This is a genomic window from Ruegeria sp. SATB045 (genome assembly GCF_059613525.1).
The window spans coordinates 453,457-508,560 of record NZ_JBXWSR010000020.1 but is presented as its reverse complement, the minus strand read 5'-3'; the positions used below and the strand labels follow the sequence as shown (position 1 = coordinate 508,560).

At 57.8% G+C, this 55,104-nt stretch carries 59 protein-coding genes and 1 pseudogene (1 of these 60 only partly in view); 27 read left to right on the top strand and 33 right to left on the bottom strand.

Going from position 1 to position 55,104, the window contains the following annotated elements; translation table 11 throughout:
• Positions 1–1,434, top strand: the 3' portion of a protein-coding gene (locus AC2FNR_RS10100) for an efflux RND transporter permease subunit (RefSeq protein WP_496848963.1). The gene continues 2,328 nt to the left of window position 1, outside the view; only the last 1,434 of its 3,762 coding nucleotides appear in the window; its start codon lies beyond the left edge, outside the window; its stop codon occupies positions 1,432–1,434.
• Positions 1,435–1,467: 33 nt separating this feature from the next.
• Here the strand turns inward: AC2FNR_RS10100 and AC2FNR_RS10095 are convergent, their stop codons facing one another.
• The 3 genes from AC2FNR_RS10095 to AC2FNR_RS10085 all read right to left on the bottom strand — a co-directional run bounded on the left by AC2FNR_RS10095 (position 1,468) and on the right by AC2FNR_RS10085 (position 5,203).
• Entirely contained in the window at positions 1,468–1,866 is a 399-nt protein-coding gene (locus tag AC2FNR_RS10095) for a DUF2147 domain-containing protein (protein ID WP_170354569.1), read from the bottom strand.
• 40 nt (positions 1,867–1,906) lie between these two features.
• A complete protein-coding gene (locus AC2FNR_RS10090) occupies positions 1,907–3,712 on the bottom strand; it encodes an ABCB family ABC transporter ATP-binding protein/permease (RefSeq protein ID WP_480866644.1) in 1,806 nt (601 codons plus the stop codon).
• Between the two features lie 78 nt (positions 3,713–3,790).
• Complete coding sequence (locus AC2FNR_RS10085) at positions 3,791–5,203, bottom strand: Ig-like domain-containing protein (RefSeq protein WP_496848962.1); 1,413 nt, start codon at positions 5,201–5,203, stop codon at positions 3,791–3,793.
• A 126-nt stretch (positions 5,204–5,329) separates the two neighbouring features.
• Here AC2FNR_RS10085 and AC2FNR_RS10080 point away from each other — a divergent pair, with 126 nt between their 5' ends.
• Positions 5,330–5,893, top strand: coding sequence for an LOG family protein (locus tag AC2FNR_RS10080; RefSeq protein WP_496848961.1), 564 nt, complete (start codon positions 5,330–5,332; stop codon positions 5,891–5,893).
• Between the two features lie 35 nt (positions 5,894–5,928).
• Here AC2FNR_RS10080 and AC2FNR_RS10075 read toward each other — a convergent pair whose 3' ends face one another.
• Positions 5,929–6,381, bottom strand: coding sequence for a host attachment family protein (locus AC2FNR_RS10075; RefSeq protein WP_496848960.1), 453 nt, complete (start codon positions 6,379–6,381; stop codon positions 5,929–5,931).
• Positions 6,382–6,948: 567 nt separating this feature from the next.
• Here AC2FNR_RS10075 and AC2FNR_RS10070 point away from each other — a divergent pair.
• Positions 6,949–7,698, top strand: a complete 750-nt coding sequence (locus AC2FNR_RS10070) for a calcium-binding protein (protein WP_496848959.1) — start codon at positions 6,949–6,951, stop codon at positions 7,696–7,698.
• 199 nt (positions 7,699–7,897) lie between these two features.
• On the opposite strand, the gene AC2FNR_RS10065 is transcribed toward AC2FNR_RS10070, so the two are convergent.
• Positions 7,898–8,497, bottom strand: a complete 600-nt coding sequence (locus AC2FNR_RS10065; protein WP_496848958.1) for a superoxide dismutase — start codon at positions 8,495–8,497, stop codon at positions 7,898–7,900.
• Between the two features lie 100 nt (positions 8,498–8,597).
• On the opposite strand from AC2FNR_RS10065, the gene AC2FNR_RS10060 reads away from it, so the two are divergent.
• Positions 8,598–9,359 carry an FkbM family methyltransferase gene (locus AC2FNR_RS10060; RefSeq protein WP_496848957.1) on the top strand — a complete coding sequence of 254 codons (762 nt, stop codon included), beginning with the start codon at positions 8,598–8,600 and terminating at the stop codon, positions 9,357–9,359.
• A 545-nt stretch (positions 9,360–9,904) separates the two neighbouring features.
• Here AC2FNR_RS10060 and AC2FNR_RS10055 read toward each other — a convergent pair.
• The 5 genes from AC2FNR_RS10055 to AC2FNR_RS10035 all read right to left on the bottom strand — a co-directional run bounded on the left by AC2FNR_RS10055 (position 9,905) and on the right by AC2FNR_RS10035 (position 15,826).
• Positions 9,905–10,324 carry a hypothetical protein gene (locus tag AC2FNR_RS10055; protein WP_496848956.1) on the bottom strand — a complete coding sequence of 140 codons (420 nt, stop codon included), beginning with the start codon at positions 10,322–10,324 and terminating at the stop codon, positions 9,905–9,907.
• A gap of 219 nt (positions 10,325–10,543) precedes the next feature.
• On the bottom strand, positions 10,544–11,110 hold the full coding sequence (locus AC2FNR_RS10050; RefSeq protein ID WP_480865853.1) for a sarcosine oxidase subunit gamma: 567 nt from the start codon (positions 11,108–11,110) through the stop codon (positions 10,544–10,546).
• Complete coding sequence (locus tag AC2FNR_RS10045; protein ID WP_496848955.1) at positions 11,103–14,132, bottom strand: sarcosine oxidase subunit alpha family protein; 3,030 nt, start codon at positions 14,130–14,132, stop codon at positions 11,103–11,105. Before AC2FNR_RS10045 ends, AC2FNR_RS10050 begins: the two co-directional genes overlap by 8 nt.
• A 43-nt stretch (positions 14,133–14,175) precedes the next feature.
• Positions 14,176–14,505 (bottom strand): sarcosine oxidase subunit delta, encoded by a 330-nt coding sequence (locus AC2FNR_RS10040; protein ID WP_496848954.1) that lies wholly within the window; start codon positions 14,503–14,505, stop codon positions 14,176–14,178.
• Positions 14,506–14,581: 76 nt separating this feature from the next.
• Positions 14,582–15,826 carry a sarcosine oxidase subunit beta family protein gene (locus AC2FNR_RS10035; protein ID WP_496848953.1) on the bottom strand — a complete coding sequence of 415 codons (1,245 nt, stop codon included), beginning with the start codon at positions 15,824–15,826 and terminating at the stop codon, positions 14,582–14,584.
• A gap of 196 nt (positions 15,827–16,022) precedes the next feature.
• Here AC2FNR_RS10035 and ccmI point away from each other — a divergent pair, with 196 nt between their 5' ends.
• From ccmI to AC2FNR_RS10020, 3 genes are read left to right on the top strand one after another with little or no spacing between them, the layout of a single operon-like run.
• Positions 16,023–17,243, top strand: a complete 1,221-nt coding sequence (gene ccmI, locus AC2FNR_RS10030; RefSeq protein ID WP_496848952.1) for a c-type cytochrome biogenesis protein CcmI — start codon at positions 16,023–16,025, stop codon at positions 17,241–17,243.
• Entirely contained in the window at positions 17,240–17,704 is a 465-nt protein-coding gene (gene ruvX / locus AC2FNR_RS10025; RefSeq protein WP_170354583.1) for a Holliday junction resolvase RuvX, read from the top strand. The genes ccmI and ruvX overlap by 4 nt, the downstream gene beginning before the upstream one ends.
• A 16-nt stretch (positions 17,705–17,720) precedes the next feature.
• A complete protein-coding gene (locus AC2FNR_RS10020; protein WP_170354584.1) occupies positions 17,721–17,954 on the top strand; it encodes a DUF1289 domain-containing protein in 234 nt (77 codons plus the stop codon).
• Positions 17,955–18,197: 243 nt separating this feature from the next.
• Here AC2FNR_RS10020 and AC2FNR_RS10015 read toward each other — a convergent pair whose 3' ends face one another.
• The 5 genes from AC2FNR_RS10015 to AC2FNR_RS09995 all read right to left on the bottom strand — a co-directional run bounded on the left by AC2FNR_RS10015 (position 18,198) and on the right by AC2FNR_RS09995 (position 22,336).
• Positions 18,198–18,926, bottom strand: coding sequence for a SpoIIAA family protein (locus AC2FNR_RS10015; RefSeq protein ID WP_170752487.1), 729 nt, complete (start codon positions 18,924–18,926; stop codon positions 18,198–18,200).
• Positions 18,927–18,961: 35 nt separating this feature from the next.
• On the bottom strand, positions 18,962–19,744 hold the full coding sequence (locus AC2FNR_RS10010; RefSeq protein WP_496848951.1) for a hypothetical protein: 783 nt from the start codon (positions 19,742–19,744) through the stop codon (positions 18,962–18,964).
• On the bottom strand, positions 19,741–20,565 hold the full coding sequence (locus AC2FNR_RS10005; RefSeq protein ID WP_496848950.1) for a sulfite exporter TauE/SafE family protein: 825 nt from the start codon (positions 20,563–20,565) through the stop codon (positions 19,741–19,743). Before AC2FNR_RS10005 ends, AC2FNR_RS10010 begins: the two co-directional genes overlap by 4 nt.
• Positions 20,566–20,596: 31 nt before the next feature.
• Positions 20,597–21,628: a tRNA dihydrouridine(20/20a) synthase DusA gene (gene dusA, locus AC2FNR_RS10000; protein WP_496848949.1), complete on the bottom strand. Its 1,032-nt coding sequence runs from the start codon at positions 21,626–21,628 to the stop codon at positions 20,597–20,599.
• 105 nt (positions 21,629–21,733) lie between these two features.
• Positions 21,734–22,336 (bottom strand): TetR/AcrR family transcriptional regulator, encoded by a 603-nt coding sequence (locus AC2FNR_RS09995; RefSeq protein ID WP_170752481.1) that lies wholly within the window; start codon positions 22,334–22,336, stop codon positions 21,734–21,736.
• A gap of 142 nt (positions 22,337–22,478) precedes the next feature.
• Here AC2FNR_RS09995 and AC2FNR_RS09990 point away from each other — a divergent pair, with 142 nt between their 5' ends.
• The 6 genes from AC2FNR_RS09990 to AC2FNR_RS09965 all read left to right on the top strand — a co-directional run bounded on the left by AC2FNR_RS09990 (position 22,479) and on the right by AC2FNR_RS09965 (position 29,973).
• The gene (locus AC2FNR_RS09990; protein WP_170752479.1) at positions 22,479–22,943 is read left to right on the top strand and encodes a (2Fe-2S)-binding protein; all 465 of its coding nucleotides are present in this window, start codon (positions 22,479–22,481) and stop codon (positions 22,941–22,943) included.
• Positions 22,944–22,946: 3 nt separating this feature from the next.
• Complete coding sequence (locus AC2FNR_RS09985) at positions 22,947–25,133, top strand: xanthine dehydrogenase family protein molybdopterin-binding subunit (RefSeq protein ID WP_496848948.1); 2,187 nt, start codon at positions 22,947–22,949, stop codon at positions 25,131–25,133.
• Between the two features lie 111 nt (positions 25,134–25,244).
• On the top strand, positions 25,245–26,564 hold the full coding sequence (locus tag AC2FNR_RS09980; RefSeq protein WP_496849126.1) for a glutamine synthetase family protein: 1,320 nt from the start codon (positions 25,245–25,247) through the stop codon (positions 26,562–26,564).
• A gap of 59 nt (positions 26,565–26,623) precedes the next feature.
• Complete coding sequence (locus AC2FNR_RS09975; protein WP_170752475.1) at positions 26,624–27,304, top strand: type 1 glutamine amidotransferase; 681 nt, start codon at positions 26,624–26,626, stop codon at positions 27,302–27,304.
• Positions 27,304–28,662: a glutamine synthetase family protein gene (locus AC2FNR_RS09970; protein ID WP_353390359.1), complete on the top strand. Its 1,359-nt coding sequence runs from the start codon at positions 27,304–27,306 to the stop codon at positions 28,660–28,662. The genes AC2FNR_RS09975 and AC2FNR_RS09970 overlap by 1 nt, the downstream gene beginning before the upstream one ends.
• A 6-nt stretch (positions 28,663–28,668) precedes the next feature.
• The gene (locus AC2FNR_RS09965) at positions 28,669–29,973 is read left to right on the top strand and encodes an NAD(P)/FAD-dependent oxidoreductase (RefSeq protein WP_496848947.1); all 1,305 of its coding nucleotides are present in this window, start codon (positions 28,669–28,671) and stop codon (positions 29,971–29,973) included.
• Between the two features lie 34 nt (positions 29,974–30,007).
• On the opposite strand, the pseudogene AC2FNR_RS09960 reads toward AC2FNR_RS09965, so the two are convergent.
• Positions 30,008–30,829: pseudogene (locus tag AC2FNR_RS09960) on the bottom strand (formylglycine-generating enzyme family protein).
• Between the two features lie 341 nt (positions 30,830–31,170).
• On the opposite strand from AC2FNR_RS09960, the gene AC2FNR_RS09955 reads away from it, so the two are divergent.
• Positions 31,171–32,385, top strand: coding sequence for a DegT/DnrJ/EryC1/StrS family aminotransferase (locus AC2FNR_RS09955; protein WP_496848946.1), 1,215 nt, complete (start codon positions 31,171–31,173; stop codon positions 32,383–32,385).
• Positions 32,386–32,388: 3 nt separating this feature from the next.
• Here AC2FNR_RS09955 and AC2FNR_RS09950 read toward each other — a convergent pair whose 3' ends face one another.
• The 4 genes from AC2FNR_RS09950 to AC2FNR_RS09935 form a co-directional block, all read right to left on the bottom strand.
• Positions 32,389–33,147 (bottom strand): trypsin-like serine peptidase, encoded by a 759-nt coding sequence (locus tag AC2FNR_RS09950; protein ID WP_496848945.1) that lies wholly within the window; start codon positions 33,145–33,147, stop codon positions 32,389–32,391.
• Positions 33,148–33,158: 11 nt separating this feature from the next.
• A complete protein-coding gene (gene phaR, locus AC2FNR_RS09945) occupies positions 33,159–33,713 on the bottom strand; it encodes a polyhydroxyalkanoate synthesis repressor PhaR (RefSeq protein ID WP_496848944.1) in 555 nt (184 codons plus the stop codon).
• Between the two features lie 133 nt (positions 33,714–33,846).
• Positions 33,847–34,293, bottom strand: a complete 447-nt coding sequence (locus tag AC2FNR_RS09940) for a phasin family protein (protein WP_170354599.1) — start codon at positions 34,291–34,293, stop codon at positions 33,847–33,849.
• Positions 34,294–34,425: 132 nt separating this feature from the next.
• Positions 34,426–36,228, bottom strand: a complete 1,803-nt coding sequence (locus tag AC2FNR_RS09935) for a PHA/PHB synthase family protein (RefSeq protein ID WP_496848943.1) — start codon at positions 36,226–36,228, stop codon at positions 34,426–34,428.
• Between the two features lie 114 nt (positions 36,229–36,342).
• Between AC2FNR_RS09935 and phaZ the strand changes: the two genes are divergently transcribed.
• On the top strand, positions 36,343–37,614 hold the full coding sequence (phaZ, locus tag AC2FNR_RS09930; RefSeq protein ID WP_170752462.1) for a polyhydroxyalkanoate depolymerase: 1,272 nt from the start codon (positions 36,343–36,345) through the stop codon (positions 37,612–37,614).
• A 5-nt stretch (positions 37,615–37,619) separates the two neighbouring features.
• A complete protein-coding gene (locus AC2FNR_RS09925) occupies positions 37,620–38,204 on the top strand; it encodes a DUF6151 family protein (protein WP_496848942.1) in 585 nt (194 codons plus the stop codon).
• Here AC2FNR_RS09925 and AC2FNR_RS09920 read toward each other — a convergent pair.
• From AC2FNR_RS09920 to AC2FNR_RS09905, 4 genes are all read right to left on the bottom strand, one after another.
• Entirely contained in the window at positions 38,195–38,911 is a 717-nt protein-coding gene (locus AC2FNR_RS09920) for an alpha/beta fold hydrolase (RefSeq protein WP_496848941.1), read from the bottom strand. The genes AC2FNR_RS09925 and AC2FNR_RS09920 overlap by 10 nt on opposite strands.
• A gap of 81 nt (positions 38,912–38,992) precedes the next feature.
• Positions 38,993–39,607 (bottom strand): hypothetical protein, encoded by a 615-nt coding sequence (locus AC2FNR_RS09915; protein WP_496849125.1) that lies wholly within the window; start codon positions 39,605–39,607, stop codon positions 38,993–38,995.
• A gap of 20 nt (positions 39,608–39,627) precedes the next feature.
• A complete protein-coding gene (locus tag AC2FNR_RS09910) occupies positions 39,628–40,611 on the bottom strand; it encodes an alpha/beta hydrolase (RefSeq protein WP_496848940.1) in 984 nt (327 codons plus the stop codon).
• Positions 40,608–41,357, bottom strand: coding sequence for an alpha/beta hydrolase (locus AC2FNR_RS09905; RefSeq protein ID WP_496848939.1), 750 nt, complete (start codon positions 41,355–41,357; stop codon positions 40,608–40,610). Before AC2FNR_RS09905 ends, AC2FNR_RS09910 begins: the two co-directional genes overlap by 4 nt.
• Before the next feature lie 217 nt (positions 41,358–41,574).
• On the opposite strand from AC2FNR_RS09905, the gene thrS reads away from it, so the two are divergent.
• The 5 genes from thrS (at position 41,575) to AC2FNR_RS09880 (ending at position 46,260) form a co-directional block, all read left to right on the top strand.
• Positions 41,575–43,533 (top strand): threonine--tRNA ligase, encoded by a 1,959-nt coding sequence (gene thrS / locus AC2FNR_RS09900; RefSeq protein ID WP_496848938.1) that lies wholly within the window; start codon positions 41,575–41,577, stop codon positions 43,531–43,533.
• A gap of 221 nt (positions 43,534–43,754) precedes the next feature.
• The gene (locus AC2FNR_RS09895) at positions 43,755–44,057 is read left to right on the top strand and encodes a BufA1 family periplasmic bufferin-type metallophore (protein WP_170354607.1); all 303 of its coding nucleotides are present in this window, start codon (positions 43,755–43,757) and stop codon (positions 44,055–44,057) included.
• Positions 44,058–44,129: 72 nt separating this feature from the next.
• A complete protein-coding gene (gene bufB / locus AC2FNR_RS09890; RefSeq protein WP_496848937.1) occupies positions 44,130–44,987 on the top strand; it encodes an MNIO family bufferin maturase in 858 nt (285 codons plus the stop codon).
• Positions 44,984–45,745, top strand: a complete 762-nt coding sequence (locus AC2FNR_RS09885; protein WP_496848936.1) for an HvfC/BufC family peptide modification chaperone — start codon at positions 44,984–44,986, stop codon at positions 45,743–45,745. The genes bufB and AC2FNR_RS09885 overlap by 4 nt, the downstream gene beginning before the upstream one ends.
• Positions 45,742–46,260 carry a DoxX family membrane protein gene (locus AC2FNR_RS09880; protein ID WP_170354610.1) on the top strand — a complete coding sequence of 173 codons (519 nt, stop codon included), beginning with the start codon at positions 45,742–45,744 and terminating at the stop codon, positions 46,258–46,260. The genes AC2FNR_RS09885 and AC2FNR_RS09880 overlap by 4 nt, the downstream gene beginning before the upstream one ends.
• A 1-nt stretch (position 46,261) precedes the next feature.
• Here the strand turns inward: AC2FNR_RS09880 and AC2FNR_RS09875 are convergent, their stop codons facing one another.
• Genes AC2FNR_RS09875 through AC2FNR_RS09865 form a run of 3 tightly spaced genes read right to left on the bottom strand, consistent with a single transcriptional unit; the run spans position 46,262 to position 47,154 of the window.
• Positions 46,262–46,630 (bottom strand): hypothetical protein, encoded by a 369-nt coding sequence (locus tag AC2FNR_RS09875; RefSeq protein WP_170752445.1) that lies wholly within the window; start codon positions 46,628–46,630, stop codon positions 46,262–46,264.
• Positions 46,631–46,671: 41 nt separating this feature from the next.
• On the bottom strand, positions 46,672–46,989 hold the full coding sequence (locus tag AC2FNR_RS09870) for an ArsC/Spx/MgsR family protein (RefSeq protein WP_496848935.1): 318 nt from the start codon (positions 46,987–46,989) through the stop codon (positions 46,672–46,674).
• A gap of 30 nt (positions 46,990–47,019) precedes the next feature.
• A complete protein-coding gene (locus tag AC2FNR_RS09865) occupies positions 47,020–47,154 on the bottom strand; it encodes a hypothetical protein (RefSeq protein WP_269149578.1) in 135 nt (44 codons plus the stop codon).
• Positions 47,155–47,204: 50 nt separating this feature from the next.
• On the opposite strand from AC2FNR_RS09865, the gene AC2FNR_RS09860 reads away from it, so the two are divergent.
• The gene (locus tag AC2FNR_RS09860) at positions 47,205–47,411 is read left to right on the top strand and encodes a cold-shock protein (RefSeq protein WP_008758035.1); all 207 of its coding nucleotides are present in this window, start codon (positions 47,205–47,207) and stop codon (positions 47,409–47,411) included.
• A 76-nt stretch (positions 47,412–47,487) separates the two neighbouring features.
• Here the strand turns inward: AC2FNR_RS09860 and AC2FNR_RS09855 are convergent, their stop codons facing one another.
• A complete protein-coding gene (locus AC2FNR_RS09855; protein WP_480844989.1) occupies positions 47,488–47,688 on the bottom strand; it encodes a hypothetical protein in 201 nt (66 codons plus the stop codon).
• 159 nt (positions 47,689–47,847) lie between these two features.
• Entirely contained in the window at positions 47,848–48,759 is a 912-nt protein-coding gene (thyX, locus tag AC2FNR_RS09850) for an FAD-dependent thymidylate synthase (RefSeq protein WP_496848934.1), read from the bottom strand.
• A 177-nt stretch (positions 48,760–48,936) separates the two neighbouring features.
• Here thyX and AC2FNR_RS09845 point away from each other — a divergent pair, with 177 nt between their 5' ends.
• From AC2FNR_RS09845 to AC2FNR_RS09835, 3 genes are read left to right on the top strand one after another with little or no spacing between them, the layout of a single operon-like run.
• The gene (locus tag AC2FNR_RS09845; RefSeq protein WP_496848933.1) at positions 48,937–49,365 is read left to right on the top strand and encodes a VOC family protein; all 429 of its coding nucleotides are present in this window, start codon (positions 48,937–48,939) and stop codon (positions 49,363–49,365) included.
• Positions 49,362–50,066 (top strand): DUF1194 domain-containing protein, encoded by a 705-nt coding sequence (locus tag AC2FNR_RS09840; RefSeq protein WP_496848932.1) that lies wholly within the window; start codon positions 49,362–49,364, stop codon positions 50,064–50,066. Before AC2FNR_RS09845 ends, AC2FNR_RS09840 begins: the two co-directional genes overlap by 4 nt.
• Entirely contained in the window at positions 50,063–50,785 is a 723-nt protein-coding gene (locus AC2FNR_RS09835; RefSeq protein WP_496848931.1) for a DUF1194 domain-containing protein, read from the top strand. Before AC2FNR_RS09840 ends, AC2FNR_RS09835 begins: the two co-directional genes overlap by 4 nt.
• Here AC2FNR_RS09835 and AC2FNR_RS09830 read toward each other — a convergent pair whose 3' ends face one another.
• The 3 genes from AC2FNR_RS09830 to AC2FNR_RS09820 all read right to left on the bottom strand — a co-directional run bounded on the left by AC2FNR_RS09830 (position 50,786) and on the right by AC2FNR_RS09820 (position 52,008).
• Complete coding sequence (locus tag AC2FNR_RS09830) at positions 50,786–51,283, bottom strand: MarR family winged helix-turn-helix transcriptional regulator (RefSeq protein ID WP_170354630.1); 498 nt, start codon at positions 51,281–51,283, stop codon at positions 50,786–50,788.
• Positions 51,284–51,361: 78 nt separating this feature from the next.
• Positions 51,362–51,619, bottom strand: coding sequence for a succinate dehydrogenase assembly factor 2 (locus AC2FNR_RS09825; RefSeq protein WP_480865891.1), 258 nt, complete (start codon positions 51,617–51,619; stop codon positions 51,362–51,364).
• Positions 51,616–52,008, bottom strand: a complete 393-nt coding sequence (locus AC2FNR_RS09820) for a helix-turn-helix domain-containing protein (RefSeq protein WP_170354632.1) — start codon at positions 52,006–52,008, stop codon at positions 51,616–51,618. The genes AC2FNR_RS09825 and AC2FNR_RS09820 overlap by 4 nt, the downstream gene beginning before the upstream one ends.
• Positions 52,009–52,099: 91 nt before the next feature.
• Between AC2FNR_RS09820 and AC2FNR_RS09815 the strand changes: the two genes are divergently transcribed.
• Together AC2FNR_RS09815 and AC2FNR_RS09810 are read left to right on the top strand one after the other, a co-directional pair.
• Positions 52,100–53,302 (top strand): pyridoxal phosphate-dependent aminotransferase, encoded by a 1,203-nt coding sequence (locus AC2FNR_RS09815; RefSeq protein ID WP_496848930.1) that lies wholly within the window; start codon positions 52,100–52,102, stop codon positions 53,300–53,302.
• 13 nt (positions 53,303–53,315) lie between these two features.
• Positions 53,316–53,717 (top strand): hypothetical protein, encoded by a 402-nt coding sequence (locus AC2FNR_RS09810; protein WP_170752425.1) that lies wholly within the window; start codon positions 53,316–53,318, stop codon positions 53,715–53,717.
• Here AC2FNR_RS09810 and AC2FNR_RS09805 read toward each other — a convergent pair.
• Positions 53,714–55,075: an MATE family efflux transporter gene (locus AC2FNR_RS09805; RefSeq protein ID WP_170752423.1), complete on the bottom strand. Its 1,362-nt coding sequence runs from the start codon at positions 55,073–55,075 to the stop codon at positions 53,714–53,716. The two genes, AC2FNR_RS09810 and AC2FNR_RS09805, sit on opposite strands and share 4 nt — an antisense overlap.
• Positions 55,076–55,104 lie beyond the last annotated feature (29 nt).

The following is a 55,104-nucleotide window of genomic DNA, read 5'->3' as shown; positions in this document are numbered from 1 at the left end:
ACGACCGCCGCGCGGGCGATGTTCGACGAAACTCCCGGCCTAATCAAGATCGAGGACACCCTGCCACTGCCGGGTATCGACTGGCAGATTGACGTCGACGTCGCAAAAGCGGGCCGGTTTGGCGCAGATGTAGCGACCGTAGGGGCGATGGTGCAACTGGTCACGCGCGGCCTTTTGCTGGGGGAAATGCGCCCCGAAACGGTCGATGAAGAGATCGAGATCCGTGTCCGCCTGCCCGATGAAGATCGCGTTTTGTCGACGCTGGATACTCTGAAAGTCCGGACAGCCGACGGACTGGTCCCGCTTTCCAACTTTGTCACCCGCCAGCCGGTTGCAAAACTGGCCGAGATCAACCGTGTCGACCAGCAGCGATACTTCGATGTGAAGGCGGATGTGGAACCGGGCCTCAGCAAAGTTACAACTCAGGCCGCTGGCGGTACCTCCACAAGGTTGGCCGTGCTGCGACAGGTCGCTGCAGACACGACTGCAACCGATCTAAGCCTGACTGGCACCAACGGCGTTGAGTACGATGTTGTGTTGCTGACCGGGTCTGAAAACGTGGGCGCCCTTCAGGCGTTGATCGACGAAGGGTCCGCGTCGATCTCGCCGGTGAACCCCAACGAACGCATTGCAGTGCTGACAGAATGGCTGGTCACGAACCCCTTTGGTCCGGCGATCTCTTGGGAATGGACCGGCGACCAAGAGGAACAGGCCGAATCCGGTGCTTTCCTTGCCAATGCATTCTTGGGTGCGCTGGGGTTGATGTTTGTGATCCTGTTGGCGCAATTCAATAGCTTCTACAACTCGGTTCTGGTGCTGTTGGCGGTGGTGCTGTCGACCACCGGTGTGTTGCTGGGCATGATGGTGATGCAGCAACCCTTCTCGATCATCATGACGGGTACAGGGATCGTAGCTTTGGCCGGGATCGTGGTGAACAATAACATTGTTCTGATCGACACCTATCAGGAATACAGCCGCTACATGCCTCGGATCGAGGCGATCATCCGCACCGCCGAGGCCCGTATTCGTCCGGTTCTGCTAACCACCCTGACCACTATGGCAGGTCTGACCCCGATGATGTTCGGCCTGTCGCTGGACTTTATCAACGGTGGTTATTCCATCGACAGCCCGACTGCGCTGTGGTGGAAGCAACTTGCAACAGCCGTGGTCTTTGGTTTGGGAATTGCCACCATCCTGACCCTGATCGTCACGCCATCATTCCTAGCCCTGCGCGTCTGGGTTTCGACCTATGCTGTGTTGCTAGCGAAACTTGTGGTCCGTGCGTCCAGCGGTCAGTCCAGCCAAGTCGCCCAGGACATGGAGACCGACAAGGCTGCACTTGAAGCACAATCGGCCGAAGTGATCTGGGACGACAAACCCGAAGACCCGCGCAAGGACACTCCACCGGGGTCACCTCTTAGGGCCGCTGAGTAATACATCGGGGTCGGCAGTGCCGGCCCCGCTTCCTTACAGGCGCGTCCAGGATTGATGAGCGCAGATATGATGCTCGCAGCCCTTCACCCGCAAAGTATCGCCCTCAAGCGTCATCTGCGGCACGGCATCCACGTCAATCAGGGGAACCCAGAATTCGCCCCCTCCGTATTTGCCATTGCCTTCGCTGGTCACATCCCAAAACAGTTTCTTACCGATGTTGGGCGTCTGAACCTCTTTGCCCGACGCGTCATACGCCGACAGGATTTGCCCGCAAAACGCATCGCCACACGCGGTAATCTTGATGTGCGACGTCAGGTTCTTGCGATCCGGCTCGGTCTTCCAGACGCCTATGATCGGGTCATCTCCGGCCCAAGCTGCACTGCATGTCAGCGTTGCCACGCAAACAAAGGATATCCACGAAAACTGACGCATTCCAACACCTCCGGAGAATATCCCGAAGTCTAGCACAAGATTACGCTGCTTGCGCGTCCGATTGCTGCCGGTTCCACAATTGCGCGTACCGACCTTCACGCTGCAGCAATTCGTCATGAGTGCCTTGTTCGATGATCTCGCCACGTTCCAACACAACAATACGATCGGACTCGGCGATTGTGCTAAGACGATGGGCAATGGTCAGCACCGTGCGTCCTTTGCCAGCTTGGGCCAACGCGTCCTTGATCTCTTGCTCGGTGTCGGTATCCAGCGCCGATGTCGCTTCGTCCAGCAAGAGGATCGGAGGGTTCTTGAGCAACGTGCGCGCGATCCCAACCCGCTGCTTTTCCCCGCCTGACAGTTTCAGCCCACGTTCCCCAACCTTGGTGTCATAGCCTTCAGGCAACGTAACGATAAAGTCGTGGATTTGCGCCGCTCTTGCGGCGGCTTCGACATCCTCTTGCGTGGCACCATTGCGGCCGTACGCGATGTTGTAGCGGATCGTATCGTTGAACAATACGGTATCCTGCGGGACAACTCCGATGGCCGAATGAAGGCTGGTTTGCGACACGTCCCGTACGTCCTGCCCGTCGATTTTCAATGCCCCGCCGGTCACATCATAGAACCGAAACAGCAGGCGCCCTATTGTGGATTTACCCGACCCTGTTGCCCCCACGATTGCCACAGTCTGCCCCGCAGGAACGGTCAACGACACGCCCTTCAGGATTTCACGGTCAGGATCATACCCAAACCGGACATCCTGTAGCGTCACCTCGCCGCCGGTCACATCCAGCGCAGGCGCATTGGGCTTATCCGTTACCTCGGCCGGCTGCTCTAACAGATCGAACATCTGCCCCATATCAACCAGAGCCTGCCGGATCTCACGATAGACCGTTCCCAGAAAGTTCAAAGGCACCGTAATCTGGATCATGTAGGCATTCACCATCACGAAATCGCCCACGGTTAATGTGCCCGCCTGCACGCCCAGCGCGGCCAGCACCATAACCCCGATCAACCCACAGGTAATCAGGAAGGACTGCCCGAAATTCAGGAAAGCCAATGAGTACGCCGTTTTGAGCGCGGCCCCAGCGTAAGCCTTCATCGACACGTCATACCGCTCAGCTTCGCGTTCTTCCGCATTGAAATACTTGACGGTTTCAAAATTCAGCAGACTGTCGATGGCGCGTTGGTTGGCTTCGGTATCCTGATCATTCATCTCACGGCGCAATTTCACGCGCCATTCTGTCACCGCAAAAGTGAACCAGATGTACAGCGCGATGGTGACCGCGACCACAACCAGATACCACACGTCGAACAACCACATCAGGATGATCGCAACCAATAGCAGCTCAAGGATCAAAGGCCCGATAGAGAACAATAGGAATCGCAGTAGAAAATCGACCCCCTTGACGCCACGCTCGATGATCCGGCTAAGGCCACCGGTACGGCGGGTCACGTGATAGCGCATCGACAATTGGTGTATGTGCTGAAAGGTCTCAAGCGCCAAGGCCCGCAATGCCCGCTGACCGACAGGTGCAAACGCCGCATCGCGCAACTGCTGGAACCCCACCGTCATCATCCGCGCAACACCGTAAGCGACCGTCAGCCCAACGGCTCCGAGTGCGAGCGGAGGCACCCCCTCGGCGGCAAGGCTGTCAACCGCGCCCTTGTAAAGGATCGGCGTGTAGACAGCGATCAGCTTGGCGATAACCAACATACTCATTGCGATAACGACACGTCGTTTCACCCATGGCTCATCCTCGGGCCATAGATAGGGGGCGACCTTGCGGATCGTTCGCCAGCCGGAACGGCGTTCGTCGACCTGGGGCATGTCGTCGGAATGCATATGGGCTGCTCGTCTCATCACGTACCAAAACTGCGGTCAGAGATTGGCCCCTGACCCAAGAGGGTCAGAAGTACAGGATTACTCGGGAATGGTGAAGACCTGCCCTGGATAGATCAGATCAGGATCACGGATCGCATTGCGGTTGGCTTCGAACACACGCACGAACAAAAGCCCATCCCCATAGCGATCACGCGAGATTGCCCACAACGTGTCGCCCTCCTGAACAGTGACCGAACGGATGACCGGCGCATCGGGTGCGGCAGACCCATTGGCGGCATCAGCGGCACGCAGAACTTCTAGAGGTTCGCGTTTGAAGGGCGTCTCAAGACGGCTGACGACGGTTCCGTCCGTACCGACCTCATCCACCCGCAAGGTGTAAACACCGGGGTCGACCCCCTCAAGCTCGCTGCGCCACTTACCGTCATCGGTTGGCGGCAAATCCGCAACCAATCGGTTGTTCAGGTAAAGGCGCACCACCGAACCATCAGGCACGCGGCCCGTCAACTCGACATCACCGGCGTCAGAATACCCGATAGTGTCCAGTGCAACCTGATCCGATGCGCTGTCCTGCGGAGACGCAGGTTGCACCAGCTCAACCCCGTCTTCACCCGAACGCAGTATCGCAACCTGTTGATTCTGGGTTTCTTCCTGCACAGTCTCTTGCGGAGTGTCAGGCACAGCATCCGCGGTCGGAGCGGTTTCCGCTTGCGCGGTGTCTAGCTGTTCGCCGCCCTGTGTCGGGGCGCCCGTCTCGTTCTGTTCATCGTCGGACTGCTGACTGGCGCTCGCGACCTGATCATCCTCGGGCACTGACGTCTCAGTCTGCGCAGTTTCAGCACCTGCCGAAGAGGATTCCCGCGCTTCGGGCGTTGCCGGTGCGTCTTCAGCGGGTTCAGCCGCCGCAATTTCGACCTTGGGCTCGGGTAAGGCAGCGATCAAGTAGTCATCCGACCGGACCGGCTGATCGTCTTTGTCTGTCTCCAACACAAGCCCCCGCGCGGTGTTGGCGAACGGGATCGTGACGAATACGGCAAACTGGCCGCTGCCGTCGACCGTAAAGCTGTGCAGAGTTTCCCCATCCAGCAGGACGCGCACCAAAGCACCTGGCTCAGCCGAGCCGGACAGAACCGCGTTCCCGTCCGGTTCAACGAATATCTGATCAAGAGTCGGCGGTGACACTTCGGGCGCCGCTTCAGTTTCTGCTTGGGCCGTTTCTACTTTCGGCTCTGCGGGAGCCTCGGTCTCAGCCGCTTCTGTGTTTTCCGAAGGGCTTGGTTTGCTGCCTTCACCCTCGGACACGGCCGCGCTTTGCTCTGTTGCGGTGTCTTGAACCGGCTGATCTGCCACATCCGTTTGAGCGCCCGACCCTTCGGGCTCTTGGTCAAACACCCCGGACATATAGGCCCCTGTGGCCCCGACCAGAACCAGTATCCCGATGATCACCCCCCAGGTGACAGGACCGGTGCTTTCGCTTCCCGACTTGGCGTCCATTTTTTTCCTTTCACTCCGCAGCGCAAATGCTTTGACTTCCACACATTCTGCGTGACGGTTGAGCCAATCTATCAATCCCGCTATCAGGGGTCAAAACCGCAGTTACAACCCCGGAGAGCCTATATAATGACCCAGAAATCCGTCTGTGTGTATTGCGGGTCACGCAATGGTGTTAATTCGGCCTATGCACAGGCTGCGCGCACATTCGGGCGGCACCTTGCCAAAGAAGGCTGGCGTCTGGTCTACGGCGCCGGAGATGTGGGGCTGATGGGAGAGGTCGCCCGCGCCACACAGGACGCAGGAGGAGACACGTTCGGCGTCATCCCAGTTCACCTGTTACAGCGCGAGGTTGGCAAGACCGACCTGACCCGTTTTGTGATCACCGAAACGATGCACGAGCGTAAGAAGGTCATGATCATGAACGCGGATGCGGTTGTCGTCCTTCCCGGCGGCCCTGGATCGCTGGACGAGCTGTTCGAAGCGTTGACATGGCGCCAGTTGGGCCTGCACGACAAACCCATTCTGGTGATGAACGTGGAAGGGTATTGGGACGCCCTGCACGATCTAGTGCAGCAGGTCATTGGTCAGGGCTTTGCCGACGCTTCTCTGGGCGCTTTCATTACGTGGGTCGACGGGCCGGAAACGGCCATGGCAAATCTGCGGACACTGTTGGCCGCCCCCAGGAGATAAGCAGGCGAGCGTGTCGCCTGCTTTCGGAATTTAGTCTAAGTTGCAGGCTTCAAACGGTTAATCAAAACCTGCTCGACCTTATGGAGTGGGTGGTTGGTCAAAGTCTTGTCAACTTCGGCCAAGACCTTGCCCAGCACTTCGCTGTGCAGACGCCGACGCAAAAGGCCCAGGACATGAGGGCTGGCGACCAGGACAAGCCGTTTATACGCTCCCTTCAACCCCTTTCGGTTCAACAGGTTAGCAACGTCTTGCACGAACAGAGACTTGGCCTGCGTTTTCCACTTGGGTTCTTCAACCGCGGATTTCTGGTTCGGACCAGCATCAGCGCGCCGCCCTGCCCGATCCGATGGTCGGCCTGCCGGCCGGTCGGTCTCTTCAACGGAAACAATCATCAAATTCGGGTCTTCCGCGTCCGTAATGTTCTCCATGAACAGTGCTTTTTCGCCGTCAGCAATGACAATCCAAGTTCCCTGTGAAAGTGCGACCATCGTGATCTCCTGTTGTGGTTTTATGTGACCATCCCTTGTTCAACGGACATAGGTATCCCTTTGCGCGCCAACGGTTTTTCAGCGCGCTGCTTGAGCTTTTTTAGTAGATTGGCGGTTCTCTCCCTCCGCCTAATATAGCTAGGGACGACCGGAGCCCGTACAATACTCATTCAGATTAATTCGAATTTATCGGCGGGAAACTACCGATTGGTACGCTAGCGAACCAGAAGCGGATGAAGATGCTAATATGCGAACCGGCAAACAAAGTTTGCCGCACAGTGCATCCAATTCAATTTCTGCCGTGCGAGACAAAGCTGCCGTTGGCCGCACCGCAGCACGCCTTACCCGAATGAACGTCCGGTTGGCGGACATTGGTGCCATTCGAGAAAAGCCTTTAGCCCACGCTCTCAAAATTCCACTTGCTAATTCTGTGCTTTGACGGGGACGCGAAACCCTCAAGCTCGGGTCGACCGAAATCAATGGCGGTAGACGTAGTCAAACCGATGCTGTAACGTGAACCGACGGCAGATCAGGCAGAAGCAATTCCTTTCCATCTTCGAGGGAAGTATGATGCCGCGAAAACCACCGAAAAACGATAACGAAAGCTCTGTAGTCGACTTGGGCGTGCTTGCGTCCAAAAAGAACTTCGATAGCTTTATAGATCACCTTTATACTGAAGAGGAGAATGTTCCTCACTTCGATTTTTATTCCGCCAAGGGAAAACAGGCTCCGGTTCATGTTGTTGGCAGCGATGTCAGTGAAGATGTTATTCTCACTGACTTGGACGATGTCGCCGAAATGGGTGACGGTAACGACGTGGTCGTCGGTCTGTATGGGAATGATACGATCTCGGGCGATGACGGTGACGACTACTTGTTCGGAGATACGGATTGGGCAGTTGGCTTCGGCCAGAACTCCGACGATGTTTTGAACGGCGGAGCAGACGACGACCTGATCGTAGGCGACGCTCCGAACCTATACGGCGACACTGTCGGAGGGAACGATATCATTGTCGGAGGGACTGGAAACGACGACCTCTGGGGAGATGGTTCTCTCTTTGAACAGGCCCAAGGAGGAGCCGACAGTTTCGTTTTTGAACCGGACAGTGGGTTAGATACCATCCATGACTTTGAAGTGGGAAAAGATAAGCTGGATATTTCCGGGTATGGTATTGCCGAGACAGAGTTCTTGTCGTTGGATATTCAAGAGATAAACGGTAATACCATCATCGACCTTGATGGCACTGCTTTGGACTTGAACGAAATTACACTTCTAGGAGTCGTCGGTGTAAGTGCTGATGATTTCGTCTTTGCCTAGTGTGGAAAGTCGCGTGAACCACCATTGATGCAGTCATTCGCTGTGCTTGATCCAAACGTCTCCTTTGGGCTCAAAGTGGTCATAGAAATGAAGAATGCTGCCGATTCCTCAACCTCCTGCAGCAACCGTTAACTTCAAAAGAAAAAGGCCTGCTCACTCACGCAAGCAGGCCCTCAAAAACGTACTACCGGTCAGCCGATCACATCCGCGAGGCGACGTTTTCCCAGTTGACCAGATTGTCCAGGAAGTTGGTCAGGTAGGCCGGACGCTTGTTGCGGAAGTCGATGTAGTAGGAATGCTCCCACACATCGCAACCCAGCAACGCTGTCTGACCAAAGCACAGTGGGTTCACGCCGTTTTCAGTCTTGGTGACAGCCAGCGAGCCGTCTGCGTTCTTGACCAGCCACGCCCAGCCCGAGCCGAACTGGCCAGCACCTGCCGCGCTGAACTGCGATTTGAATTCGTCAACCGAACCAAAGCTTTCGACCAGAGCCTTCTCCAGCTCACCGGGCATGGCGTTATCGCCGGGGCCCATCATCTCCCAGAACTGGTTGTGGTTCCACAACTGGCTGATGTTGTTGAAGATACCGTTCTGGGCGACAGCATTTGCGTCATAGGTGCCCACGATGATCTCTTCCATCGACTTGCCGTCCCATTCGGTTCCGGCGATCAGCTTGTTGCCGTTGTCGACATAGGCCTTGTGGTGCAGGTCGTGGTGATATTCCAATGTTTCCGCGGACATGCCCTTGGCTGCCAGCGCGTCATGTGCATAAGGAAGATCAGGAAGTTTAAAAGCCATCTCGGCCCCCTGTTGAAATGATTGTTGCGGTTCCAAAGGTTAAATGCTTTGGCAACGGCCATAGGTCAAGGGCAGAGACAAGAAAACCCGGAGGTCCGCGATGCTGACACAGGCGCGCAAGATGTTTTACCGCGCCCGCGGATACTGTTCAGGCAGCCTGAATGGAGAACGGTTTCGACTGGACCCCTACCATTCGAAATTCTGGCGCAAGGCCACTGCTGGCCTGTGGGAGCCCGAGACTTTTGCCGTGTTGGATGCTCATCTGAAACCCGAAAGTGATTATTTGGATATAGGTGCATGGATCGGCCCTACCGTTCTTTACGGCGCGCGGCGCGCGCGACATGTATGGTGCTTTGAGCCTGACCCCACCGCTTACCGGTACCTGGCCTGGAACATGGATTTGAACAACGTCCGCAACGTCTCGGCCTTTGGCGTAGCCCTGTCGGATCGGTTCGGCGTTGCACGTATGGCCTCGGTAAGGGGAGAGCCCGGTGATTCCACCAGTTCCCTTTTGCATGACGCGGCTCATGGCAGTGATGCGCTGACCATTGCCTGGGATCAGTTCGAAGCCGCGACCGACCTGTCCAGTGTGTCACTCGTTAAAATGGATATCGAGGGGGCAGAATACATGGTTCTGCCCAGCCTTATTCCGTTTCTGAAAGTGACCCGCCCCGCGCTTTATCTTTCTACCCACGCGCCGCTTTTGCCCGAGGCGCAACGTCAGGATCGAATGGCCAAACTGGCGGATTTGTTGTCGTTTTACCCATCTTGCCGCAATGCCAACGGCGAAGAGGTCGGGGTGCAAGCCCTGACTGCGCCAACGTCGTTGAACGGTTTTCAGTCGTTTGTCTTAAGCGGTTAGGCTTTTTCCCAGCCGCTTGTAGGTCTAAAACAAGGTAGGCGCGGATATCGGCTGGCAGCGCCCAATTCCACTGGGTCGGTTTCCCAAATTGGCCTGCGGGAAACTTGCCGACATCTTTAACTTGTTCGTCTCGGGGTCGACTGTCGCAGTATACGACACACGGTATTGGCGCGTAGAGTTTGAGGACAGTGTAAGGCGCCATGACAATCGGTATTCGCCTTTTCGCGTGAGTTTCAACTTGGCATTTGCTGGTGTGTTTTCATCAATCCGCGCAAGCTCATTGGCAGAGCGGATTGCGCCATCGAATGCCCGCGCGCGCTTAGTGTCAGCATCGACACTCAGCAAGACAACCGGAGGAATCCATCCTTGCGCTTCCAAGCTGTGTAACTCGCACTCATAATTCACGATGCCCGCCTGAGCAGACGCCGTACACATCACAGCCGCGATCGAATACAAAAACTGTTTCAAAATCCTAGTCTCCTAAATCAGGATTTGGGGGTTCCAATACCTTTGCAACGTCCTTTTGCAAAACCGTCGCGCGCCGCTCATGCGGATACAGTGGAAGGCTTTGTAATCGCTTTCATCGTTCTGCGATCCAAAGAAATCGAGAACTCCTGATCCCTCAAATCGATTGCATCAATACGCGATTCATTACCTGCATACGTTCTTCCCGTAGCCGCATAAAAACAGGTCTGACCGACCCACGCGATCGACAATTTGATCGGAGAATCTCGTCGGATTCGGCCCGGCCCTGTGTCAGTTACGATGCCCGGAATCTCGACCTCATGCAGCAGAGCGGAACGCCCGAATTCGTCCACTGGAAACACCACTTTCTCAGGTGTCGGACGATTCGCCAGGCCTTTGCCGAATGTGCACCCCAAAGTTTCTTTATATGTCTCAGCCAAAACCACAGCTGGCGAGACGATCAATGCGGCACAAACCGCAATCATTCTTAGTGAAATCATTAATTCCGTTTACCCTAGCAGCACTGTTGAACACTATCGGCACTCCACACGTCATACGTGATAATATCAGCCAACACTCTAACAATGAGTGTCGCTTGAAGGAAATCCATTCTTACGTCACGAACCAAGCTGATCGGATCAATCACAACTGTGCTGTCGCAGCAACAAAAAGGGCCACCAGGTTCCCCGGCAGCCCAAAAATCTAGCGTTTTAAAATGCTTAGTAAACACCAACCTCACTGCCCGGTTGCGCCGCAACCTTAAGCAGTTTGAACGCGTAGTCTGCGACTGATCGGAAGCAAACCACGCGGAAGGTCTCGGCGTCGTCCATCCAGAACGCGCCCGCAACCTGCGCCAAACGCGAGCGGCGGATCTGGCCGGGCTGGAAGGCATCTGCCGACAAATCAACCGGAGCCAGCTTGCCCATTACCTCACGCGCAGAAGATCCCGAAACGCAGAACACCGCCCTGGCATCCGAGACGTTCACGGCCAGCGCATGTGTGCCGCTAAGCGTTTCGGTCATCTGCGCCAGTTTGGCGTTCACCTCTGAATAGGGCACCAGCACCAGCAATTCGTCCGGAGACATCCAGCACACGCCGGTATCCCCGTTGACGCTTGCCTCGCGCTGACCGGGCACTTTCTGCCCGGTAGCGTCCTTGACGGACTTGGCCAGTACCTTGTCGGACAGATCGCCGCGCAGGGTGATCATTCCTTGCAAGCCGCATTCCGCTACCTTGGCGATGCCGTCATAACTGGCGTGGTTCAGTGCGCTGATGGGTTCAGACATTCTGCTTCTCCCCGTCCTTATCGTAAAAGATCGGATCGACGATCTTGGCCTTGTAGGTTTTGCCGTCGGTTCCCGGAAACTCGACAATCTCGCCCATTCGGTCAGGACCGTGCTTGATCAGGCCCATGGCGATGCCCTTGCCCAGATTGGCCGAGTAATAGGTCGAGGTGACGCGCCCGATCATGTTGCGCTGACCGTTGGCATTGACGCCCTCGCCCACCGCATAGGCACCATCGGGAAGGACAGAACCATCCACAGTCTCAAGTCCGACCAGTTTCCAACGGTCCGGATCGGCCATATGGCTGCGCGTGTGGGCGCGCTTGCCCAGATAGTCCTCTTTCTTTTTCGACAGCGCCCAGTGTAGCCCCAGATCTTGCGGGATCACGGTGCCGTCTGTCTCGTCCCCGATCATGATAAAGCCCTTTTCGGCCCGCAGGATGTGCAGACATTCAGTGCCGTAAGGCATCACGCCGAACTCTTTGCCCGCGTCGATCAGAGCATCCCAGAACGCCTGACCCTGGCTTGCAGGAACCGCGATCTCATAGGACAGCTCGCCAGAGAACGAGATGCGATAGGCCCGCGCGTCGAACGCGCCGATCTTGCCGTCACGCCATTCCATGAAGGGCAGCGCCTCTTTCGAAACATCCATGCCGCCACCGGCTTGCGCGTTCAGCTTCTCCAGCACCTTGCGGGCGTTGGGGCCAACAACAGCAACCTGCGCGTATTGCTCGGTGACGTTCGCGACATAGACTTTCCAGTCCCACCACTCCGTCTGCAGCCATTCTTCCATGTGACCATGGATACGCTCGGCACCGCCGGTGGTGGTGTGGCACAGCCATGTATCTTCGTCGATCCGCGCGACAACACCGTCGTCAATCAGGAAGCCGTTCTCGGAACACATCAGGCCATAGCGGCATTTGCCGACCTTCAGCGTGGACATCATGTTAGTGTACATCATGTCCAGGAACTTGCCCGCATCGGGCCCTTTGACGATCAGCTTACCCAATGTCGAGGCGTCCAGCAGGCCGAGGTTTTCACGGGTATTCTTCACCTCGCGATTGACCGCGTCATGCACGGACTCACCGGGACGGACATAGGCATAGGTCCGACGCCAATGGCCGACCGGCTCCCAGTCTGCACCGTTCTTGTCGTGCCAGTTGTGCATCGGGGTTTGGCGGATCGGCTGGAACACCTCACCGCGCGCTTCGCCACCGATCGACGCCAGCGAGATGGGCGTATAGGGCGGGCGGAAGGTGGTGGTGCCGACCTTCGGAATCTCTGAATCCAGGGCATCAGAAAGGATAGCTAAACCATTGATGTTACTCAACTTACCTTGGTCGGTCGCCATGCCCAGCGTGGTGTAACGCTTGGTGTGTTCGACGCTTTCGTAACCTTCGCGCGCCGCCAGCTGAACGTCGGAGACTTTGACGTCGTTCTGGAAATCCAGCCAGGATTTCATCCGCAAACCGATCTCGGCATTCGCCGGCATCAGCCAGACCGCCGCCATCGGAGCCTCAGCCGTGGTCTCACCGACCGGGGCCTTGGTGCGCTTCGCTGTGAACCCGGCCGCCTTGGCCGCTGCTTTACCCGCCGCATCCGCGTCGGTCAGAACATCGCCCAGCGCCAGCGGACCATTCGACGAGCCCGCGGCCAGCACGAACCCTTCGCCATCAGCACCAAGCGGAGGTCGCGACGGGTCAGGACGGAAATGCGCCTGCGCCTCGTCCCAGATCAACTTGCCGCCGCAATGCGACCACATGTGAACGACCGGAGACCAGCCGCCCGACATGGCGACCGCGTCGCATTCGACCTCTTCACGCGCGCCACCGATGCCTTCTTGATTGCACAGCTCGACCTTTTTGACGCGCTTGCCGCCTTTGACCTTGGCAATCGCTTTGCCGGGGTCAACGCGGATACCAAGTTCGCGCGCCTCATTCGCCAGCGGACCAGCCGTGTCGCGTGCATCGACCACGCGCAGCACATCCACACCGGCTTTCTTGAGGGTGATCGCGGTGCGATAGGCGTCGTCGTTATTGGTGGCCACAATCACACGCTCACCGGGGGTCACGCCCCAGTTCACCACATAGTCGCGCATGGCCGAGGCCAGCATCACGCCCGGTACATCGTTGCCCGCAAAGGACAACGGACGCTCGATCGCGCCGGTGGCGGTTACCACCTGTTTCGCGCGGATGCGCCACAGCCGGTGACGTGGGCCTTGGGTGCCCGGTTTGTGATCGGTCAGGCGCTCATATCCCAGCACGTAACCGTGGTCATAAACCCCGGCCCCCATGCAACGATTGCGCATCATGACGTTGTCCATTGTTTCGAGTTCGGAAACCAATTGTTCCACGAACTTATCCACAGGCTCGTCATTGATCGTGCCGCCATCAACCGGAGCACGCCCGCCCCAATGCGCGGTCTGCTCGATCAGCATGACTTTGGCACCGGACGCGGCTGCCACTTTCGCAGCCTGCAGACCTGCCACACCGCCGCCGATCACCAGAACATCGGTGAAGTGATAGAAGTGCTCATAGGTGTCCGCATCGCGGTTATCCTTGTCGGGCGCTTTGCCCAGACCAGCGGACTGACGGATGAACGGCTCGTAGACGTGTTTCCAGAACGGTTTCGGATGGATGAACGTCTTGTAGTAGAAGCCAGCCGGCAGGAACCGCGCCAGCGCCGTGTTCACGGCACCAATGTCGAACTCGAGATTCGGCCAGTGGTTCTGCGAGATCGAGGTCAAGCCATTGAACAGCTCGGTCGTGGTGGCGCGCTGGTTCGGCTCGAACCGGTTGCCCTGTCCCAGGCCGACCAGAGCGTTCGGCTCTTCCGCGCCGCTGGCGACAACGCCGCGCGGACGGTGATATTTGAACGACCGGCCCATCATCATCTGATCATTGGCCAGCAGGGCCGAGGCAAGCGTGTCGCCCTCGTAGCCCTGCATCGAGGTGCCGTTAAAGGTGAATGTGACCTGTTTCGACCGGTCGATCAGCCGGCCTTGGTTTGCGAGACGGGTGCTCATGTTGCGGACCTTTCGCAGGCGGAATTACGGGTGGCTGGGCGGATCATTCGAACTCTCTCCAGGTCCAGCCGGGGCGCTTGGCGGTGATCGCTTCGCGGATTTCTTTGGGCGGCTCGGAGGTCTGGGCCGAATAGGTACCGAACACTTCGAGCGTCTGTGTGCAGCGTGCAGCGTGGAACCACTTGCCGCAGCCATTGGCATGACGCCAGCGCTCGAAATGAACGCCTTTGGGGTTTTCACGCATGAACAGATAGTCGTGGAACTCGTCATCCGACGAGCCCGGACCAAAGCGTTTCAGATGCGCTTCGCCGCCAGCGGCCAGTTCAGTTTCTTCGGCATCGACGCCGCAATAGGGGCAGTTCAGGATCAGCATATGGTCATCCTTTTCTCGGTCGGTCGACACTCGGGCCGACCAGAATTCTGTGTTGTGGTCACTTCGGGCAGAGCCCTTAGTGTGCCACCCCGGCGGCGACGCTTTCGTCGATGAAACGGCCTTCCTTAAAACGGTCCAGCGTAAACGCTTCGGTCAGCGGCGAATGGCCCGTGGCCATCAGTTGCGCCATCCCCCAGCCCGAACCCGGAATGGCCTTGAAGCCACCCGTGCCCCAACCTGCGTTGATGAAACAGCCCTGCAGCGGCGTTTTCGAAAGGATAGGCGAGCGGTCGCCGGTCATGTCCACGATCCCGCCCCACTGGCGCAGCATCTTCAGGCGCGAAATCATCGGGAATGTCTCGACCAGCGCCCGCACAGTTTCCTCAATATGATGGAACGAACCGCGCTGGGTGAAGTTGTTATAAGCGTCGGTGCCGCCACCGATGACCATCTCGCCCTTGTCGGATTGCGACATATAGCCATGCACGGTGTTGGCCATTACGACCACGTCCATGCAGGGTTTGATAGGCTCGGACACCAGCGCCTGCAGCGCTACGGCCTCAAGCGGCAGACGGAAGCCCGCCATCTCAGCCAGTTGACCGGAATGGCCCGCGACCACGATGCCTAGTTTTTCACAGTCAATCGCACCTTTGGTGGTGTCGACGCCGACAACGCGGCCATTGTCCTGACGTACGCCAGTGACTTCGCATTGCTGGATGATGTCCATCCCCATAGCCGAACACGCACGGGCATAACCCCAGGCCACCGCATCGTGACGCGCGGTGCCACCGCGTTCCTGCCAAAGACCGCCTAATACCGGATAGCGCGGCCCGTCCAGATTGATGATCGGCACCAGCTCTTTGACGCGCTCGGGTGTGATCCATTCGGTCTTCACGCCTTGCAGCGCGTTGGCATGGGCCGTGCGCTGATAGCCACGGATCTCGTGCTGGGTTTGCGCCAGCATGATCACCCCACGCGGACTGAACATCACGTTATAGTTCAGGTCCTGGCTCAGATCTTCGTACAGGCTGCGCGCCTTTTCATACAATGCCGCCGACGGATCCTGCAAATAGTTCGACCGGATGATGGTCGTGTTCCGGCCGGTATTGCCACCGCCCAGCCAACCCTTTTCGATCACCGCGACATTCTGGATACCGTAGTTCTTTCCAAGGTAATACGCCGTGGCCAGTCCATGGCCGCCAGCACCGACGATGATCACGTCATATTTCTTGTTTGGCTCGGGCGAGCGCCAAGCGCGCTCCCATCCTGTGTGATAGCGCAGCGCTTCGCGCGCCACAGCAAAGGCTGAATAGTGTTTCATAAGCGAATCCATCCGGTTCGGTGATTGTGCGCAGATATGCCGTGTAACGACAGTATACCCCTGCCATCCAACGCCGTAATAGCGCACTATTGCGACATAGCCCTCAATATTGCGACATGAAGTCGTCTCGCGGCCATTTGCCCCTTTTTTCCGACTGCTCGCGGGTCTAAGTCAAGGCAGCCATTTAGGAGCTAACATGACTTTCTGGGCCCTCTTGATCCTGACCGCACTGCTGATCGCAGTGTTCCTTGGATATTCCATGCTGAAGGGACGCAAAGACCGCGAACCCGCAGCCGCATTTGACCTTCGCGTTTATCGCGAGCAGTTGGCTGGTGTGGACCGTGATCTTGCACGTGGTGTGATCAGTGAGGCCGATGCGGAACGGGTGCGGACCGAAATCTCGCGCCGGATTCTGTCTGCCGACGCGCAGATGCAAGCGCAGGGTACACAGGATGGCCCTCCAGTCTGGGCCAATACGGTGGCTATTGTCGTGGTTGCCGCTGTCCTGATCGGCGGCGGTTTTTGGATGTACCGCCAAATGGGCGCCGCCGGATTGCCGGACCAGCCCTTGTCGCTACGTAAGGAGTTGGCCGAAACAATGCGGGCCGAACGCCCCAGCCAAGCCGAAGCCGAAGCCGAAGTTCTACCTGACTTGCCCGAGCAACTGGACGAAGGATACGCCAACCTGTTGCAACAGCTGCGCAATACGGTTGCCGAACGTCCCGACGATTTGCAAGGGCACGTACTGCTTGCCCAGCACGAGGCGAATGCTGGCAATTTTGCAGCCGCATACAAAGCGCAGCAGCGGGTGATTGAACTCTCGGGTGGAGCGGTTCCTGCAGATGCTTACGCACATCTGGCCGAAATGATGATCCTGGCCGCTAACGGATATATATCACCCGAAGCCGAAGACGCACTTCGGCAGTCCTTGCAACGTGATCCCCGAAACGGCCCCGCGCAATACTATCTTGGACGGATGATGACACAGGTTGGCCGTCCTGACATCGGATATCGCATCTGGGTCGAGGCGCTGCGCACATCGCCCGCAGACTCGCCCTGGGCACAGGCCATGCGCGCCCAGTTGGAGGAGTTGGCGTTCCGCGCCGGTGTCTTCAACCCACCAAACATCCCGGCCCCGTCCGGACCGTCTCAGGAAGACGTGGAAGCCGCCGCAGACCTGACACCTGAAGAACGCCAACAGATGATCATGGGCATGGTCAACCAGCTTTCGGATCGACTGGCGACCGAAGGCGGACCACCCGAGGACTGGGCGCGGCTGATCAGTGCACTGGGCGTTTTGGGTGAAGGTCAGCGCGCGATCGACATCATGCAAGAGGCAAACGCGGTCTTTGCCGGGGATGCCGAGGCGTTGGAGATCATTGACGCCGCCGCATTGCAGGCCGGGATCGCGCAATGATCCATGACGCGTTCGAGGATTTCGCCGCTTCGCTCACACCGATGACCGCATTGATGGGATTGGATTTGGGCGAAAAAACCATCGGTGTGGCCGTCTCGGACCGGATGCGCGGTGTGGCCAGCCCTTTGGAAACCGTTCGGCGCAAAAAGTTCACTCTGGACTCTGCGCGCCTGCTGGAATTGATCGCCGAGCGCGAGATCGGAGGGGTCATTCTTGGCCTGCCGAAAAACATGGACGGATCAGAAGGTCCGAGGTGCCAATCCACGCGCGCGTTTGCCCGCAACATGATGCGTTTGACCGAAATTCCCATCGGGTTCTGGGACGAGCGCCTCAGCACGGTTGCGGCAGAAAAGGCACTGCTCGAGGCGGATACGACACGAAAACGTCGCGGACAGGTTATCGACCACGTTGCAGCAGGCTATATTCTGCAAGGAGCGCTGGACAGATTGCGCTTTCTCTAAGGATCGGATGACACCAATGACAAACATGGTCTGGAAACGGAACGAGGTCGAAAGCCCCTGCGTCCAGATTTGTGTCGTTCACCCGACCGAGCGGATCTGCACTGGTTGCTATCGGACCATCGACGAAATCACACGTTGGTCCAAGATGGACAGTTCCGAACGCGCCGAGATCATGGAAGCCCTGCCCGCCCGAAAGCCGCAGCTTGCGAAACGGCGTGGCGGTCGTTCGGCCCGCCTGAACAAATCCTGAGCCACAGGCTGAGCCTGCGCCGTTGCAGGTTGGTCTGAACTCCGAGGGGGTCAAGTTCGAAGACAAGTGGTGAGTGAGTGGCAACCCACAACGGCGCGCTTCAGCATTGGTGTTTTCCAGACGTGGTAAGACCGGAAAACCCTTGAACCCTATTTCTTTTTTGACTGACTGATCAAGAAATAATCAGAGGCGAGTGCACTTACCTTACGTCAACCTAAGGGCGATCCAACTTGATGGTGCCGGTTATCCTGCAGCCAGCCAAGTTTTCGCGTGTTCAATATCTTCCGACGGGAAATATTGGGTTCGGGTGCCCAGCACATGACCGGCCACGCGTTGCGCCATATGCTGCCAGGCCTTGTCGCCAACGATCGCCGCACGATCCAGCAACCCGATATGACCGCGTGCCAGTCGGAAATGCGCAGCCAGAGCAGACAATCCCTGCCATCCGTCAAACTCCCGCAGGTCGATCAGCAGGCGAAAACCGGTTTTCCCTGCAAGCATCTGGTCCAGATGCGCCTCGGCCTTTTGATACTCTTCGGGGTCAACCTTGCCCAACAGGCTGATCTGAACGCATGGCCCACCAAGATCGGTCACATGGATCGACCCGAGGGATTCGCGGATCCAACGACGCGCTGTTTCGACCTCGGACAGTTCAAAAACCTGGACCGGACAAGGCAAAATCGGAGCCGCCAATCGCACGCTGGTCTGAACCCAACTCTGATCGGCCACCACGGCAATCCGGTCGAACCCGCGCCAATGGCTTAGGCCCAACTTGGTGTCCGCCCAAGCAGCACCCAGGTCGTACCCTTTGAATTCTGGCTGAACGATTGCCATTAATCGAACGGTTTCATGTTCGATCAGCGCGGCCTCGATGGCGGGAATTAAAGTATCGCTGTAATCCGCGCTGGTGACTTCGCCGGACAGCTCGACCTCGATCTGTGCTCCGTCGGCGAGTGTGTGGACCGTAATCATGACCCCATACCTCCTAACCAATACATGGCTGTAGGTTACGGGGATTCGATCCACTCGGCCACACCGCCTTGGAATTCCGGGCGGAAATAGGCGATCATCCGACCATCTGGCCCAGCCGAAGCAGTGTCCGACCAAGGGGCCACCCCATGCAGGCAGTGACGGTGCAAAAGATACGTCTCACCAGGACTGGCGGGCAATTCCAGGCGAGTGCAGGTCTCGAACACTTCGCGTCGGGCAGACTGATAGATGTCTGTAACATCCACCTCGTGCAACGTATCACGCGGTCTACCATGCAGAGCCTTTTCGAAAGCTGCCCGCAAGACCTTATGGCTGCCTTCCCATAAAACCATCGGCGAAGCATCAGCGCTCACTTCGGTCAGCGGAAGGCCAAGTATCCAGGCGTGCGGCTCGTCCACTCTGCGGCGACGGTCAGGACCCATAGGGCGCAACCCATCCACATGCGCTGCATCACGGTTGCGTCGGTAACGCCCGGCTGCCTCGCTTTCGCCGCGGCGTGGCTTGGGGTAGCCGGGATACATCACAGACACCTGCCCCTTGTGCAACGGCAGAGTTCCATAATGCTCGGTCACGAATTCCAGCGCCTGGCCCTGCAGCGGCCCTGATCGCCCCACCCTGCCCTCTGCATCGTTGTCCAGCGCATCCACACCGATGAACCACGTGCCTTCGCAGTCTATCCACTCGGCATGGGCCGGATCAACGACTGCAGCCCGAGCAGCTGGCAGAACGTGTGCTACCCATTCAGCGACGGCGGGGTCATAGGGAAACTTTACCCAGCCTTTCTGCCAAAACGTCGTCAAAGGCCCATCGCTTTGCGCAGCATATTAAGGGCCACCAGCGTCAGGAAAACGGCAAAAACACGTTTGAGCGGTTTGGGGTCCATCGAGTGGGCCAGCTTAACCCCCCAAGGGGCGGTGATCATCGTCATCGCCACAACAATCGCAATTGCCACCAAATTCACCGCGCCAACGGTCATTGGCGGGCGGTGTTCAGGCGCGATATTCAAAAACAGAAACCCGATGACGGACGGAACCGCGATGATCACCCCAAAGCCAGCTGCCGTCGCAACGGCCCGGTGAATGGGCGTGTTGAACAGGCTCATCAAGGGCACACCAAAGCTGCCGCCTCCGATCCCCATCAATACCGACAGAAACCCTACACCCGGTGACAAAGCGGCCCGGCGGAGCCCCTTGGGCATCGCGTCCCCAAGCCGCCATTCAGATTTTCCGAAACCTAAATAAGCACCAATCACCATCCCCAGAATGCCGAACAGCGCCTGCAGTGCCTCGGTGCGTAGGGCCGAAGCCACGGTAACTCCGATCACTGCCCCAATTGCGATCCCCGGCCCCCAGCCGCGCAAAATTTCCCAGTCTACGGCCCCTTTTTTGTTGTGGGCCATCACGGACCGGACCGAGGTCACGATGATAGTCGCCAGAGACGTCGCCAGACACAATTGCATCAATTGCGGGCCGCCATAGCCAAGGGTTTGAAACGCATAGAAAAATGCAGGCACCAATACGATGCCACCGCCAACCCCTAGCAAGCCCGCCAGAACTCCGGCCAATGCGCCGATCACCAGCAAGAGGCCCAGCATCTGGGCCAGCAAAAACGTTTCGGGCATTCCCCCCCCATATCGGCCGGTTGGCCGCTTTTTAACTCACTTCGACCTGCGCGTCGGGCGCGACCCGATCCAGCGCCTGCAGCAGAACCTCTGGGCCTGCCCCCTCGTGAACGGCACCTTCGGACAAGACGCGCCGCCATGCACGCGCCCCTGGCCGCCCTGCAAACAGCCCAAGCATATGACGGGTGATCTGATGCAAACGCCCGCCGCTGGCAAGGTGTTGTTCGATGTAAGGCACCATCTCATGAACCACCTCGAACGGGTCCGCAGGTTGCCCAGCCTCAAAGATCAACGGATCTGCCCCTGCCAGGATGTCTGCAGGCTGGTGATAGGCAGCGCGTCCGATCATTACCCCATCAAGGCCGGCATCCAAATGCGTGCGCGCCTCCTGCAAAGAGTTTATTCCACCGTTGATCGAGATATGCATGTCGGGAAACAACGCCTTCATGCAGTGCACCAAGTGATAGTCCAGCGGAGGGATATCGCGGTTTTCCTTTGGACTCAGCCCTTGAAGCCACGCTTTACGTGCGTGGATTGTAACCCTCTGGCAACCCGCAGTGTGGATCGCATCCAGAAACGCTGGCAGCACGAGGTCAGGATCCTGATCATCTACTCCGATCCGGCACTTCACGGTGACCTCGACGCCTACAGCCTCGCGCACCGCCGCAACACATTCGGCTACACGCGCGGGATCTTTCATCAGCACCGCACCAAACGTGCCAGATTGCACCCGGTCGGACGGGCAGCCGCAATTCAGGTTGATCTCATCATAACCTACCTCGGACCCCAACCGCGCGGCTTGCGCCAGCTCTTGCGGGTCCGAGCCGCCCAGTTGCAACGCCACAGGGTGTTCCTGCGGGCTGTAGTCCAGCAGATGCAACGCCCCACCCCGAACCAACGCCGGGGCCGTTACCATTTCCGTATAGAGCAAAGTCTGACCGCTCAGCAGTCGATGCAGAAACCGGCAATGACGGTCCGTCCAATCCATCATCGGCGCAACCGAGAGCCGCGCCGCCCGCCGAGTTGTGGCGTGGTTTGAATGTGCGATCTGAACCTCTGGCATTTTCCTGGCTTTTACCTCGAAACACATCTTACGAGGGGGGCGTCTAGCACTGTTTAGACCATAAACGCCACAGGCAAAGCCATCCAAGCGGACAGCAAAGGCGGGTCAAATGCCATAACGGCTAAGTATCATCTCAACACTGCTGTCAATCGTAGCCGTCATTTCGGCCTCACTCAGGACGCTGCCAGTGAAGACCATCGGCCAGAATGCCTTGGCCTTGATCAACCCGATGAACTCCTGCCCCGCACTTTGAGGGTCGTCTATCCGCAACTGCCCGTCTTCTGCCGCGTCCTTCAGCATCGACACAAATATCGCAGTCTTATCCAGTTTGCCCTGCGCCGCTGCCGCCAGATCGGGGTTGCGCAAAGTTTCGCTGATCACCATACGCGACATCGCCATCACCTCGGGCAACATCAGGATGCGCCCTTCGGCCCATGCCAGTTCGATCAGTTGCTCCCGGATATCACGGCCTTTTTCATAGCGGATATCCAGTACACCGGCAAAGCGGTTTGATAGCTCGACCACAATAGAGCGAAACAGGTTTTCCTTGCTTTCGAAATACTTATACAGCGTCCGCTTGGACACTTCGGCGCGGGCGGAAACACGGTCCATGCTGGCGGCGGCGAACCCCTTTTCCTGGAACTCGGCCACCGCAGCCTCGATGATCTGAGCGTGTTTGGCCGCATTCGGCGCGCTGCATTCGTTCATGTCTGAAAGCTATAGTCCCATTGACATGACAAGGTCAAACAATAGGTAAACCCACGGGTTTACACGATTGAAAACGTCACTTATGGTAAACCCGCAAGTTTACCGATTCAGGTAGCCAGCCCAACATGGAGTATCCCCCCTCATGTCACTGACCTTGAAACTGAACGGCCAGACCCACACGGTCGACGCCGAACCCGGCACCCCCCTGCTTTGGGTGATCCGGGATGAGCTTAAGCTGACCGGAACAAAATTCGGCTGCGGCGTTGCGTCCTGCGGGGCCTGCACCGTACATCTGAACGGCGAGCCCGTACGGTCGTGCCAAACTTACATCGAAGACGTCGAAGATGCCGAGATCACCACGATCGAGGCCGTGGGCGACGACAAAATCGGCGCCGCAGTCCAGCAAGCCTGGGTCGAACTGGACGTGGTTCAGTGCGGCTATTGCCAGTCGGGTCAAGTTATGTCGGCTGTCGGGCTGTTGTCTGAAAACCCCAAGCCTTCGGCCGAGGAAATCGACGAGTACATGTATGGCAACGCCTGTCGCTGTGCCACCTATCAACGCATCCGCGCCGGCGTCCAGCGCGCATCCGAGATTCTGGAGGCCTGATCCATGACCATCAACACCTCTCGCCGTGGATTTCTGAAAGGTGCCGCTGCTGCCGGTGCCGTGCTGCTGGTCGGTGCCCGCCCCGATGGCGCGCTGGCTGCGGCTTCGTCCGAGACCGCTCAATTCAACCCCTTCGTGAAAATCGACGCGGATGGCACCGTAACCGCCATCGTAAAGCATTTTGAAAAGGGTCAGGGCCCGGCCACCGGCCTGCCGACGCTGATCGCCGAGGAAATCGGCCTGACCATGGATCAGATCGAATATGAATTTGCGCCGTCGGACCCGAATGTCTATAACAACCTGCTGTTCGGCCCGTTCCAGGGTACAGGCGGATCGACCGCGATGGCGAATTCCTGGCTGCAATATCGTCAGGCCGGTGCTGCCGCACGCGAGATGCTGATCAAGGCCGCCGCCCAAAGTTGGGGCGTGGACGCATCGGGCATTACTATCGAGGAAGGCATCGTCAAGGCTGGTGACAAATCCGCTCCGATTGCGGAGTTCGTGGCGGCCGCTGCGCAGCTAGAAGCGCCGGCCGAGCCGCGCCTGAAAGACCCGTCCGAGTTCCGCCTAATTGGCAACGCAGCCGTGCGCCGCAAGGACTCGGCCATCAAGGGCAACGGTCAGGCGATGTATGCGATGGATGTGCATCTGCCGAACCAGATGGTCGCGATGATCAAGCGGCCTGAATCCAAGGGCGGAATCGCACTTGGCTTTGATGACAGCGCATCAAAAGAGGTCAAAGGCTATATCAGTGCCGCTGTTCTGCCCAATCAGGCGGGTGTTGCGGTCTATGCCGAAAACACCTGGGCCGCGATCCAGGCCCGCGACGCGCTTGAGGTCGATTGGGACATGTCGGGCGCGGAGACCCGCGATTCAGATCAGATCAGGTCCGAGATCATGGCCGCGCTGGATGCAGAGCCCACCTACAACGTGAACAAGGCGGATGTTGCAGCGGTTTCAGCAGCCATCGATGGCGCGGATAAGGTGGTTGAAAAGACCTTTTATTTCCCACTGCTGGCCCACGCGCCGATGGAGCCGCTGAACTGCACCATCGAACAAACTGCTGAGGGTGACATCGTTCTGCATGATGGCGCGCAGATGCCGACGGGCCCGCATATGGCCTATCAGCAGATCTTCCAGCTGCCGCCCGAGAAGATCCACATCAAGACCATGCTGGCCGGAGGCTCGTTCGGTCGCCGCGCCACGCCCGATGCGGATTATCAGGTCGAAGCCGCGCTGGCCTTTGTGGTCACAGACCGCTCGCGCCCGGTGAAACTGGTCTGGACGCGAGAGGATGACATTCGCAGCGGTTACTACCGTCCTGCCTTCGGCCATAAGGTGCGTGTGGGTCTGGATACGGATGGCAATATCGTAGGCTGGCAACATCAGATCGCCGGGCAATCGGTGATCAAAGGCACCGCGTTCGAGGCCGTTTTGGTCCATGACGGCGTCGATCACAGCTCGGTCGAAGGTGTGGCTGACAGCCCATATTCCATCCCTGGAATGGCCGTTGGCCTGACCGACACGCCCAAGGCGACAACGGTTTTGTGGTGGCGCTCGGTGGGTCATACCCATACGGCCTATGCGATGGAAACCATGATGGACTTGGTGGCCGAAGCCGCAGGTCGTGACCCGGTCGAGTTTCGTCTGGCCCACCTGTCCGACAGCGCCAACCCCGATCAGCAGCGGAAGGCTGCCGTACTGAAACTGGCCGCTGAAAAAGCGGGCTGGGGCAATGCGCCTGCTGGCCGTTCGCAAGGAATCGCAGTGCATAAATCCTTTGGGTCTTATGCGGCTGAAGTCGTTGAAATCTCGGGCGATCCGGAAGACGGCATCAAGATCGAAAAGGTCACCTGTGCCGTGGATTGCGGCATCGCGGTGAACCCCGATGTGGTCAAAGCGCAGATGGAAGGCGGCATAGGCTATGGCATCGGCCATGTGATGCGCGACCAGATCACCCTGACCAGCGGCGCGGTCGATCAGTCCAACTTCCCGGATTACGAGCCGTTGCGCATCAGTGATATAGCAGCCATCGACGTGCATATCGTGCCGTCCGCAGAAGCGCCGACTGGCGTGGGCGAACCCGGAACGCCCCCGTCCGCACCGGCGCTGGCAAATGCGATCCACGCGCTGTCGGGCATTCTGGTGGCCGAGCATCCGATGGCTGAAAACGGTGTCAGCTTCGCCTGACCCTCTGCCCCGCGCCGCCTGAACCCGGCGCGGGGTTAATTTGATCAAATTTCGTGACAAGGCGCGTCGTGTCGACTAAACCTCGGGAGAACCACAATGATGGAGCCCCCGATGGACCTGAGCGCCTTGCACAGTTTTCGCGTTGCAGCCTGTGACCTGAACGGTCAGTTGCGGGGCAAACGCGTGCCGCCCTCGTATTCCGACAAGCTGGACAAAGGCTCCGTGCGGATGCCGTTCTCGGCGCTGAATGTTGACCTGTGGGGCGCGGATATTGACGGCAGTCCGCTGGTGTTTGAATCCGGTGATGCCGATGGTGTGCTGCTGCCCACCGATCGCGGTGCGGTCCCGATGCCTTGGCTTGAGGTGGACACCGCACTGGTGCCGATGTGTCTGTACGACGACCACGGCACCCCCTTCGCCGGAGACCCCCGCCACGCGCTGAGCGCTGTACTGAACCGCTATGCCCAGCGCGGTTGGTCCGTGATCGCGGCGACCGAACTGGAATTCACTCTGCTCGATTCCTCGGGCGCGCAGCCACAACCGCCGATGAACCCCATTACCGGGCGCAGGCTGGTGGATGAGGCCGTGCTGTCCATGGCCGAGATGGACGCATTCGATGCCTTTTTCACCGAGCTTTACGATGGCTGCGCCGCGATGGGCATTCCCGCCCAGACCGCCATTTCCGAAAGCGGTATTGGCCAGTTCGAGATCAACCTGAACCATCAGGGCGCAATGCGCTGTGCTGATGATACATGGCTTTTCAAGGTGTTGACGCGCGGCCTTGCCCGCAAACACGGGTTCACCGCGACGTTCATGTCCAAACCTTATGCCGATGACGCAGGCAACGGAATGCATGTGCATTTCTCGGTTGTGGACGATCAGGACCGCAATGTGTTTGACAATGGAGGCCCCGAGGGGACGGACACGCTGCGCTACGCCATTGCAGGCTGTCTGGCGGCGATGCCCGGCAGCACACTGATCTTTGCGCCGCATGGCAATTCCTATACCCGGCTGGTTCCCGGCGCCCACGCGCCCACCGGCGCTAGCTGGGCCTATGAGAACCGCACTGCCGCCCTGCGCATTCCCGGTGGTGCCCCTGCTGCCCGCCGGATTGAACATCGTGTGGCCGGAGGCGACATCAACCCTTACCTCATGCTGGCCGCCGTTCTGGGTGCTGCGATGAACGGGATCGAGGATGCAACCGACCCGCCCGCCCCAATCACCGGCAACGCCTATGATATCGACGGCCTGCCCCAACTGGCCGGCGATTGGGAGGCCGCGATCACTGCCTTCGAATCCGATCCCCACGTGGCGCGTATCTTCCCCGCTGATATGATCCGCTTTCTGGCGATGACCAAACGGCAGGAAATCCGCCGCTTCGCAGAGCGCCCCCCAGAAGAGCACTGGCTAAGCTACGTCGAGGCCGTCTGACCCCCCTTGCCCGGCCCCTTTTGGTTCGCTAGAATGAATTTGATCAAATTTGGTGACCTATGAAAATCGGCATCCTTGTAACCGGCCACCCTCCGGATGAGCTGCGTTCAGACTTCGGCACATATGACGGCATGTTCCGTACCCTGCTGGGCGGCAACGGCTTTACGTTTCAGACCTACAACGTGGTGGACGGCCAGTTCCCTGACGGCACAGACTCCGCCGACGGCTGGGTCATCACCGGCTCGCGCCATGGGGCGTATGAGGATCACGCGTGGATACCCCCGCTGGAAAATCTGATCCGCGCGATCCGCGACAAAGGCCAGCCGCTGATTGGCGTCTGCTTTGGCCACCAGATCATCGCACAGGCGCTGGGCGGAAAGGTTGAAAAGTTCACCGGAGGCTGGGCCGTTGGGCGCACCGACTATGACCTTGATGGCCAGACAGTTACGCTGAATGCGTGGCATCAGGATCAGGTAGTCGCCCTACCCGACGGCGCACGCGTCACGGGTACCAACGATTTCTGTCGCAACGCCATGGTGGCTTATGGCGACACGATCTGGACCGTACAGGCCCACCCCGAATATGGTGACAGCTTTATCCAGGGCCTGATCGAGACACGCGGCAAGGGCGTGGTCCCCGATGAATTGATGCAAGCGGCCACTGACCGCCTGCCCGCCAATGACGACAACCCCAAAATCGGGCAATTCATGGCGGAGTTTTTGAAGAAAGAGAGGGCCTGATGGCCGACTGGACAGACCAACTGCCGCAGGCAGCCCGCAGCTATTTCGACGGCCACCGACTGGACGAGGTTGAGTGCATCATCTCGGACCTGCCCGGCATCGCGCGCGGCAAGGCGGTACCTGCCTCGAAATTTGCCAAGCAATCCTACTTCCACCTGCCAGACAGCATCTTTTACCAGACCATCACCGGTGATTGGGGCGAGGCCGCGGGTGAGGACGGGTTCATCGAACGGGACATGATCCTGAAGCCCGACTTCACGACCGCATCCGCCGCGCCGTGGACGGGCGACTGGACGTTGCAAGTGATCCACGACGCTTATGACCGTGATGACAACCCGATCCCGTTCAGCCCGCGGAACGTGCTGAAACGCGTGGTCCAGATGTATCACGACAAGGGCTGGAAACCCGTCGTCGCGCCCGAGATGGAGTTCTTTCTGGTCGCCCCCAATGTGGACCCTGCGCAAAGTATCAAGCCTATGATGGGCCGCTCGGGCCGTCCGGCGGCGGCGCGGCAGGCCTACTCGATGACGGCCGTGGACGAATTCGGCCCGGTGATAGACGACATCTACGATTTCGCCGAGCATCAGGGATTCGAGATTGACGGCATTACGCAAGAAGGCGGCGCGGGCCAGCTGGAGATCAACCTGCGCCACGGCAATCCGGTCAAGCTGGCGGATGAGGTATTTTATTTCAAACGCCTGATCCGCGAGGCCGCGCTGCGCCACAATTGTTTTGCCACCTTCATGGCGAAACCGATCGTGGACGAGCCGGGCTCGGCCATGCATATCCACCACTCGATCATCGATATGGAGACGGGGCAAAATATCTTCTCGGGTCCACAAGGGGGCGAGACGGACGCGTTCTACCACTTTATCGCCGGGTTGCAGAATCACCTGCCGTCGGGTCTGGCGGTGATGGCGCCCTATGTGAACTCGTATCGCCGCTATGTGAAAGATCACGCCGCGCCGATCAATCTGGAATGGGCGCGCGACAACCGCACCACCGGCATCCGTGTGCCTCTGTCGGGGCCCGAGGCGCGCCGGGTCGAAAACCGCATCGCCGGGATGGACTGCAACCCCTATCTGGGCATAGCGCTGTCACTGGCCTGCGGCTATCTGGGCCTGGTCCAACAGGAACGCCCGCGCCGTCAGTTCTATGGCGACGCTTACGAAGGCGAAGGCGATATCCCTCAGGTCATGGGCAATGCTCTGGACCTGTTCGATGAAGCGACCGCCTTGCATGAGGTTCTGGGCCCCGAATTTGCCCGCGTCTACGGCATCGTCAAACGCGCCGAGTATGAAGAGTTCCTGCAGGTCATCTCTCCGTGGGAGCGTGAGCATCTGCTGCTGAACGTCTGATCCGCGATGAACCTGCTTTATTCCAACGACCGCAAGGCTGAATACCCGGCCAGCTGGTACGCGGCTACGGCCAATTCGATTGACCGCTTTCCTGTTCTTGCAGGCGATGAAAAAGCCGACGTCTGCGTGGTGGGCGGCGGTTATACCGGCCTGTCCGCCGCGCTGCATCTGGCCGAGGCAGGGTTCAGCGTTGTGCTGCTTGAGGCGCATCGTGTGGGCTTTGGCGCATCAGGCCGCAATGGCGGGCAATTGGGCAGCGCGCAGCGGATGGATCAGGAAGATCTTGAGCGGCTGGTTGGCGATGACGACGCCGCCAAGCTGTGGGATTTGGCCGAGGACGCGAAGGCGCTGGTCAAATCGCTGATTGCCAAGTACCAGATTGACTGCGATCTGAAACCGGGCGTCGCCGTTCTGGGCCTGTCCGCTGGAGAACAGCAGGAATTGCACGACCACGCGGCGCATCTGTCCGACCGCTATGGCTATGACCAGATGGAACTGCTGGACGAAGGCGCGGGCCACGGTCTGTGCCCCTCGCCCGCCTATCGCGGAGGCTATCTGGACATGGGTGCCGCGCATCTACATCCACTGAACTACGCTTTGGGTCTGGCGCAGGCAGCGGCCAAGGCAGGCGTGCGGATTTATGAGGGCACCGAGGTGAGAGGGGTCGAGGAAACCTCACCCGCCATCATCCAAACCGCGCAGGGCAAGGTCACGGCCGATCACGTTGTTCTTGCCTGCAATGGATACCTTGGCGATCTGAACGGCAAGGTCGCCGCGCGTGTTATGCCGATCAACAATTTCATCGCTGCGACCGAGCCTTTGGGCACCGATGCTGCCCGTGTTCTGACCCGGGACGTGGCGGTGGCCGATACGAAATTCGTGGTGAACTATTTCCGCCTCAGTGCCGATAACCGGCTGCTGTTCGGCGGTGGTGAAAGCTATGGCTACCGCTTCCCGGCGGACATCGCCGCCAAAGTCCGCAAACCGATGACCGAGATTTTCCCACATCTGCAGGATGTGAAGATCGACTATGCCTGGGGCGGCACGCTGGCGATTACCATGCGGCGGATGCCGTATCTGACGCGGGTTGCGCCCAATATCCTGTCAGCCTCGGGCTACTCTGGTCACGGGGTCGGAACAGCCACCCATGCGGGGCAATTGATGGCACTGGCCATTCAGGGGCAGGCCGCAGGGTTCGACACCATGGCCCGCGTCCCCGCCCTACCTTTCCCCGGAGGCGCCGCCTTGCGCAGCCCCCTGCTGGTGCTGGCGATGACGTGGTTTGCTTTGCGGGATCGGCTGGGGGTGTGATCGAGCCCCCAGTTAACTGAGGTCTTGCAGACTATCAAAAATCGCGTAGCACTCGAAACCCAGCGGCCATTAGACTTGCGTCCTCATCTACTCGCCCGCGCGAAGCGACCCTAGAGAAATCCATAGCGGTCCAATAGGCACCACCTCTCCCGACGCGGTCTGTACACGCAGGCAACATAGCGTGTCGCAGATAGTCACTTACAGTCGCAAAACCTATGTGAGTTGAAGTCCAGCAAGACATTGTACGCTCAACTACATTGCCTGACATATGGCGCAATCCCCACGCATTGGCGGCGTCGAGATCATCAACCCGAACCGGATGACCACGCCGTGCCAGTTCCGGACGCTTGACACCCAACATCTCTTCGGTTGGTTTGCCGTGGAAATTGACTTGATCGGTGGTTACTTCCTAACCCTGAGCAAATGGGGTCTGCGTTCCGGCGCGTGCTGCATACTCCCACTCTGCTTCCTTTGGCAAACGGTACACATCGGCGCCAATCTTGTCGTTGAGCCATTTTGTATAAGCCACGCCGTCGGAATAAGAGACATCAACAACCGGGTAGTTGCCCCGAACATCTACGCAGGCAGCATCGCGCTGTAATATACAATCGCGCGGAACATGCCCTCCACAGCCACCGTCATTGACGTACGCCATCCACTGTTCATGCGTCACTTCATTTCGACCAATAGCAATTGGCATATCAATCTTAACAGGATGAACAGGGCCCTCGTGGTACGCGATATAGGGATCCTCAGGAGTGGCCCACCGCATAGGATTCGCGCCCAAGTGAATATTCAAACGAGATTCACCCGGCGGCCCGCCCATCAGGAACTCTCCCAACGGCAACACGATCATCTCGGGGCAGACGTCGCATTCCTGAAACATCTCAAGCGGGGCTACCTCGGTTCCGTCGGACAGGACGTATTGCGCCTGAGCTGGCAGAGCGAGAATGGACAATGAAAAAGCAAGTCTAGCAAGCATGATGGGAACAATCCGAACCGTGAAATGCAATGTTTAGATTTTCCCATTGCCACCCGGATTCCCCAACGGATGCAAGGCGCTATCCGGGGTCCGAACGAAGTTATCCTCTGGATTGCGACAGTTAGGTGAAATTTTGCTGCATGGTCACGTAGGGGCTTGGATTGACGTTCTTTTAGCTTTATCTTTTCCAAAGATAGAATTTGGGAAAATCAAATATGACGCTTCCGCCTAACGTTCATGACGCCGAACCCATCCCTGCCGCCGCGCGTGAGGCCATCGACGCCCTGATGCAATCGGGCGACCTGTTCCGCTATACCGCGCCGCAAGACGCGCCGGTCGCGCTTCTGGAAAGCGAATTCGCGGCCCTTTTGGGCGCGAAATACGCGCTGGCCGTATCGTCCTGCTCGGCCGCTTTGTTCCTGTCGCTCAAGGCATTGGGTCTGCCTTGGGATGCGCGGGTGCTGATCCCCGGATTTACCTTTGCGGCCGTGCCGTCCTCGGTCGTTCATGCGGATTGCATCCCGGTGCTGTGCGAAGTGGGCGAGAACTATCGCATCGACATGGCCGATTTCGAGGCCAAACTGGACAGTGTTCAGGCCGTCATCATCAGCCATATGCGCGGCCATACATCCGACATGGACGCGATCATGGCGCTGTGCAACGCGCGTGACATTCCAGTTGTCGAGGACGCGGCGCATTCGCTGGGCACCACATGGCACGGCAAGAGTATCGGCACGATTGGCAAAGTCGGCTGTTTCTCGTTCCAGTCCTACAAGATGATCAACGCGGGCGAAGGTGGCATTCTGATCACAGACGACGCCGATCTGGTGGCGCAGGCCGTGATCATGTCAGGCGCGTATGAGCATAACTGGAAGAAACACAAAACCCCGCACGGCGACAACTCGCCCGAGTTGGAGCAGGCCTTTGCCCGCTGGCAGAACAAACTACCACTGTATAACCTGCGGATGAGCAACCTCAGCGCCGCCGTGATCCGTCCCCAGATTCCCGAACTGGCGCGGCGCGTCAAGGATGGCTTGGCCAATCATGACTATGTGGCCGAGCGTCTGAATGGCTCGGATTTCATCGACGTCCCTGCCCCCCTGTCACCCGAGCGCCGCGCACCGGATTCGATCCAGTTCAATCTGGTGGGCCTCAGCGATGACGAGATCCGCGCCTTTGCCGAAGCCTCCGAGGCGCGTGGGGTCAAGGTTCAGGTCTTTGGTCAAAGCGCGGATAACGCTCGCGCCTTTTGGAATTGGCAGTTCCTACCGGAACAGTTTGAACTGCCGCAGACGCGTGACATGCTGATGAAGGCGTGTGACGTGCGCCTGCCCGTGCGTCTGACGCGTGAGGAACTAGACGTGATCGCCGACATCCTACTGGCTTCGGTTGGTGAAGTAACCGGGCCGGTTCCGGTCTATGGCACCTAGCTGCTAGTTCCCTTGAGGACCAACAAGGTCCGACGAGACAAACAGCGCCGTGACCCCTTGCGCGGTCGCGGCAACACGCGACAGAACGGCTGCCACCTGTGGCCCCTCCGGGCCATCCACCAAAAGCGGCGCACCCGAATCCCCCATCATCACGGGGCAAATAGCCACTAAAATTCCTTGCTCTGCGCGGGTTGGCGGGCATGACGGGGTGCGGCTCAGGACATGCGGCCGCACGCCGGGATAGCCCACCAGATAGGATGAGGGCGCAGCGGTTTTCGCTAAAGGCACCGGTGCGATCTGTTGTCCAAGAGGCTCGGTCAGTTCCAGCAGCGCCCAGTCCAGATCCGCGCGCCGGTTGAATGTTGTTGGTCCCTGCCCGGGCGGCAGCCGATAGCCCGACACGCCCGAGACCGCGACCGCTTCTCCTCGCTGATAACCAGCTGCGAACCGTATGCTGGCGGGTTGGATCCAACGGTTGCGTGCCGTGTTGAAAAGGCAATGCGCCGCAGTCAGAACCAAACGCTCTGCCACCAGAGTGCCAGTGCAATGTGATCGTTGGTCCCGACCTGCAAAATTGACCCGCCCGACTGCGCGCCAGGGCACTTGCGTCGCGTCCTGGATCTGTCGTTCACGCACGGCGTCGCAACCGAGTGAGGCCGCGCTGCCCAACCGGCAAACCTCGGACCAATCATCCGAATAAACACCTTGAGACAGCGCAGGGCTTGACCATGCCAATGCGACACCCAAAACAAGCCAGAGCATTACCGGCCGCGTCAATTCAGCTTGGATAGCTTTTGCTGCAGCTCAGCCAGTTGTTTCTTGATTTCGTCCAGATCCTCTTTGGGTTCTGTCTCAGGCTGTTCTTCTTTGTCCGGGCCGGACCAGTTGCCCGAAAGTCCACCGGTCATCGCCTTCAAAAACGCCTGTTGCTGCGCCTGCATAGCTTCGAACCCCGGCATCTGCGACATCGGGTTCATGGCGCTCATGTTTTCCATCATCTTCGACTGGCTTTCGCGCAGCATCTCGAACGAGCTTTGCAGGAACTGAGGCATCATACCCCCGCCCGGCAGCATGTAGCTGCGGACCAGATCGTTTAGCACGTTCACCGGCAGAACGTTTTCGCCCCGGCTTTCGTGTTCCGCAATGATTTGCAACAGATATTGGCGTGTCAGGTCATCCCCTGTCTTCAGGTCGATAATCTGCACTTCGCGTCCATCGCGGATGAACACGGCGATATCCTCTAGCGTGACGTAGTCGCTGGTCTCGGTGTTATACAGCCGACGGCTGGCATAGCGTTTGATCAACAACGGTTTTTCTTGTTCTGACACCGTTTACCCTCCCCAAGGATGATGCGTTGCAGCAGAGATTATGCGACTGCAGAACAAAAAGAAAGGGCAGGTCTTTCGACCTGCCCGACGCGATTGCACCAGATGGGAGGATGGGTGCGCCTCGCGGCCTTACTTACTTGGCAGCTGTTGCTTTCTTGGCAGCAGCAGTCACCTCGTTGGTGGCTTTCTTGACAGCAGCAGTTGCGTCTTCTGCAGCGTCTTTACCAGCGGCCATCAGCAGCTCGACGGTTTCGCTCTGAACTTTTTTCGCGATTTCGGCGAAAGCAGCCATGTTTTCAGCGGCAACTTCAGCCGACGCGCTTGCGAAGTCGGTTGCGGCTTTTGCGTAGTCAGCAGGCTCTGCTTTTGCTTTCGACATCTCGGTCAGTTTGGCCAGAGTGTCTTTGGTCCATTTGTTCGAGATTTCTGCCGATTTCTCTGCAGCTTCCAGAGCAACACCCGACAGTTTTTCGTTCAGGGTTGCGGTCGACTTGAAGGCACCTTCCAGTGCGGTGGTGTCAACGGGAAACGCGCCCATGATGTCTTTCAGAGCAGCGGTGAAGTCTTGTGTCTTAGCCATTGTCCAAATCCTTTTTGCCGAACCGGGCCTGCCCCGGTTTTCATCAGCTTGAGGACAATATGATTGCTGCACCGCAGCATTGCAAGAATTTTCTTGCTGCGGTGCAGAAAAAACTACGAGTTCCCTGATAAATCAATCGGTTGCCTTGACCAAAACATAGGTTCCGGGTGCCGGACACAAAGACGGATGGTCCGAATCGCCCGGTTCACGCGCCGGGATTTGCTTGCCAGAACGCTTTTTCAACCAAGCTTCCCAAAGAGGCCACCACGATCCCTCATGGAAATCCGCCTCTTTCATCCAACCATCGGCATCTGCCTTTAAATCTGGATTTGTATAGTGTCCGTATTTCTTCTTGCTGGGCGGATTGACGATCCCCGCGATGTGGCCGGATTGCGAGACAACAAACGTTTTTGACCGCGAGCCCATCTGCTGCACGCCACGGTAGCAGGCTTTCCATGCCGCGATGTGATCCGTTTCGCATGTTATGGCCATCAATGGCACATCCACATCGCGGATATTCAGCTTATGCCCCAATAGCTCGAACCCATCATTGACGAAATCATTGCTTTGGCAAAGACCCCGAAGGTATTCGATTGCCATTCGACCGGGCAGGTTTGCTCCATCCCCGTTCCAGAACAACAGATCAAAGGCCGGGGGGGTTTCGCCCATCATATAACTACGGATTGCAGGACCATAGATCAGGTCATTGGACCGAAGGAAAGACATCGTCCGCCCAACCACCCAAGCTTTGAGAACACCGTCTTTGCCGACCTGATCCTCGATCCCGTCGACAAAGTCATTCTGGAGGAACGGGGTAAACTCGCCCTGATCTCCGAAGTCGGTCAAGGTGGTGAAGAATGTGGCCGACTTGATCGACTTGTCCCCGCGCTGTTTGAGCAGCGACAAGGTCAGACTAAGCGTCGTTCCCGCAATACAATAGCCGACAGCGTTGACCTGCTTGACCTTGCAGATCTGTTTCACCTGCTCAATCGCGGTCAGATAGCCTTGCTCGATATAGTCGCCCATCCCGATATCCGCGTGGGAGGCATTCGCGTTCGCCCAACTGACAACGAATAGAGTATAGCCTTGTTCAGTCACCCACTTGATCAGGCTGTTCTGCGCCTTGAGGTCCAGAATGTAGAACTTGTTGATCCAAGGCGGAAAGAGAATAATCGGTGTTTCGAAAACGGTCTCGGTCGCGGGTTTGTACTGGATCAGCTCCATCAACTCATTGCGGTAGACCACCTCACCCGGTGTCGTGGCAATATTGCCTCCAATCTCGAACGCGCTGTCATCGGCCAGACGTACGACCATCTCGCCATTGTTGGCTTCGAGATCAGAGACGAGATTCTCCAGACCTTTAATCAAGGATTGACCTTCGGTCTCAACCGCCTTTTCCAAGGCATCGGGATTTGTGGCCAGAAAATTCGTAGGGGACATCATATCGATGATCTGCTGCGAGAAAAACTGAAGCCGTTGCTTGTCTTTTTCGGGCATATCGTCAACTGACGCGACCGCCTGAGCGATCGCTTGGGCGTTTGTCTGGTATTGCTGACGTACAAAGCGGAAATAGGGGTTTGTGTCCCACATCGGGTTGGAAAACCGCTTGTCCTTCGGGCCGAGTTCCGCAGCATCGGTGTTTCCGGACGCAAGAGCCTGCTGCGCTTCGGCAAAGTTCAGAACTGACTTTCCCCAAAACTCGATCTGATGCTCCAACAGCTTGGCAGGATTTTGCCATGCCTCGGTCATATAGGCCGTTGCTGCTTTTGCAAAAAGATCTTGATTCGGGCCATCTAACGCGGGGGAATGCGCAGTTTTTCCAGCCATGACTTCAACCAGCCGCTTCGACAAAGCTTCGACTTTGTTCATATTTTCTTTAAGCCGCTCAAGGTGTTCCTCGGTTAGCTCTGGCGATCGGTCTTCGGTTGTTGTCATTTTAACAATTCCCCCCTACTATTTTCTGCTATGCAGAATAACGTCGCGGAAACTATAAGGCAAAGCGACGAAAAGTCCTTACGTACAGGCTGACACTCATAGGGGGCCCAATCCATGCGCTACATGATGACCTACGATCTGATGGAAACCATGCGCAATACCAACCAATGGATGGGCGCGACGGCAAGTGCGATGGCTTCGTACCCGCTGTTTGCAATGGTACCCAATCCCGCGTTCAGCATGATGGCTGCCTGGGGCGAAGTGACCGAACGGACATTTCAGCGAATGATTGTCAAACCCGACTGGGGCATTCGCACCTTCACCTGCGAAGATGGTAAGGACCATTTGGTAGACATCGTGCCTGTGTTGGAGCGTCCTTTCGGTGACCTGATCCACATCCGCGTCAACGGACGAAAAGAACAACCTCGCAAGGTTCTGTTGGTTGCGCCCATGTCCGGGCACTACGCCACCCTGTTGCGGTCCACAGTCAAAAGCTTGCTGGTAAATTGCGAAGTGTATGTCACCGATTGGCATAATGCGCGCGACATCCCTGTGTCTGAGGGCAAGTTCGATGTAGAGGACTATACGCTATATCTTGTTGATTTCATGAAGGAGCTCGGCCCTGAAACGCATGTAGTTGCCGTCTGCCAACCTGCTCCTTTGACCTTGGCCGCGACAGCCTATTTGGCCGAAGTCGAGCCAAAGGCACAACCCTGCACCCTGACGCTGATCGGAGGACCAGTGGACCCGGATGCAACGCCAACTGACGTCACCGATTTTGGCCGCCGCGTGACCATGGGGCAGTTGGAAGAAACGATGATTCAACGCGTGGGCTTCAAGTACAAAGGCGTCGGGCGTATGGTCTATCCCGGCCTGCTGCAGCTTGCCTCATTCATGTCGATGAATGGGGATCGCCACTCCAAGGCGTTCTCGGACCAAATTCAGCGCGTCATGCGCGGTGAGGCGTCGGACCATGACGCACATAACCGCTTTTACGATGAGTACCTTGCAGTGATGGACATGACGGCCGAGTTCTACCTGTCCACCGTGGAGCGCATCTTTAAGAACCGTGAAATTGCAAAGAACGAATTCATTGTAGCGGGACACAAAGTAGATATCGGCAAGATCACTGACGTAGCAGTTAAAACGGTTGAAGGCGCGAATGACGATATCTCTGCGCCTGGCCAGTGTATCGCAGCGCTTGAACTTTGCACCGGCCTGCCCGCTTCGAAAAAAGCCAGCCACGTCGAGCCCGGCGCTGGCCACTACGGCATCTTCGCAGGGCGAAGCTGGCGCGACAATATTCGTCCGTTGGTTATCGATTTCATGAACGCCAACACGCGCAAGCCTCAACGTCGCCCGGCAAATAAAAACAAGGTCGCCTGACCAAGATGCGTAAGGCAAAGGCAGTGGATACAGCCTTTGCTTGTTCGTGTGGTTGCCTGCGAGGTCATATTACCGCGGCAGGTATAACGTCTTCGACACATGTCGTTTGCTATTGCAACGACTGCCGCGCGGCCCAGCTGTATTTCAACCAACCCGATCCCGCGCCCGGGCCGGTCGAAGTTCTGCAGATGTTGCCCGAAGAAGTTCGTATCGAAACCGGTGCCGAACATTTAGCATTGATGCAACTCAGCCCAAAAGGAATGCTGCGCTGGTACGCCAGTTGTTGCGATGCCCCATTGGCCACCACATCACGCACAGCGAAATTCCCATTCGCAGGATTCATTGTCGCGCGCATGTTGGATACATCCGCCCTCGGCCCTATCACCACACGTGGCTTTGTTCCAAAACCCGGCGGCAAACAAGAGCATGAAAAGCTGGGATACGCGGCTTTCGGGCTTGTCTCACGGGTACTCAAGTCTCTTTTGACAGGAAGCTGGAAGCACACTCCGTTTTTTGACATCGACACGGGTGATCCGATCAGAACCCCTGTTATCCTAACCAAGGCTGAACGTTCAGCACTTTATAAGTAAGGCATCCCGACTCTAATATTCAGCCATTCTTCCAGCGCTTGCGTGACTTCTGCGGGCGTCTCTAGAGGGGGCAAGTGCCCTGCGTCTTCCATAATCTTCAGTTCGGCGCTAGGGATCATCTCGGCCATGAACCGGTGCCGCTTGACTGGCGTCAGCTGATCATGTGCCCCGCAAATGATCAGTGTCGGCACGTTTATGTGCCTAAGCGCAGGTTGCTGATCCGTGCGCCTCTGCAGCGCCCGCATCTGCCGTTCAAACAGCTCTGGCCCCTGATCCTTTGCCATGGCCATAACCTCGTTCAAAATCGGCACGCGCCCCGGCCCCGGAGCAAGCGTCTCCGTTCCAATCAAGCGCTGCATGACCTCTTCGAACCGGCCTGATTTGGCCCCTACGATCAACTCCTCTCGGTCAGCAGCAATCTGGGGTGTATCGGCCTGTGCGTCGGTAGACATCAGACACAAACGCGTCACCCGGTCAGGAGCCCTACGGACAAGTTCCAAAGCAACGACCCCGCCCATGTTAAACCCGCAGAGCGCAAAGCGATGTGGCAACTGGTCCAACAACCCCGAGGCTATTTCCTCGATCCGCTCGCCGCCCGATACCGGGGCAACCGTCACAGCACGAGCACCAGAAATCTGCAAAATCTGGGCGCCGAACAACCTTGCATCACACATAAACCCGGGCAGAAATACCAACGGTTCAATCACACAGGGCCTCCTTGAAATCGACCACTTTGTGTTACGTTTTCCGTAAGATGCGTAGTTTTGTTGAACTGGGCAAGCAAAAGTTCAGGGATAAGCGATCCCCTTGAACGGCGGAAAATCTGCATAGCGTGCGCGCCGTCGATGCTGATTTTCTGCAGGCTCGGCGCCGGGTCGCAACAGGCATCCGCGCGGCGCAATATAACTGTCGATTCGCTTGTGGGGCATCGGCCTCCAGACCAAATTAAACGCGCAGAGTTTGGGAAAAAACCATATCTCGGAATAGTCCAGATGATCGTGCATCCACCACGCCAGATCCCGCCAGTCCCGGCCTGCGTCATACTGATCAGCAAACCAAGGAATCACGATCGAAGCCCCCGCTATGCGCGCATCCCCTTCGCCCCGATCCCAGATGTGGCACTCCAATGGATTGTCGTTGCGCGCGCAATTCAGCCGGTTTTCATTGCCGAACCGGTTCAGCGACGGCGACCGATAGCCCGAGCGTACGGCGACACGCCCAAAGGTTTCCTCTAAAGGATCCAGCAAGGTTTGGCACAGGGCTTGACCTGTTTCTATGGCAAGGTTGGGGTTATCGGGAAGGTTTTGTTTTTCATGGAAATTCCCGATCTCGGAATACAGGAAATCGCGCATGTAGAAATGTTTGGACAGTCGCACGCGGCCCAGCGCCTCAAGGCTCCACATGCTGCCTGGTTTGCGCATGGTTATTCGACCCCCAGAGTTTTAAGCCATGCCAGAATACCCGATACGGTCGCATCGGTTTGCCCCGGCGACATCAGGCGTCCGGCTATGACATGCGATGCCGGATCATCCTCGGGGCCCATAGTCACCAGTTCGACCACAGCCGGTCCGCCCCAGGCTTGCGCAACTTTGTGGGTTAGATCAGGGCGCACCACCTGATCGTCATCCGAGAACCAGAATAATGCCGGCACCTGCGCATCCGAAAAATCAAGCGCATAGACCACATCCACCAATACAGTCATGGGAACCACTGCTTCCCAAGGATAGGACGCTGACCAATAGGTGTTCTTTTCTTCGTCCGGCCCCGAGACATCACGGGTTTCACCCATCACCAGCGGCAACCAGCTTCGCGCCCATGGCAGACCAGGAATCCAAGCCCCGGGCGCATTCACACCGAAATTCGGTGACACGAATACTATCCCCGCTACATCCTGGCTTAACTCAGGGTTTACCGCTACTGCTGCTGCAAGTGTCCCGCCGGTTGAGGTTGAGATCACTACAACCTTTTCCCCAACGGCGCGGGCTGCGGCCAATCCTTCGGCGACATCCTGCATCCAACCCGAGGCCGTGCCCTCAGCCATTGCCTCGCCACTGCGGCCATGACCTTGAAGCCGGGTGTAGACCAGATTGGCCCCAAGCGCATCGGCCACCAAATCAGGGACCGGGCGGATTTCCTCGGATGAGGCTGAAAACCCATGAAGATACAAAATGGAAACAGGTGTGCGCTGCTCTTTGAAACCGTCCTGCCAGATCACGCGCTTTTCAACACCGGGTACGATATCGTCATATGCCGATTCTGTGCTTTCGAAATAGACCTGAACACCTTCCCCGAACTTGCGTGACTCGAATGTGGGGTTGAGTTCCACCGGTTCGCGTGGACCAAACCAATAAGTCCCGAAACCTACTGCGACTAAAAGCAGACCAGTCCAAACCAATGCGCGCTTCATTGTGATGGCATCACGTCAAGTACCGCCTGTTCGATCAGCTCAAGACAAGGGCCATCCGAAAACCGATGGTCGGCGTCTTTGACCAGCAATAGCCTCATATCCGGCCCGTCGGCGTGGTCCAGCAGACGAACGGCAGTTTCAGTGGACACGGCAGTATCTGCAGTGCCTTGCAAAAACCGAACTGGGAAGGGCAAATTCAGCGCTGCGCGCAAGACCAGCCTTTGCCGTCCGTCCTCAATCATCCGCTTGGTTATGACGTAAGGCTCCATGTAGTCCGAGGGCAGTTCCACATGCCCCACCGTCTCCAGCGCTGCCTTCTGCTCATCACTGAACGAGGCCCAATACCCGTCCTCGGTAAAATCCGGCGCAGCAGCGATTGTAACCATCCCGGCGATCCGTTCCGGCATCGCTTTTGCCAACAGCAACGCCTGCCATCCGCCCATCGACGATCCCACAACGACCAAGGGCCCTTCGGTCAGCGCCTCAATCGCCGCAACTGTATCCTCATGCCAGTCCCCAATGCATCCCTCTTCGAACGTGCCGGAACTTTCCCCGTGCCCAGAGTAATCGAACCGTAAAAACGCCTGCCCGCGTTCCTGTGCCCACGTCTCAAGATGCACCGCCTTGGTGCCCTCCATATCCGACTTCAGCCCGCCCAGAAAAACGACAGTGGGCCCCGCCCCTTCGCTTTTGTGATACGCCAACCGCCGCCCCTGAGCGGTGTCCATAAATTCAGCCACTGCCATAAAACCCTCTTTGCTTTACCAGCATCATGCACGTCCCAACCCCAACCGCAATTCCCTGATCCGCCCTTCATCTGGCCCAAAATACCTCGGGGTGCGCGAGGGGCAGCGCCCCTCGCTCCAACACTTGACACACGCGCACCCACCTGCCAAAGCAGCCAGACGCAAATAACCCGCAACCGGGCGTTCAGTGGGCGCCAAACCGACGAGGAGAGCCAACATGGCCTTGGATTCAAAATCCGTCTCACTCACCTTCCCCGATGGCAATGCACGATCCTATGACGCAGGCATCACACCTGCGCAGGTGGCAGCCGATATCTCGACCTCGCTGGCCAAAAAGGCGATCTCGGCCACGGTCGATGGCAAGCATTGGGATTTGCAATGGCCTATTGAGTCTGACGCGCAAATCGCCATCCACACCATGAAGGATGAGGAACAGGCCAATGAGCTGATCCGCCACGATCTGGCGCATGTCATGGCCCGCGCCGTGCAGGAAATCTGGCCCGCGACCAAAGTCACCATCGGCCCGGTCATCGAAAACGGCTGGTACTATGACTTTGACCGTGAAGAGCCGTTCACGCCCGAAGATCTCGGCCTCATCGAGAAAAAGATGAAAGAGATCATTAACAAGCGCGACCCCGTCACCACCGAGGTCTGGGACCGTGACCGCGCGATCGAGTTCTATAAGGCCAACAATGAGCCCTATAAGGTCGAACTGATCGAATCCATTCCGGGTGACGAGCCGCTGCGCATGTATTGGCACGGCCACTGGCAAGACCTGTGCCGTGGTCCACACCTGCAGCACACCGGCCAGCTGCCCGGCGATGCGTTCAAACTGATGTCCATCGCTGGTGCTTACTGGCGCGGCGACAGCGACCGCGCGATGTTGCAACGCATCTATGGCGTGGCCTTCACCGGCAAGGAAAAGCTGAAAGCCCACCTGCATATGCTGGAAGAGGCCGCCAAGCGCGACCACCGCAAGCTGGGCCGCGAGATGAACCTGTTCCACATGCAGGAAGAGGCCCCCGGCCAAATCTTCTGGCATCCCAATGGCTGGAAAATCTACACCACCCTGCAGGACTATATGCGCCGGATGCAGGAACGGGACGGCTATGTCGAGGTGAACACGCCTCAGGTTGTTGACCGCAAACTGTGGGAGGCCTCGGGCCACTGGGACAAATACCAGGAAAACATGTTCATCGTCGAGGTTGACGAAGATCACGCCCGCGAAAAGGCGATCAACGCCCTGAAGCCGATGAACTGCCCCTGTCACGTTCAGGTGTTCAATCAGGGCCTGAAATCCTACCGCGATCTGCCCTTGCGCATGGCCGAGTTCGGCTCCTGCGCGCGCTATGAACCCTCGGGCGCGCTGCACGGGATCATGCGGGTGCGTGGCTTCACGCAGGATGATGGCCACATCTTCTGTGCCGAGGATCAAATCGAATCCGAGACCGCCAAGTTCATCGCCTTCCTGTCCAAGGTCTATGCCGATCTGGGCTTCCACGACTGGACCATCAAACTGTCCACCCGTCCCGAAAAGCGGATCGGGTCGGATGAAAGCTGGGATCTGGTGGAAAAAGCCTTGGGCGATGCCTGTAAAGCCGCCGGGTATGACTATGAGATCCTCGAAGGCGAAGGCGCGTTTTACGGACCCAAACTGGAATTCACCCTGACCGACGCGATCGGGCGGACGTGGCAATGCGGCACGCTGCAGGTTGACCCCAACCTGCCCGAGCGTCTGGATGCCAGCTTTATCGGCGCAGATGGCGCAAAACATCTCCCCTTCATGCTGCACCGGGCAACACTGGGATCGTTCGAGCGTTTCATCGGCATTCTGATCGAAGAGCACGCAGGCAAACTGCCCTTCTGGCTCGCCCCGCGTCAGGTGGTTGTCGCCTCGATCACCTCCGAGGCGGATGACTACGTCAATGAAGTGGTCGAAACCCTGCGCGCCGCTGGTGTCCGGGCCGAGGCCGACATTCGCAACGAGAAAATCAACTACAAGGTTCGCGAGCATTCAGTCGGCAAAGTGCCTGTCATTCTGGCCATCGGACACCGTGAAGTTGAGGAACGCACCGTCAGCGTTCGCCGTCTGGGTGAGAAACAAACACAGGTTCAATCACTTGAGGCTGTAACAATTGAACTTTCCAAGTCGGCAACTCCGCCCGATCTGCTGTAACATTCGGTGAAAATTCACCGCTGATCCGGCCCCAAGATAGGGGCCGGGTTGAAATATTTTCCTTTTTAGATTTCAAAAACAATGTGTTAACTTGCAATAGGGCATGACAGTGCCTGACGGGGTTGTGAGACACGGGCTCGTGAATTCAACTCTGCCCCGCAAGCTACTACCTTTGTTAGTGTCAAACACGGACATACGCAGTCATCAAAAGGATTACCGAGATGTCGAACACCGCTAAATCCCTGGTTATCGCAACCGCAGTCGCAGCCGCCGTATCCGGTGCCGCCACCACCGCAACCGCCCAAGCCAAAGAAAAGTGCTATGGCGTTTCGCTGGCAGGTGAAAACGATTGCGCAGCAGGCCCCGGCACCACCTGCGCCGGTACTTCGACCGTTGATTATCAGGGTAACGCATGGACGCTGGTCGACGCAGGCACCTGCGCCGATATCGAGCTGCCCCAGACCGCAGACGGTTCGGACCGCAAAGGCTCGCTCGAGCCGCTGGACCGCGACCTGCCGGCATAAGCCCGCGCTTAGGAAAACCGAAGGGGCGGGCCTTGTCGCCCGCCTCTTTGTCGCGAACCGGAGACTATTGTAATGCTGGACCACGCTATTCGATCAAACAGACTGCCCGCAGCGCCGGGTGTCGGATACAAACCCCAGCATTTTCAACAGATTCTGGATCACGCGCATCCGGTGGCATGGCTGGAAATCCATGCCGAAAATTACATGGGCGATGGCGGACGCCCGCTGGCGCAGCTGCGCCACCTGTCGGAACAGTTTCCTGTTTCTGTGCACGGTGTCGGCCTGTCCATTGGCGGCGAAGGCCCATTGGACCCCGATCATCTGGCCCGTCTGAAACATCTGGTCGGCTGGCTGAACCCAGCCAGTTTCTCCGAGCATCTGGCGTGGTCAACCCATGACAGCCACTTCCTGAACGACCTGTTGCCTCTGCCCTATACTGACGCAACACTTGCCCGGATTTGCGAGCACATCGATCAGGTGCAAGAGGTTGTCGGGCGGCGGATGCTACTGGAAAACCCTTCCAGTTATCTGGCGTTTGAGGAAAGTACGTGGTCCGAGCCTGACTTCCTGCGCGAAATGTCGCGCCGCACTGGCTGTGGCCTTTTGCTAGACGTGAACAACGTTTTTGTCTCGGCCACCAATCTGGACTTTTCACCACAGGGCTATATTGACGCCTATCCACTGGAAAAAGTTGGCGAAATTCATCTAGGCGGCCACGACGAAGACGAGGACGACCACGGTCGCCCCCTGCTGATCGACAGCCACGGGCGCGAGGTCGTGGACCCCGTCTGGGCCTTGCTGGACTACGTGCTGGAAAGATCGGGTACGAAACCAGTCCTGATCGAATGGGATACAGATGTTCCCGACTGGCCTGTTCTTCGAGCCGAGGCTGACCGGGCACAAGCGGCATTGGACCGCATCCCGGCATGAGCGTGTCTCAATCCACCTTTCACACTGCCCTTTTGAACCCGTCTGAGGCGGTTCCAGAGGGGTTGGTGGATGCCCGCGCCCAACCGGCAGGCCGACGGTTCAGCGTTTATCGCAACAATGTTGCGGTGTCCCTGACCGAAGCAATGCATCAGGCCTTCCCGGTAATCGCGAAGCTGTTAGGCGCTCAGAACATGGATGGTCTGTCGGGAATTTTCCTACGCCAGCATCCCCCGACGACGCCGATGATGATGTTCTACGGCGAAGCGTTCCCTGAATTTCTGGCGGGAATGGAGCAGCTTTCGCACCTGGGATATTTGCCCGACGTTGCCCGGTTGGAACTGGCCCTGCGTCGCTCCTACCACGCGGCGGACAGCACGCCTGCACCGGGTGACGCACTGGCCGTGGACCCAGAACAGGTCATGCGGGCCAAGCTGGAATTCGCACCATCAATGCAGGTGGTCCGCTCTGAGTGGCCAATATTCTCGTTGTGGCGGTTCAACACCATGGACGACGCCCCCAAACCCCAGCCCGGTGCTGAAGACGTGCTGGTTACCCGCCCCGAATTTGATCCCGCGCCGCATCTGCTGCCTGCAGGCGGCGCAGATTGGATATCTAAGATGCAGACTGGTCATACGATCGGTCAAGTATTCGAAAGCGTATCCGCTACCACCCCCGAGTTTGACCTTGGGGCCACTCTGGCGCCTCTGCTTCAAGGTGGCGCCATTACTTCTGTGACTATCGAAAGGCTGGCACAATGACTGCCCTGATCTCTCTTCACAACAATGTCCTGGGACGGCTGGACAGCTCGGCCAACTGGCTGACACCGACCCTGGCACGGCTTGTTTTTGTTGCTGTATTGCTTGTTTACTACTGGAATTCGGCCACTCTGAAGATTGACGGGTCGATCTTCTCGGCGTCAGCCGGTGCCTTTGGCCAGATCTTCCCCAAAGCGGCTGAAGCCGTTTTGTATGACGTCACCCAGATGACCTTCTTCCAGCGTATCGTGATCTTTTTAGGCACCGTGGCCGAGTTTGTTCTACCAGCATTGCTGCTGGTGGGTCTACTCACCCGCGTCGCGGCCCTGGCCATGATCGGCTTCGTCTGGGTTCAAACCATCGTTGATGTCGCCGGTCACGGTGTGAAACTGGGTGGGCTGTTCGACAACGCCATCACCTTGATGGACCAGCGCGTCATGTGGACTTTCCTGTTCCTGGTCATCGTGATCAACGGTGCAGGCCCCATTTCAATAGACCGCATCTTGCGTCTAAAGTGATTTAGAAATGCGCCTTGGGCTCGTCCGGTTTACCCGCGGCCAGCCCAAGGGCCCCTGCCACCCCGGCAAATGCAACCGGGAACATGGTAAAGGCATTGAACCCAAACGCGTAATACATGCCGCCGGCTGAAATTAGCAACAATGCCCCGCCAATCAATGCCCTCGCCTTGGCCATAGCCCCTCCGGCAATCGCCAGCAAAGGTGCCAGGATCGACATAGCCTGGATAAGCTGCGCGTTGTCCACCTGCTCGGCAAGGCCGTCGATCTCTCCGAACCGGTCGATCAGTTCGACATATCCATAGCCCACAAAACCGACCAACATGCCGATTAGCCCGGCAATCACACCCAAAATCATCGCTGCGTTACGCATCTTTCGTCCTCTTGCTTGCGCCTTTGCAGATAAGCATCCGCTCAGTCGACGCCAAGAGCCGCCTTCGTCGCCGCCGTCCAGCCAAGAAAAAGCTGCCCGTCACGCTCGATCAAAGGACGTTTCATCAAGGTCGGATGATCGTGCAACAGCTCCAGCGGTGCCCGCGCGCGCTCGTCTTCGCTTAGGCCCCGCCATGTCGTGGACCGGGTGTTGAGCAAAGCCTCGCCGAATTGTGTAAATGCCTGTGACAGCACTGTTTCGGGCACCCCATCCGCTCGCACGTCGACAAAATCAACACCTTTCAATGATTTCAGTACCTTACGGCAGGTATCACAGTTCTTTAGTCCATATAGGCGCATTTTAGGGGGCTTCCTATGCTTGTGTGAATTTTAGGCAAATTCGCCAAGGTGTTCCGGTAATTCTTGATTTTTTACTTCACCGTGCAATGTTGAAAAAGACGAAATACGCAATTCGGGCCGAAGCGTGTGGGCGCGGCGGTGATGAAAGGCGGTGGCGTCAATCACTTCCCCCACCAATTTGTGGGACAACGTGTAAGTAGAAGGAGACACGGGAAATGCCAACTGGCACCGTGAAATGGTTTAATACCACTAAAGGCTATGGGTTTATTGCCCCCGATGAAGGTGGCAAGGACGTATTTGTACATATCTCGGCTGTTGAACGGTCAGGTCTGACCGGGCTCGCAGACAATCAGAAAGTCTCATACGAATTGCAGGACGGACGCGACGGTCGCCAGATGGCCGCCGATTTGAAACCGTTGTAAGGCCCCCTCCCGACGGGAAGACAAAGCAGGGCAACGGCCAATTTCCGGCCGTTGACCAATAATGGTTCGACCAATGTTAACCGCGCGCCGGATCTGTGTCGGCGTGCGTGAACCAGTCTTGACCCATCGCAACGATGCAGGACGTGCCGGTCGAATAAGTGACAACCATCGTCCAATCACCTTTCTCGCTAGTCCAGACTTCCATGATCTGTTCGGGACTGCGCACCCCGGTGGCCGCGCGCTGCGAGCCGAACTGACGTTCAAGCTTGTCGTGCATTCGGGATGTCGGTTCACACAATACCTCGGCAATCGGAGACTTGGCGAAAACCGGGCCGCCAAGCAAGCAAAAGAGGCATGCAAATCGGATGTAAGAAAGACATGTCATGAAGCCAATGTAACAGCTTCACGACAAAACGTATAGACAAACGATATGCGATTAGCTTTCGCGGATGACGGCCTCAAACTCGCGCCACTCGCGGGCGGTCATTCCCGAATTTTCCTGAGAAACGGTTTCCCCGGACAACATTCGCCGCAGGCAGTCGACCATCTGCGCGGATAGATTCACCGCGCCAAGACGGTAATCTTCAAACGCCTTGTAAGCGAAAGGAACCCAGTCGGCGACGATTTTGCACATCGTGTCCGCATATACACGGATTTCATATTGCGCGTGGGGGTCCGCTCGCAGCCGCAGGAAGTGGAACAGATTGTGCAGGTCCACCTTCCAGTACCATTGAGTGTAGATATTCGCCGGAAGGTTCATCCGCGCCAGTTCACGTGCCAGACCCTGCTGACCATCCTGATTGATCATCGCCTCATAATTGTCGTAGCAACGGGCACTGTCTGCCTTGAGCATTTCAAGTACGCGCGCGGCTTCTTCGCCCTGCAGCGCGTCGCCCCGGCCCTGGTTGTTCACTTCGGATTGCGCCGCCACATGGTCGGGCGCGGGGATATAGAACTCGCGGTCCAGGATAGAATAGCGTGCCGAGTATTCGTTCACATTCGCCGTCCGATGCCGGATCCATTGCCGCGCCACAAAGACGGGCAGTTTCACATGCAGCTTGATCTCGCACATTTCAAAAGGGGTCGAGTGCCAGTGACGCATCAGGTAACGGATCAGGCCCTCATCATTCTGTACGGATTTGGTACCCTTGCCATAGGACACACGGGCAGCCTGACAAATCGCCGCGTCGTCGCCCATATAGTCGATCACACGCACAAAACCGTGGTCCAGAACCTGATGCGCGGTGTACAGGTGATCCTCCATCCCCGGGGCAACAACACGACGCGTTTGATACGATTGCGCCCGTTGCGCTTCGATCTCGGTCAGTTGGTCAGAGGACAGCGGCATGAAATTTCCTTTCCAGCGAATGAGTCGCAGACCACTATATATCGGCAAAACCACGACAGGAACCGCGATATGTGCGCTAACTTGCGCAAACTCTAAATTGTGTCCGCCGCGCCCCTCGACAGACTACGTTAGCGCGCTAAGGTGCATGGCATCACCTGAACAAAAAAGGAAACCGCAATGGGGCTGACATACCTCCACACCATGGTCCGTGTGAAAGATCTTGAGAAATCCATGGCGTTTTACGAACTGCTGGGGCTACAAGAAACCCGCCGGTATGACAGTGAACAGGGGCGGTTTTCGCTGATCTTCATGGCGCCTCCGGGGCAAGAAGATCGTCCGATCGAGCTGACATATAACTGGGATGGCGACGACGGATTACCTGGCGATAGCCGCCATTTCGGTCATTTGGCCTACGGGGTCGATAATATCTACGAAATGTGCCAACTGCTTCAGGAAAACGGCGTGGTGATCAACCGGCCGCCGCGCGACGGGCGCATGGCGTTTGTGCGCTCGCCAGACAACATTTCGGTCGAGCTGCTGCAAAACGGCGACGCGCTGGACCCCGCCGAACCCTGGGCCAGCATGGAGAGCACCGGTCATTGGTGATCCGCTGGCTGGCAACCTTGGGCTTGGCCGTATTGGCCAGCCCCTTGCGGGCCGAGACCTGCCGACTGGCGCTTGCCTTGGCGATGGACATATCGACCTCGGTGGACGCCACTGAAGACACACTGCAAAGGCAGGGTCTGGCCGCGGCTCTTGTCGCGCCTGAAGTGACCGAGGCGTTTTTCTCATCCCCAATGCCCGTTGCGCTTGCGGTCTATGAATGGAGCGGGCGCAGCACGCAGCGCGTCATTCTGAACTGGTCGATGATACGTACACGGGCGGATTTGCTGGCTGCAGCCAAGACGATCCAGCAATCAGTTCGTTCCGACAGCGGATCGGCCACGGCGATGGGATATGCGTTGGCTTTTGGCGCGACACTGATGCAGCAAGCCCCGCCCTGCCTTTTCCAGACCATTGATCTGTCTGGTGATGGGTCGAACAATGACGGGTACGGGCCGGATTCGGCCTACCGCCACTTTCCGTTTCAGGACGTCGTGGTGAACGGGCTGGTCATCAACGCTGCTGATTTCGAAGGCGAGCTGTTCCTTATCCCGTTTTTCGAGAACAATGTCCTGCATGGCCCCGGCGCTTTTCTTGAAGTGGCGCAAGGGTTCGAAGACTTCGAGCGCGCCATGCGCCGGAAGCTTGAGAGGGAATTGCAGGGCCTGCAAATCGGCGCTCTATCCGGTGAAGCGCCAAAATGATCCGGTACCTTGCCGCTGTCGCAGTCTTTTGGGGAACACCTGCCTTGTCTGAGTGCAGACAGGCTCTGGCATTGGGTCTGGATGTCTCTGGCTCGGTCGATAGCGCCGAATACAGGTTGCAACTCGGTGGTCTGGCCGCTGCCCTGCAACGACCCAAGGTCAAGCAACTGCTTCTTTCGGGCCTTGGCCCTGCGGTGCGGCTCGCCGTATTCGAATGGAGTGAGGCCAGTCATCAGCGCATGCTGCTGGACTGGACAGAAATCCGATCCGACGAACAACTAGCTGGCATTTCAAACCTGTTAAACTCGGTAACGCGCAGCTCGGCGCCTCAGGGGACAGCAGTTGGATCGGCAATGCTGTTTGGGGCTGAATTACTGTCCCAACAGCCAGAGTGCTGGAAGCAAACGCTGGACCTTTCTGGCGACGGAAAGCACAACATTGGCCCTCACCCCCGCGAGGTGAAACAAGCACTGCAAGTCAGCGGGATCACCATCAACGGACTAGTGATCGGCCCCGATGACGCCAATGTCGGGGACAAGCGCGACGTACAGATCAGTGAGTTATCCGCTTATTACAATGCCTGGGTCATTCTAGGCCCCGACGCCTTTGTCGAGGTTGCCGTCGGGTTCGAAGCCTATGAGGATGCGATGACCCGCAAGCTAATCCGCGAGCTTGAGGGCTTGGTCCTGTCCGACGCCGGGCCATACACCCGACCCTGATCAGTAAATATAACGGATCTGGTCCGTCCAATACCGTTCAACCCGACGGAGAGAGGTGGTGATGTCCTCGATCCCCTCAAGCCCCAACACGCCACGTGACTGCAAACCATCGGCATGGCGCGCGAACAGCTCGGACACAGTGTCACGAATTTCACGTCCACGCGGCGTCAAACGCACACGGACCGAACGGCGGTCAATCTCGCAACGCTGGTGGTGCATATAGCCCATCTCAACCAGCTTTTTCAGGTTATAGCTGACATTACTGCCCTGGTAATATCCTCGGCTTTTCAGCTCACCTGCCGTGACTTCATGATCGCCGATGTTGAAAAGCAGCAATGCCTGAACCGCGTTGATTTCAAGTACGCCGACACGTTCGAACTCGTCCTTGATGACGTCCAAAAGCAAACGGTGCAGCCGTTCGACAAGGGCAAGCGCCTCAAGATAACTGGTCATGAAGCCCTTGGCCCCGTGCGCGGAGACCTGCATTTCCATACTCATCCGATCCTCCGATTCAATCGCGCTGTTTCAGGCAGAATGAATCGAAAAACCGAAAATTCCGTTAAACCGTCTTTTTCTTTATTTTTGAAATGTTTGTGCGATATCAGTTATCAGATCCCCGAACCGCTCTGGGGCGGTGACCTGCCCGGTCACCCATTGATACAGGTCCTGATCATTTTCGTGCAGCAGCGCATCATAGGTTTCCAACCCCGCACTGTCCATCGCCGCCAAATTGCGTTCGGCATACGCTTGCAGGATCAGGTCCATTTCCTTAATCCCCCGGCGCATGGAGCGCATTTTCAATCGCTTGATCTGAACGTCACGCGGCTCGGTCATTGATTTCGCTCCAACATCAGGCGCACGCGTTTCTCCAACTTGGCGGCCCGTTCGGCGCTGGCCCGCATCTCGCCACGGATGGCGCGCAACTCGGTCACGACTTCAACAAGCTCAGGCGCGTTTTCCACCACTTCAACCGGGGCATCCATGCCCTCACCCTCGCCAGTCAAAAGCCACATGATCGAGACGTTGATCATTCCAGCCATCATCGACAAACGGTTGGCGCGCGGCTCAGACAGGTCGTTTTCCCAAGCGACGATCGTGGCCTTCTTGACGCCAAGCCGCCGCGCAAGCTGCGATTGCGTCATACCTGCCGCTTCACGCGCGCCTGCCAGCCGGTCGCCAAAAGTTGCTGATTCCGGGCCGTACCAGTCGCTTTCATCGTTCATTCGCGTCTCCAATTCCACTGTGCATATCGCTTGATCGTCATTCGGGCGCACCCTATGACAGACAGGTTGAACATACAAACCGAGGCCGATCATGAGTTTCCTGTCTGCGACACTGTCACGCGTAAAACCATCACCGACCATCGCAATGACAGCGAAAGCCGCCGAATTGAAGGCCGCAGGGCGCGACGTCATCGGACTGAGCGCGGGCGAACCCGATTTCGACACGCCGCAGAACATCAAGGACGCGGCTGTCGCCGCCATTGCCGCGGGGAAAACGAAATACACCGCGCCCGATGGCATCCCCGAGTTGAAACAGGCGGCTTGTGCCAAAATGAAACGTGATCACGGGTTGGACTATAAGCCTGCCCAGATCTCGGTAGGTACCGGCGGCAAGCAGACGCTGTATAACGCCTTAATGGCTACCATGAACGACGGCGATGAGGTGATCATCCCCGCCCCCTACTGGGTCAGCTATCCCGATATGGTTCTGCTGGCAGGCGGCACGCCGGTCGTGGTGGAAACAACCTTGGAAAACCAGTTCAAGCTGACAGCCGAACAGCTTGAGGCCGCGATCACGCCGAACACCAAGTGGTTCATCTTCAACTCTCCGTCCAACCCTACTGGTGCGGGTTACAGCCGGGCCGAGCTAAAGGCGTTAACCGATGTGCTGATGCGTCATCCGCATGTTTGGATCATGTCTGATGATATGTATGAACATCTCGCCTATGACGGGTTCGAATTCTGCACCCCGGCTGAGATCGAACCCGGCCTGTATGAGCGCACACTAACCTGTAACGGTGTGTCCAAAGCCTATGCCATGACCGGCTGGCGGATCGGGTATGCCGCAGGCCCGGCCGAGTTGATCGCAGCGATGCGCAAGATCCAATCGCAGTCGACCTCGAACCCTTGTTCGGTCAGCCAATGGGCTGCGGTCGAGGCGCTGAACGGCACGCAGGATTTTCTGGCCCCTAATGCCGAGACATTCAAACGACGCCGCGATCTTGTGGTGAAGATGCTAAACCAGATCGACGGCATCACCTGCCCCACGCCCGAAGGTGCTTTTTACGTCTATCCTTCGATCGCGGGTCTGATCGGAAAAACAACCCCGGCGGGTACCGTGATCGCATCGGATGAGGCATTTGCCACAGCGTTGCTGGAAGAGGCTGACGTTGCCGTTGTTTTTGGTGCCGCGTTTGGCTTGTCTCCGAATTTCCGTGTCAGCTATGCTACATCGGATGAAGCGCTGACCGAGGCTTGCACCCGCATCCAAAATTTCTGCGCCGCACTGACCTGAGCCCGGAGGCCGTATGGCGACTGAACTGCCCGAATACTATTTCCGTATCCGCGAGAATGGAGCTGCGGTATTCCGGATCGACACGGAAAACCGCCAGCAACGGATCGAGATGGACCAGATCGCCGTCATCAACATCCGAAATGGCGAGGTCAAACCGCAAGGCCAGCGCACCCTGACCGAAGCCGACCAAGCCGAAATCGCGCGCTGGATGGAGGCGCGCAAGGCCTTGCTGGCCCAGCGCGACATGGATGATATCCACCGGGCCGTGGATTACCTGAACCTGACGACTCAATGGGCACAGTCAAAGGCGACCGATGATCAGCTTGAGGATGTGACCGACAGATTGTTGATGGCCATGCATGACCTGCGCAGCGTCCTCGTGCGCAAAAAGGCGGATCGACTCAGCAAGGGCTAAGCCGCCACCGGCACAGACCGAACCGATCGCATCCAGAACCGTGCCATCAGAAGCACCGCCGCACAAGCCAGCCCCAGAACAAGACCCAGCCAGACTCCAATTCCGTCCATCCCCCGGACAAAGCCAAAGTAATACGACGCTGGAATGCCCACGACCCAATAGCTAAGCCCTGCCATTACCATCGGCACTTTGGCGTCCTGCAAACCACGCAACAGGCCCAGCGCAATCACCTGCGCGCCATCCACCAGTTGGAACAGGGCCGCCATGGCCAGCAACCCGGTGCCAATCAACAGGATTTCCCCCCGCTGCGGATCGTCTGTTTCCATAAACAACGAGATCAACGGCTCGGCGCAGGTCAGGAACAGGATGACCGTCAGCACCGACATCACCAAAGACATGCCCGTTACGGCAATCGCGCCTTTTTCCAGATGCGCCCGGTCCTTGCGGCCCAGCGCATTACCCGCTCGGATCGTGGCTGCGTTCGACAGGCCCAGATGCACCATGAACGTGGCCGAGGCCAAATTCAGCGCGATCCCGTGCGCCGCCAGCGGCACCTGACCCAGCCACCCCATCATGATCGCGGACATCGCAAACAAGCTAACCTCGGCCAGAGTAGTCAATCCGATGGGCACGCCTAGACGCAGGACGCTGAAGAAGAACTCCCAATCCGGGCGCCAGAAACGCTGAAACAGGCTGTGTTCGGGCAAGACACGCACCGCATAGATCACCACAAAGACCAGCGAAACGATCTGTGTAACCACCGAGGCGACGGCGGCGCCGATCACGCCCATCTCGGGCGCGCCCCAGTTCCCGAAGATCAGCGCATAGTTAGTTAGGCCGTTGACCACGGCGGCTGTTACCGTAATCCAAAGAACGATCTGGGTCCGTTCCAACGCGGCCAGATAAGACTTCAAGACCATCACGATAAGCGCCGGGAACAGGCCCCACCCTGCGACCCGCAGGTACTGGGAAGCCGTTCGCGCAACATCAGGGTCCTGATCCAAAGCAATCAGGATCGGGTAGGACCACCATAGCAACGGCATCATAAGAGCCGCATAGATCAGTGACAGCCACAACCCCATGCGGGTCGAGCGGCGAATACTCGTCTCGTCCTCTTCAGCAGCGGCCGTGGCGACGATAGGCATAACGGCCCAGCCGAACCCGGCCCCGAACAGAAACAGCACGAAATAGTAGCTGCTGGCCAAGGTTACAGCAGCCAAAGCCTCGACCCCGTACCAGCCCAGCATGATCGTATCGGTCAGGCCGATAGCGAACTGCGCCAGATGCCCGCCCACCAACGGCAGGCCGAGCACGGCGATGGCCCGGAAGTGGCCGCGATATGTCATCACCTTGTTCATTGCCCCAGCCTTATGCCCGGCTAGAAGCC

Bases quoted from the DNA above. Each gene is read 5' to 3' on its own strand.
- AC2FNR_RS09915 (WP_496849125.1), bottom strand. From the start codon at position 39,607: ATGTGGAGCCTTGAGGCGCTGGGCCGCGTGCGACTGTCCAAACATTTC.
- AC2FNR_RS10065 (WP_496848958.1), bottom strand. From the start codon at position 8,497: ATGGCTTTTAAACTTCCTGATCTTCCTTATGCACATGACGCGCTGGCA.
- phaZ (WP_170752462.1), top strand. From the start codon at position 36,343: ATGCGCTACATGATGACCTACGATCTGATGGAAACCATGCGCAATACC.
- AC2FNR_RS09825 (WP_480865891.1), bottom strand. From the start codon at position 51,619: ATGACCGAGCCGCGTGACGTTCAGATCAAGCGATTGAAAATGCGCTCC.
- AC2FNR_RS10095 (WP_170354569.1), bottom strand. From the start codon at position 1,866: ATGCGTCAGTTTTCGTGGATATCCTTTGTTTGCGTGGCAACGCTGACA.
- AC2FNR_RS10085 (WP_496848962.1), bottom strand. From the start codon at position 5,203: ATGGACGCCAAGTCGGGAAGCGAAAGCACCGGTCCTGTCACCTGGGGG.
- AC2FNR_RS10040 (WP_496848954.1), bottom strand. From the start codon at position 14,505: ATGCTGATCCTGAACTGCCCCTATTGCGGCGTCGATGCCGAAGAAACT.
- AC2FNR_RS09975 (WP_170752475.1), top strand. From the start codon at position 26,624: ATGAAAATCGGCATCCTTGTAACCGGCCACCCTCCGGATGAGCTGCGT.
- AC2FNR_RS10070 (WP_496848959.1), top strand. From the start codon at position 6,949: ATGATGCCGCGAAAACCACCGAAAAACGATAACGAAAGCTCTGTAGTC.
- AC2FNR_RS09860 (WP_008758035.1), top strand. From the start codon at position 47,205: ATGCCAACTGGCACCGTGAAATGGTTTAATACCACTAAAGGCTATGGG.
- AC2FNR_RS09970 (WP_353390359.1), top strand. From the start codon at position 27,304: ATGGCCGACTGGACAGACCAACTGCCGCAGGCAGCCCGCAGCTATTTC.
- bufB (WP_496848937.1), top strand. From the start codon at position 44,130: ATGCTGGACCACGCTATTCGATCAAACAGACTGCCCGCAGCGCCGGGT.
- AC2FNR_RS09870 (WP_496848935.1), bottom strand. From the start codon at position 46,989: ATGCGCCTATATGGACTAAAGAACTGTGATACCTGCCGTAAGGTACTG.
- AC2FNR_RS10060 (WP_496848957.1), top strand. From the start codon at position 8,598: ATGCTGACACAGGCGCGCAAGATGTTTTACCGCGCCCGCGGATACTGT.
- AC2FNR_RS09880 (WP_170354610.1), top strand. From the start codon at position 45,742: ATGACTGCCCTGATCTCTCTTCACAACAATGTCCTGGGACGGCTGGAC.
- AC2FNR_RS09985 (WP_496848948.1), top strand. From the start codon at position 22,947: ATGACCATCAACACCTCTCGCCGTGGATTTCTGAAAGGTGCCGCTGCT.
- AC2FNR_RS09950 (WP_496848945.1), bottom strand. From the start codon at position 33,147: ATGCTCTGGCTTGTTTTGGGTGTCGCATTGGCATGGTCAAGCCCTGCG.
- AC2FNR_RS09980 (WP_496849126.1), top strand. From the start codon at position 25,245: ATGGACCTGAGCGCCTTGCACAGTTTTCGCGTTGCAGCCTGTGACCTG.
- AC2FNR_RS09875 (WP_170752445.1), bottom strand. From the start codon at position 46,630: ATGCGTAACGCAGCGATGATTTTGGGTGTGATTGCCGGGCTAATCGGC.
- ruvX (WP_170354583.1), top strand. From the start codon at position 17,240: ATGATCCATGACGCGTTCGAGGATTTCGCCGCTTCGCTCACACCGATG.
- AC2FNR_RS09835 (WP_496848931.1), top strand. From the start codon at position 50,063: ATGATCCGGTACCTTGCCGCTGTCGCAGTCTTTTGGGGAACACCTGCC.
- AC2FNR_RS09965 (WP_496848947.1), top strand. From the start codon at position 28,669: ATGAACCTGCTTTATTCCAACGACCGCAAGGCTGAATACCCGGCCAGC.
- AC2FNR_RS10015 (WP_170752487.1), bottom strand. From the start codon at position 18,926: ATGATTACGGTCCACACACTCGCCGACGGAGCACAGATCGAGGTCGAG.
- thrS (WP_496848938.1), top strand. From the start codon at position 41,575: ATGGCCTTGGATTCAAAATCCGTCTCACTCACCTTCCCCGATGGCAAT.
- AC2FNR_RS10055 (WP_496848956.1), bottom strand. From the start codon at position 10,324: ATGATTTCACTAAGAATGATTGCGGTTTGTGCCGCATTGATCGTCTCG.
- AC2FNR_RS09940 (WP_170354599.1), bottom strand. From the start codon at position 34,293: ATGGCTAAGACACAAGACTTCACCGCTGCTCTGAAAGACATCATGGGC.
- AC2FNR_RS09905 (WP_496848939.1), bottom strand. From the start codon at position 41,357: ATGGCAGTGGCTGAATTTATGGACACCGCTCAGGGGCGGCGGTTGGCG.
- AC2FNR_RS09815 (WP_496848930.1), top strand. From the start codon at position 52,100: ATGAGTTTCCTGTCTGCGACACTGTCACGCGTAAAACCATCACCGACC.
- AC2FNR_RS10035 (WP_496848953.1), bottom strand. From the start codon at position 15,826: ATGAAACACTATTCAGCCTTTGCTGTGGCGCGCGAAGCGCTGCGCTAT.
- ccmI (WP_496848952.1), top strand. From the start codon at position 16,023: ATGACTTTCTGGGCCCTCTTGATCCTGACCGCACTGCTGATCGCAGTG.
- dusA (WP_496848949.1), bottom strand. From the start codon at position 21,628: ATGCCAGAGGTTCAGATCGCACATTCAAACCACGCCACAACTCGGCGG.
- AC2FNR_RS10020 (WP_170354584.1), top strand. From the start codon at position 17,721: ATGACAAACATGGTCTGGAAACGGAACGAGGTCGAAAGCCCCTGCGTC.
- AC2FNR_RS09895 (WP_170354607.1), top strand. From the start codon at position 43,755: ATGTCGAACACCGCTAAATCCCTGGTTATCGCAACCGCAGTCGCAGCC.
- AC2FNR_RS09805 (WP_170752423.1), bottom strand. From the start codon at position 55,075: ATGAACAAGGTGATGACATATCGCGGCCACTTCCGGGCCATCGCCGTG.
- AC2FNR_RS09855 (WP_480844989.1), bottom strand. From the start codon at position 47,688: ATGCACGACAAGCTTGAACGTCAGTTCGGCTCGCAGCGCGCGGCCACC.
- AC2FNR_RS09885 (WP_496848936.1), top strand. From the start codon at position 44,984: ATGAGCGTGTCTCAATCCACCTTTCACACTGCCCTTTTGAACCCGTCT.
- thyX (WP_496848934.1), bottom strand. From the start codon at position 48,759: ATGCCGCTGTCCTCTGACCAACTGACCGAGATCGAAGCGCAACGGGCG.
- AC2FNR_RS09990 (WP_170752479.1), top strand. From the start codon at position 22,479: ATGTCACTGACCTTGAAACTGAACGGCCAGACCCACACGGTCGACGCC.
- AC2FNR_RS10005 (WP_496848950.1), bottom strand. From the start codon at position 20,565: ATGCCCGAAACGTTTTTGCTGGCCCAGATGCTGGGCCTCTTGCTGGTG.
- AC2FNR_RS09935 (WP_496848943.1), bottom strand. From the start codon at position 36,228: ATGACAACAACCGAAGACCGATCGCCAGAGCTAACCGAGGAACACCTT.
- AC2FNR_RS10080 (WP_496848961.1), top strand. From the start codon at position 5,330: ATGACCCAGAAATCCGTCTGTGTGTATTGCGGGTCACGCAATGGTGTT.
- AC2FNR_RS09955 (WP_496848946.1), top strand. From the start codon at position 31,171: ATGACGCTTCCGCCTAACGTTCATGACGCCGAACCCATCCCTGCCGCC.
- AC2FNR_RS09845 (WP_496848933.1), top strand. From the start codon at position 48,937: ATGGGGCTGACATACCTCCACACCATGGTCCGTGTGAAAGATCTTGAG.
- AC2FNR_RS09925 (WP_496848942.1), top strand. From the start codon at position 37,620: ATGCGTAAGGCAAAGGCAGTGGATACAGCCTTTGCTTGTTCGTGTGGT.
- AC2FNR_RS10075 (WP_496848960.1), bottom strand. From the start codon at position 6,381: ATGGTCGCACTTTCACAGGGAACTTGGATTGTCATTGCTGACGGCGAA.
- AC2FNR_RS10050 (WP_480865853.1), bottom strand. From the start codon at position 11,110: ATGTCTGAACCCATCAGCGCACTGAACCACGCCAGTTATGACGGCATC.
- AC2FNR_RS10090 (WP_480866644.1), bottom strand. From the start codon at position 3,712: ATGCATTCCGACGACATGCCCCAGGTCGACGAACGCCGTTCCGGCTGG.
- AC2FNR_RS10045 (WP_496848955.1), bottom strand. From the start codon at position 14,132: ATGAGCACCCGTCTCGCAAACCAAGGCCGGCTGATCGACCGGTCGAAA.
- AC2FNR_RS09830 (WP_170354630.1), bottom strand. From the start codon at position 51,283: ATGAGTATGGAAATGCAGGTCTCCGCGCACGGGGCCAAGGGCTTCATG.
- AC2FNR_RS09820 (WP_170354632.1), bottom strand. From the start codon at position 52,008: ATGAACGATGAAAGCGACTGGTACGGCCCGGAATCAGCAACTTTTGGC.
- AC2FNR_RS09810 (WP_170752425.1), top strand. From the start codon at position 53,316: ATGGCGACTGAACTGCCCGAATACTATTTCCGTATCCGCGAGAATGGA.
- AC2FNR_RS09910 (WP_496848940.1), bottom strand. From the start codon at position 40,611: ATGAAGCGCGCATTGGTTTGGACTGGTCTGCTTTTAGTCGCAGTAGGT.
- AC2FNR_RS09995 (WP_170752481.1), bottom strand. From the start codon at position 22,336: ATGAACGAATGCAGCGCGCCGAATGCGGCCAAACACGCTCAGATCATC.